Annotated in this window: 52 protein-coding genes, 1 tRNA gene and 1 pseudogene (1 of these 54 cut by a window edge); 33 read left to right on the top strand and 21 right to left on the bottom strand. The window is 37.9% G+C overall.

Annotated features, from left to right (window positions below):
- A protein-coding gene (gene der / locus IEV17_RS11530; RefSeq protein ID WP_004664881.1) for a ribosome biogenesis GTPase Der crosses the window boundary here: on the top strand, positions 1–1,377 show its 3' portion. 33 nt of this gene lie to the left of the window's left edge; the window shows 1,377 of its 1,410 coding nt (coding positions 34–1,410); the start codon falls outside the window, past its left edge; the stop codon is at positions 1,375–1,377.
- A gap of 196 nt (positions 1,378–1,573) precedes the next feature.
- Positions 1,574–2,227 (top strand): 4'-phosphopantetheinyl transferase family protein, encoded by a 654-nt coding sequence (locus IEV17_RS11525; RefSeq protein WP_155757128.1) that lies wholly within the window; start codon positions 1,574–1,576, stop codon positions 2,225–2,227.
- A 94-nt stretch (positions 2,228–2,321) separates the two neighbouring features.
- Here the strand turns inward: IEV17_RS11525 and secF are convergent, their stop codons facing one another.
- The 7 genes from secF to queA all read right to left on the bottom strand — a co-directional run bounded on the left by secF (position 2,322) and on the right by queA (position 9,689).
- Entirely contained in the window at positions 2,322–3,290 is a 969-nt protein-coding gene (secF, locus tag IEV17_RS11520; RefSeq protein WP_004664877.1) for a protein translocase subunit SecF, read from the bottom strand.
- Between the two features lie 10 nt (positions 3,291–3,300).
- Positions 3,301–5,202 (bottom strand): protein translocase subunit SecD, encoded by a 1,902-nt coding sequence (gene secD / locus IEV17_RS11515; RefSeq protein WP_004664875.1) that lies wholly within the window; start codon positions 5,200–5,202, stop codon positions 3,301–3,303.
- Between the two features lie 51 nt (positions 5,203–5,253).
- A complete protein-coding gene (yajC, locus tag IEV17_RS11510) occupies positions 5,254–5,583 on the bottom strand; it encodes a preprotein translocase subunit YajC (RefSeq protein ID WP_004664873.1) in 330 nt (109 codons plus the stop codon).
- Between the two features lie 109 nt (positions 5,584–5,692).
- Complete coding sequence (gene tgt, locus IEV17_RS11505) at positions 5,693–6,823, bottom strand: tRNA guanosine(34) transglycosylase Tgt (protein ID WP_034602024.1); 1,131 nt, start codon at positions 6,821–6,823, stop codon at positions 5,693–5,695.
- 160 nt (positions 6,824–6,983) lie between these two features.
- Complete coding sequence (locus IEV17_RS11500; RefSeq protein WP_004664869.1) at positions 6,984–7,553, bottom strand: LemA family protein; 570 nt, start codon at positions 7,551–7,553, stop codon at positions 6,984–6,986.
- 56 nt (positions 7,554–7,609) lie between these two features.
- Positions 7,610–8,638 carry a hypothetical protein gene (locus tag IEV17_RS11495; protein WP_004664866.1) on the bottom strand — a complete coding sequence of 343 codons (1,029 nt, stop codon included), beginning with the start codon at positions 8,636–8,638 and terminating at the stop codon, positions 7,610–7,612.
- Positions 8,639–8,651: 13 nt separating this feature from the next.
- The gene (queA, locus tag IEV17_RS11490) at positions 8,652–9,689 is read right to left on the bottom strand and encodes a tRNA preQ1(34) S-adenosylmethionine ribosyltransferase-isomerase QueA (RefSeq protein ID WP_004664865.1); all 1,038 of its coding nucleotides are present in this window, start codon (positions 9,687–9,689) and stop codon (positions 8,652–8,654) included.
- Between the two features lie 181 nt (positions 9,690–9,870).
- On the opposite strand from queA, the gene IEV17_RS11485 reads away from it, so the two are divergent.
- From IEV17_RS11485 to IEV17_RS11400, 18 genes are all read left to right on the top strand, one after another.
- Positions 9,871–9,957: transfer RNA gene (locus tag IEV17_RS11485), tRNA-Leu, on the top strand.
- Between the two features lie 190 nt (positions 9,958–10,147).
- The gene (locus tag IEV17_RS11480) at positions 10,148–11,518 is read left to right on the top strand and encodes a tyrosine-type recombinase/integrase (protein ID WP_004664863.1); all 1,371 of its coding nucleotides are present in this window, start codon (positions 10,148–10,150) and stop codon (positions 11,516–11,518) included.
- A 594-nt stretch (positions 11,519–12,112) separates the two neighbouring features.
- The gene (locus IEV17_RS11475) at positions 12,113–12,946 is read left to right on the top strand and encodes a hypothetical protein (protein ID WP_004664860.1); all 834 of its coding nucleotides are present in this window, start codon (positions 12,113–12,115) and stop codon (positions 12,944–12,946) included.
- A 174-nt stretch (positions 12,947–13,120) separates the two neighbouring features.
- Entirely contained in the window at positions 13,121–13,357 is a 237-nt protein-coding gene (locus IEV17_RS11470; protein ID WP_004664858.1) for a hypothetical protein, read from the top strand.
- Positions 13,358–13,371: 14 nt separating this feature from the next.
- Positions 13,372–13,689 carry a helix-turn-helix transcriptional regulator gene (locus IEV17_RS11465; RefSeq protein ID WP_004664857.1) on the top strand — a complete coding sequence of 106 codons (318 nt, stop codon included), beginning with the start codon at positions 13,372–13,374 and terminating at the stop codon, positions 13,687–13,689.
- Positions 13,686–14,246, top strand: a complete 561-nt coding sequence (locus tag IEV17_RS11460; RefSeq protein WP_004664856.1) for a hypothetical protein — start codon at positions 13,686–13,688, stop codon at positions 14,244–14,246. Before IEV17_RS11465 ends, IEV17_RS11460 begins: the two co-directional genes overlap by 4 nt.
- The gene (locus IEV17_RS11455) at positions 14,227–14,547 is read left to right on the top strand and encodes a hypothetical protein (protein WP_004664855.1); all 321 of its coding nucleotides are present in this window, start codon (positions 14,227–14,229) and stop codon (positions 14,545–14,547) included. The genes IEV17_RS11460 and IEV17_RS11455 overlap by 20 nt, the downstream gene beginning before the upstream one ends.
- Complete coding sequence (locus tag IEV17_RS11450; RefSeq protein ID WP_004664854.1) at positions 14,540–15,082, top strand: hypothetical protein; 543 nt, start codon at positions 14,540–14,542, stop codon at positions 15,080–15,082. Before IEV17_RS11455 ends, IEV17_RS11450 begins: the two co-directional genes overlap by 8 nt.
- A gap of 4 nt (positions 15,083–15,086) precedes the next feature.
- Positions 15,087–15,422 (top strand): CHC2 zinc finger domain-containing protein, encoded by a 336-nt coding sequence (locus IEV17_RS11445; RefSeq protein ID WP_004664851.1) that lies wholly within the window; start codon positions 15,087–15,089, stop codon positions 15,420–15,422.
- Entirely contained in the window at positions 15,419–17,956 is a 2,538-nt protein-coding gene (locus IEV17_RS11440) for a DUF927 domain-containing protein (RefSeq protein ID WP_004664849.1), read from the top strand. The genes IEV17_RS11445 and IEV17_RS11440 overlap by 4 nt, the downstream gene beginning before the upstream one ends.
- A 62-nt stretch (positions 17,957–18,018) precedes the next feature.
- The gene (locus tag IEV17_RS11435) at positions 18,019–18,675 is read left to right on the top strand and encodes a hypothetical protein (protein WP_004664847.1); all 657 of its coding nucleotides are present in this window, start codon (positions 18,019–18,021) and stop codon (positions 18,673–18,675) included.
- 940 nt (positions 18,676–19,615) lie between these two features.
- The gene (locus IEV17_RS11430; protein WP_004664846.1) at positions 19,616–20,101 is read left to right on the top strand and encodes a hypothetical protein; all 486 of its coding nucleotides are present in this window, start codon (positions 19,616–19,618) and stop codon (positions 20,099–20,101) included.
- A 177-nt stretch (positions 20,102–20,278) separates the two neighbouring features.
- Positions 20,279–20,872, top strand: a complete 594-nt coding sequence (locus IEV17_RS11425; RefSeq protein WP_004664844.1) for a recombinase family protein — start codon at positions 20,279–20,281, stop codon at positions 20,870–20,872.
- Positions 20,862–21,500, top strand: coding sequence for a hypothetical protein (locus IEV17_RS11420; RefSeq protein WP_034602015.1), 639 nt, complete (start codon positions 20,862–20,864; stop codon positions 21,498–21,500). Before IEV17_RS11425 ends, IEV17_RS11420 begins: the two co-directional genes overlap by 11 nt.
- Positions 21,501–22,028: 528 nt before the next feature.
- Positions 22,029–23,300, top strand: a complete 1,272-nt coding sequence (locus tag IEV17_RS11415) for a sensor histidine kinase (RefSeq protein WP_004664840.1) — start codon at positions 22,029–22,031, stop codon at positions 23,298–23,300.
- A 73-nt stretch (positions 23,301–23,373) separates the two neighbouring features.
- The gene (glnE, locus tag IEV17_RS11410; RefSeq protein ID WP_004664839.1) at positions 23,374–26,121 is read left to right on the top strand and encodes a bifunctional [glutamate--ammonia ligase]-adenylyl-L-tyrosine phosphorylase/[glutamate--ammonia-ligase] adenylyltransferase; all 2,748 of its coding nucleotides are present in this window, start codon (positions 23,374–23,376) and stop codon (positions 26,119–26,121) included.
- A gap of 26 nt (positions 26,122–26,147) precedes the next feature.
- On the top strand, positions 26,148–27,074 hold the full coding sequence (locus IEV17_RS11405; RefSeq protein ID WP_004664837.1) for a branched-chain amino acid transaminase: 927 nt from the start codon (positions 26,148–26,150) through the stop codon (positions 27,072–27,074).
- Between the two features lie 177 nt (positions 27,075–27,251).
- Complete coding sequence (locus IEV17_RS11400; protein WP_004664834.1) at positions 27,252–28,007, top strand: hypothetical protein; 756 nt, start codon at positions 27,252–27,254, stop codon at positions 28,005–28,007.
- Between the two features lie 85 nt (positions 28,008–28,092).
- Here IEV17_RS11400 and IEV17_RS11395 read toward each other — a convergent pair whose 3' ends face one another.
- Genes IEV17_RS11395 through IEV17_RS11385 form a run of 3 tightly spaced genes read right to left on the bottom strand, consistent with a single transcriptional unit; the run spans position 28,093 to position 31,201 of the window.
- Complete coding sequence (locus IEV17_RS11395) at positions 28,093–29,118, bottom strand: NAD-dependent epimerase (protein WP_004664833.1); 1,026 nt, start codon at positions 29,116–29,118, stop codon at positions 28,093–28,095.
- Positions 29,115–30,284, bottom strand: a complete 1,170-nt coding sequence (locus tag IEV17_RS11390; protein WP_004664831.1) for a nucleotide sugar dehydrogenase — start codon at positions 30,282–30,284, stop codon at positions 29,115–29,117. The genes IEV17_RS11395 and IEV17_RS11390 overlap by 4 nt, the downstream gene beginning before the upstream one ends.
- A gap of 35 nt (positions 30,285–30,319) precedes the next feature.
- The gene (locus IEV17_RS11385) at positions 30,320–31,201 is read right to left on the bottom strand and encodes an ATP-grasp fold amidoligase family protein (protein ID WP_004664828.1); all 882 of its coding nucleotides are present in this window, start codon (positions 31,199–31,201) and stop codon (positions 30,320–30,322) included.
- A gap of 375 nt (positions 31,202–31,576) precedes the next feature.
- Here IEV17_RS11385 and IEV17_RS11380 point away from each other — a divergent pair, with 375 nt between their 5' ends.
- The 5 genes from IEV17_RS11380 (at position 31,577) to IEV17_RS11360 (ending at position 35,969) form a co-directional block, all read left to right on the top strand.
- Positions 31,577–32,575: a stealth family protein gene (locus tag IEV17_RS11380; protein WP_004664827.1), complete on the top strand. Its 999-nt coding sequence runs from the start codon at positions 31,577–31,579 to the stop codon at positions 32,573–32,575.
- Positions 32,576–32,578: 3 nt separating this feature from the next.
- The gene (locus tag IEV17_RS11375; protein ID WP_004664825.1) at positions 32,579–33,337 is read left to right on the top strand and encodes a glycosyltransferase family 25 protein; all 759 of its coding nucleotides are present in this window, start codon (positions 32,579–32,581) and stop codon (positions 33,335–33,337) included.
- Between the two features lie 73 nt (positions 33,338–33,410).
- A complete protein-coding gene (locus tag IEV17_RS11370) occupies positions 33,411–34,328 on the top strand; it encodes a glycosyltransferase family 32 protein (RefSeq protein ID WP_004664823.1) in 918 nt (305 codons plus the stop codon).
- Between the two features lie 81 nt (positions 34,329–34,409).
- Positions 34,410–35,189, top strand: a complete 780-nt coding sequence (locus tag IEV17_RS11365; protein ID WP_004664822.1) for a glycosyltransferase family 25 protein — start codon at positions 34,410–34,412, stop codon at positions 35,187–35,189.
- A gap of 9 nt (positions 35,190–35,198) precedes the next feature.
- A complete protein-coding gene (locus tag IEV17_RS11360; RefSeq protein ID WP_004664821.1) occupies positions 35,199–35,969 on the top strand; it encodes a glycosyltransferase family 25 protein in 771 nt (256 codons plus the stop codon).
- Here the strand turns inward: IEV17_RS11360 and IEV17_RS11355 are convergent.
- The 5 genes and pseudogenes from IEV17_RS11355 to IEV17_RS11335 form a co-directional block, all read right to left on the bottom strand.
- Positions 35,964–37,067 (bottom strand): glycosyltransferase, encoded by a 1,104-nt coding sequence (locus IEV17_RS11355; protein ID WP_004664819.1) that lies wholly within the window; start codon positions 37,065–37,067, stop codon positions 35,964–35,966. The two genes, IEV17_RS11360 and IEV17_RS11355, sit on opposite strands and share 6 nt — an antisense overlap.
- Positions 37,068–37,162: 95 nt before the next feature.
- Positions 37,163–38,029: a lysophospholipid acyltransferase family protein gene (locus IEV17_RS11350; RefSeq protein WP_004664818.1), complete on the bottom strand. Its 867-nt coding sequence runs from the start codon at positions 38,027–38,029 to the stop codon at positions 37,163–37,165.
- A 5-nt stretch (positions 38,030–38,034) separates the two neighbouring features.
- Complete coding sequence (locus IEV17_RS11345; RefSeq protein ID WP_004664817.1) at positions 38,035–38,256, bottom strand: hypothetical protein; 222 nt, start codon at positions 38,254–38,256, stop codon at positions 38,035–38,037.
- Positions 38,257–38,382: 126 nt separating this feature from the next.
- Positions 38,383–40,164, bottom strand: coding sequence for an aspartate--tRNA ligase (gene aspS, locus IEV17_RS11340; RefSeq protein WP_004664816.1), 1,782 nt, complete (start codon positions 40,162–40,164; stop codon positions 38,383–38,385).
- 140 nt (positions 40,165–40,304) lie between these two features.
- A pseudogene (locus IEV17_RS11335) lies at positions 40,305–41,077 on the bottom strand (DUF4184 family protein).
- A 135-nt stretch (positions 41,078–41,212) separates the two neighbouring features.
- On the opposite strand from IEV17_RS11335, the gene znuD reads away from it, so the two are divergent.
- Both znuD and IEV17_RS11325 read left to right on the top strand, forming a co-directional pair.
- Positions 41,213–43,258, top strand: coding sequence for a zinc piracy TonB-dependent receptor ZnuD (gene znuD, locus IEV17_RS11330; protein WP_004664813.1), 2,046 nt, complete (start codon positions 41,213–41,215; stop codon positions 43,256–43,258).
- A 79-nt stretch (positions 43,259–43,337) separates the two neighbouring features.
- On the top strand, positions 43,338–44,801 hold the full coding sequence (locus IEV17_RS11325; protein WP_171062473.1) for a phospholipase D family protein: 1,464 nt from the start codon (positions 43,338–43,340) through the stop codon (positions 44,799–44,801).
- Positions 44,802–44,825: 24 nt separating this feature from the next.
- On the opposite strand, the gene IEV17_RS11320 is transcribed toward IEV17_RS11325, so the two are convergent.
- The gene (locus IEV17_RS11320; RefSeq protein ID WP_034602063.1) at positions 44,826–45,266 is read right to left on the bottom strand and encodes a hypothetical protein; all 441 of its coding nucleotides are present in this window, start codon (positions 45,264–45,266) and stop codon (positions 44,826–44,828) included.
- A gap of 180 nt (positions 45,267–45,446) precedes the next feature.
- Between IEV17_RS11320 and IEV17_RS11315 the strand changes: the two genes are divergently transcribed.
- On the top strand, positions 45,447–45,935 hold the full coding sequence (locus IEV17_RS11315; RefSeq protein ID WP_004664809.1) for an RcnB family protein: 489 nt from the start codon (positions 45,447–45,449) through the stop codon (positions 45,933–45,935).
- Positions 45,936–46,089: 154 nt separating this feature from the next.
- Positions 46,090–46,461 carry an RcnB family protein gene (locus IEV17_RS11310; protein ID WP_004664807.1) on the top strand — a complete coding sequence of 124 codons (372 nt, stop codon included), beginning with the start codon at positions 46,090–46,092 and terminating at the stop codon, positions 46,459–46,461.
- A gap of 41 nt (positions 46,462–46,502) precedes the next feature.
- On the opposite strand, the gene IEV17_RS11305 is transcribed toward IEV17_RS11310, so the two are convergent.
- The 4 genes from IEV17_RS11305 to IEV17_RS11290 all read right to left on the bottom strand — a co-directional run bounded on the left by IEV17_RS11305 (position 46,503) and on the right by IEV17_RS11290 (position 51,552).
- Positions 46,503–47,000 carry a phosphate-starvation-inducible protein PsiE gene (locus tag IEV17_RS11305; protein WP_004664805.1) on the bottom strand — a complete coding sequence of 166 codons (498 nt, stop codon included), beginning with the start codon at positions 46,998–47,000 and terminating at the stop codon, positions 46,503–46,505.
- A gap of 122 nt (positions 47,001–47,122) precedes the next feature.
- Positions 47,123–48,904 (bottom strand): acyl-CoA dehydrogenase C-terminal domain-containing protein, encoded by a 1,782-nt coding sequence (locus IEV17_RS11300; protein ID WP_004664804.1) that lies wholly within the window; start codon positions 48,902–48,904, stop codon positions 47,123–47,125.
- 161 nt (positions 48,905–49,065) lie between these two features.
- Positions 49,066–50,868 (bottom strand): acyl-CoA dehydrogenase C-terminal domain-containing protein, encoded by a 1,803-nt coding sequence (locus tag IEV17_RS11295; protein ID WP_004664803.1) that lies wholly within the window; start codon positions 50,866–50,868, stop codon positions 49,066–49,068.
- 330 nt (positions 50,869–51,198) lie between these two features.
- Positions 51,199–51,552 carry a hypothetical protein gene (locus IEV17_RS11290; protein ID WP_004664802.1) on the bottom strand — a complete coding sequence of 118 codons (354 nt, stop codon included), beginning with the start codon at positions 51,550–51,552 and terminating at the stop codon, positions 51,199–51,201.
- A 131-nt stretch (positions 51,553–51,683) separates the two neighbouring features.
- On the opposite strand from IEV17_RS11290, the gene baeS reads away from it, so the two are divergent.
- From baeS to IEV17_RS17210, 4 genes are all read left to right on the top strand, one after another.
- Entirely contained in the window at positions 51,684–53,354 is a 1,671-nt protein-coding gene (gene baeS / locus IEV17_RS11285) for a sensor histidine kinase efflux regulator BaeS (RefSeq protein WP_034602006.1), read from the top strand.
- 46 nt (positions 53,355–53,400) lie between these two features.
- Positions 53,401–54,087: a response regulator gene (locus IEV17_RS11280; protein WP_004664800.1), complete on the top strand. Its 687-nt coding sequence runs from the start codon at positions 53,401–53,403 to the stop codon at positions 54,085–54,087.
- Between the two features lie 160 nt (positions 54,088–54,247).
- Positions 54,248–55,636 (top strand): hypothetical protein, encoded by a 1,389-nt coding sequence (locus tag IEV17_RS11275; protein ID WP_004664799.1) that lies wholly within the window; start codon positions 54,248–54,250, stop codon positions 55,634–55,636.
- Positions 55,637–55,674: 38 nt separating this feature from the next.
- Entirely contained in the window at positions 55,675–56,748 is a 1,074-nt protein-coding gene (locus tag IEV17_RS17210; RefSeq protein WP_004664798.1) for a hypothetical protein, read from the top strand.
- 3 nt (positions 56,749–56,751) lie between these two features.
- Here the strand turns inward: IEV17_RS17210 and IEV17_RS11265 are convergent, their stop codons facing one another.
- Positions 56,752–57,627 carry a DUF4279 domain-containing protein gene (locus IEV17_RS11265; RefSeq protein WP_004664797.1) on the bottom strand — a complete coding sequence of 292 codons (876 nt, stop codon included), beginning with the start codon at positions 57,625–57,627 and terminating at the stop codon, positions 56,752–56,754.
- Positions 57,628–57,671 lie beyond the last annotated feature (44 nt).

Here is a 57,671-nt window from a genome sequence, read left to right as displayed (position 1 = left end):
AACGTCGGAAAATCAACGCTATTTAACCAAATCACTAAAAGTCGTGATGCTTTGGTTGCTGACTTCGCTGGTTTAACTCGTGACCGCAAATATGGCGATGCGGTGTATCAAAATAAATCATTCATCGTCGTTGATACGGGTGGTATTGGTGAGAATGAAGGCGGTATTGACTCATACATGGCGGAGCAGTCAAAAACTGCCATCCATGAAGCAGATATTATTGTTTTTGTTGTGGATGCACGTGCAGGTTTATTGGCATCAGATGAACAGATTGCTCGTGAATTACGTACACTAGGTAAGAAAGTCTATTTAGTTGCCAATAAGGTTGATGGTGTTCATGCAGAAGCCGCGTTAGTTGAATTCTATAAACTTGGTATGGGAGAACCTATTCAAGTTGCGGCCAGCCATGGTCGCGGTGTACAGCAAATGCTTGAGGAAGTATTAGTTGAAGTGCCAGAAGATGAAAATCCTGAAGAACATAACAAAAATACAGGTTTGCGTTTGGCGATTATTGGTCGTCCAAACGTAGGTAAGTCGACTTTAGTCAACCGCTTGCTTGGCGAAGAGCGTGTAGTTGCATTTGACCAGCCCGGTACTACGCGTGACTCAATTTATATTCCTTATGAGCGTGATGGTCGTCAATATACGTTGATTGATACAGCGGGTGTGCGTCGTAAAGGTAAAGTTGATGAAATGATTGAGAAGTTCTCAATCGTGAAAACATTACAAGCAATCAAAGATGCTCACGTGATCGTTGTTGTGCTTGATGCGCGTGAAGGGGTCGTTGAGCAAGATCTACATTTGATTGGTTATGCGTTAGAAGCTGGTCGTGCCATGGTGATTGCCATTAATAAATGGGACAACATGACTGAATATGATCGTAAACAATGTAAGCTTGATGTTGATCGCCGTTTTGACTTTATTCCTTGGGCGAAAGTACATTTAATCTCAGCCTTACATGGAACTGGTGTGGGTGATTTATATCCAACCATCCATCGTGCTTATGATTCATCACATTTAAAAGTGTCACCAGCAAAATTAACGCAGATTTTGAATGACGCGACTGACGCGCATCAACCACCTATGATTAGTGGTAAGCGTATTAAAATGCGTTATGCGCATATGGGCGGACAAAATCCACCTACAATCGTGATTCATGGTAACAAAGTAGACAAAACACCTGCTGATTACCGTCGTTATTTGGAAAACGTATTCCGTAAAGTGTACAAGCTGGAAGGTACACCAGTACGTATTGATTTTAAAACTTCAGAAAACCCATTTGAAGGTCGCAAATCTCAAGTTGATGAGCGTGTTGCAGCACGTAAACGTCGTTATGTACAGAAGTTTAAAAAGGCTGAGAAAAAATTTAAGCGTTAAGCTGATTTTGCTGTTAAAACCCAAACATTGTTTTGGGTTTTTTTATGCTTTTAAATGTGACTCATGAGATAAGTTGCTTATTCACTTGTTAATCAAGTCTTAAGATAGGTGATTAAAAGAAATAAGCTTGATTATAATATTCTAAATTTTTATACAATCAGGTTTATATTGAACGATGTTTTGTTGAGTGAAGTTGATAGTGGCACGTAAAATTGAAATACATATTCAAGCTTTGGCTCCACTTCTTGAGAGAGATAAAGCAGATTTCTCAGATTTTAGATCGTTTAATGATTATAAAAAAAAACAGATCAAAACCTATCGGGATCAACTTCTGGCAAATAAATTAAAGTGTTTAACGAATGATTTACAATTTTCAAAACATGAATATGGTAAGCCATTTTTAAGCTCTCATACATTGGAATTTAATCATTCACATAGTCAACAATATTATGCTTTGGCGATGAGCGAGCGTGTGAAAGAGATTGGTGTCGATGTGGAAGAGCTGGATCGGAAAGTTCGTTTTGATGCCTTGGCTCAACATGCCTTTCATCCTGAAGAATATCAAGCATGGTTGCAACAAGATCAAGACCCAGAGTATTGGCTCAGAGTATGGACGACTAAGGAAGCAATTTTAAAAGCATCAGGTTTTGGAATTAGACTGGATTTAAATAGTTTAAATACACAAGTTCATCCATCAAATGATGGTGGAATGTGTACTCATCCTTTGATTGGAACATTTGCTTATCAAAATTTTGTTTTAAATCAGAAGATCGTGCTGACTATTGCATGGCGTGCAGAGCAGTCTTGTCGCGGTTTTCAATTTCCGCAGATTCAAATTATTCAACATTGATAAATGAAGAACGTACAACCTCGTGCTCTAATCTTAATCAAAAAAGCCAGCATTATGCTGGCTTTTTTGATTTGAATTTTACGATGATTCAGATTTAAGGAATTTCTTCTTCATCAAATTCAGGTTTAACTTGGACAATAAAATCTTGACGATTTAAACCACGCCATAAAGCAAATGCTGTACCAATATAAATAGATGAGTACGTACCAATAAAAATACCAACACACATTGCAATTGAGAACCAATGTAAACCATCACCTCCCCAGAACATCATGGCAAGAACCACAAGTAATAGAGTCATTGAGGTATGGATCGTACGACGCAAGGTCTCTGTTAATGCGATATCTACAATTTCACGTGGTGTTGCTCCACGAATTTTACGGAAGTTCTCACGGATACGATCCGATACAACGATGTTATCGTTGAGTGAGAAACCCATTACCGCAAGTATTGCTGCAAGCACGGTTAAATCAAATTGCCATTGGAACAATGCAAACGTTCCGATGATAATTACAATATCGTGAAATAATGAGATTACGGCACCCATTGCAAGTTTAAACTCGAAACGAATGGTGACGTAGATCAGCATTAAGATCAAAGCAAGTGCAAGCGCACCTGCAGAGCGGATATAAAGCTCATTACCTACTTGACCGCCAACAGAGTCAACTTTATGAACTTCTGCTTGGTTATTTGGCAATTGGACTGCTTTAGTGATGGTGTCGTTCAGATCTTCAACTTTAAGATCTTCTTGCACTGGCATACGTACAATCAGGTCTTTATTACTTCCTAATGTTTGTACAACGGCATCTTTAAAGCCTGCTTTATCGAGTGCTTGAGCAACTTGAGCTGGTTGAACAGCTTCTTTGTAGTTGAGTTCAGCAGAGATACCTCCAGTGAAGTCCAAACCAAGATTCAGCCCTTTTGTGACGATAAAGAAAACGCTCGCAAGGGTAATCAAGATCGAGAAGATTGCAGCAGGTTTAGCAATCTTCATGAAAGGAATGATTTTTAGATCATCTGGGCGACCGTATTGTTTTGAGTCTTGTTGAGTCAGATCAGTCATGTGAATCTCCTTAAATACTCAACTTAGTCAAATTACGGCGTTTGCCATAAATGAGCTGGACGACAGCACGGGTCACAGTAATCGCAGTAAACATTGAACATACGATACCGATCATCAAGGTGACCGCAAAGCCTTTGATTGGGCCTGTACCAATTGCGAACAAGATAAATGCCACGATGAAAGTGGTTAAGTTCGAGTCGAAAATGGTGTTATAGGCACGATCATAACCTGCGACAATTGCTTGTTTAGGGGAGGCGCCCCAAAGCATTTCTTCTCGGATACGTTCGCAGATCAGTACGTTGGCATCAACCGCCATACCAATACCAATGACGATCCCCGCGATACCCGGTAAGGTGAGGGAAGCACCAATCCATGACATGAAAGTTAAAATCATGGCAAGGTTGAACACCAAGGCAAAGTTTGCAATTAAGCCAAAGAGACGGAAGAAAACAACCATCCAAATTGCAACCAATAAGAAACCGATTTGAGTCGATAACACACCCTTATCAATATTCTCTTGACCAAGACTTGGACCAACGACACGCTCTTCTACAAAGTACATTGGTGCAGCTAAAGCACCCGCTCGAAGCATCAAGGCAAGTTCTGCTGCCTCTTGAGGTGAATCTAAGCCAGTGATACGGAATTGTGAGCCCAATACCGCTTGAATTGTTGCCGCGTTGATGACCACAGATTCAGTATATGGTGTACGTACTTCAGTTTGAGCACCTGTCTTAGGATCAGCAACATAAGAGATCTTTTGTTTATTTTCAATAAACAATACCGCCATACGTTTACCCACGGCATTACGTGTTGCATCTGCCATGAGCTTACCACCAGCGGTATCTAGGGTGATATTTACTTCAGCGCCGCCAGAATCTTGACTAAAACCAGAGCTTGCATTTTGAACACGCTCACCTGTCAAAATACGATTACGTTGTAAAAGAAGTTGACGACCGCTGTCCAGAGATTGATAAGCAAAAACCTCAGTACCCGGTGGAAGTGGTTGGCCATTATATTTGCCAGTGTATTGATCAATATATTGATCATTACTGTCAGCAACTAAACGGAATTCTAAGTTCGCGGTACGACCTAATACACGTTTTGCTTCAGCAGTATCTTGGACACCCGGTAGCTCAACCACGATACGGTTACTACCTTGCGTTTGTACCAATGCTTCTGCTACACCAAGTTCATTAATACGATTACGTAGTGTAGTTAAGTTTTGGTTGACTGCATAAGACTGAATTTCTTGACGACGAGTATCTGTATAATTCAGTTTTAGAGTCGCACCAGATGTCGTTGCAACGGCTTGTTGAGTAAACTCATTACCGTTACGACGTAAAAAATCTGCCGCGGCATCACGATCTGCATTTTCAGCAAATTGGATCGTAATGGTGTTATTACTTAAAGCAAGGTTATTAAATTTAATTTTGTTGTCACGAAATTGACGACGCAAATCAGTCGCAGATGTTTCCATACGCTGACCAATCGCTTTATCCATGTCGACTTCAAGCAAGAAATGTACACCGCCACGTAAGTCCAAACCGAGTTTCATCGGTTTAGCCCCAATCTTTCGCAACCATTCTGGTGTTGTTGGTGCAAGGTTGAGTGCAACCACATAGTCATCACCTAAGTCACGGCGCAACACTTCTTTGGCTTTTAACTGTGCTTCTGAAGAGTTTAATCGTAATAATGCCGCATTATTGGTGAAGCTATTGTCGTGACTGCTAATGTTGGCAGTTTTTAAAATCTGCTCCGCTTTTTGCACAATGGTTTGATCTATTTTTGTGCCTGCTTTAGCGCCTGAAATTTGGACAGCAGGTTCATCTGGATACAAACTAGGAAGTGCATATAACGTACTGATCACAAGTACCACAAGGATCAGTAAATATTTCCATGCAGGGTAACGCATTCGCTTTCTTCTTAAATGAAAAAGTCGTGCTGAGGCACGACTATCTTATGATTAAAGGTTATTTAGTGTGCCTTCAGGTAATACTGAAATGACACTCGCACGTTGAATTTTTACATCGACACCACGGCTGAGTTCAACTACTGCAAAGTCACCATCAAGTTTGGTGATTTTTCCCATCAAACCGCCTGCAAATACGATTTCACTGCCCACACCTAAGCTTTCGATTAAAGAACGATGCTCTTTAGCACGTTTTGCTTGAGGTCTCCAAATCAAGAAGTAGAAGATCCCGATAAATACAGCAATCATCAACAAGTTTGCCATCAGGCTAGGGCCTTGTGCAGCCGCTGGAGCAGCGTGAGCAGTAGAAATTAAAAAGCTCATTTCGATTTCCTAAAATTAAAAAGTCAAAAATTAATAATAAAATTCCAATTCGTTTTGCAATGTACCTTGTCTTGCGGTCAGGCGCAAATCTTGATGCAATTCATTCACATTAGTCTTCAGGACAAGCGGGAACTTCTAGACCACGACGTGCATAAAAGTCCTGAACATATTCGTCAAATGTGCCGTTATCCAATGCATCACGCATCCCTTGTGTCAGTCTTTGGTAATAACGCAAGTTATGAATGGTGCCGAGCATCGATGCCAACATTTCTCCGCATTTCTCTAAATGATATAAATAGGCACGGGTGAAGTTTTTACAAGTGTAACAATCACAATGTGGATCTAAAGGTCCTTTATCATGACGATATTTACTATTACGAATTCTTACCAGACCATCAGTGACAAAATAATGACCATTACGTGCATTACGGGTTGGCATGACACAGTCGAACATATCGACACCACGGCGAACTGCCTCAACGATGTCTTCTGGTTTACCAACACCCATCAAATAACGTGGTTTGTCCTGTGGCATTTTGTTTGGTAAATAATCAAGCACCTTGATCATCTCTTCTTTTGGTTCACCAACTGATAAGCCACCAATTGCATAACCATCAAAGTCAACTTCTAATAAACCTTTAAGTGATTCATCACGAAGATCTTCATACATACCGCCTTGAATAATACCGAATAAGGCATTTTTATTCTTAAGCTCATCATGGTGGTGGGTTTTACAGCGTTTAGCCCAACGCAAAGACAGTTGTAGAGATTTTTGCGCTTCTTCATGTGTTGCAGGGTAAGGAGTACATTCATCAAAGATCATCACGATATCTGAATTCAGTACGTGTTGGATCTCCATTGAAATTTCTGGAGACAAAAACACCTTTGAACCGTCAATAGGAGAACGGAAAGTTACACCTTCTTCTTTGATTTTGCGCATTGCGCCTAAGCTAAATACTTGGAAACCACCTGAGTCGGTCAAAATTGGTTTATCCCATTGGATAAACTCATGTAGACCCCCATGCTCCTTGATCACTTCCAAGCCAGGACGTAAATATAAATGGAAGGTGTTACCTAAAATAATCTGTGCCTGAATTTCTTCAATGTCACGAGGTAACATGCCTTTCACTGTACCGTAAGTACCCACGGGCATAAATACAGGTGTTTCAACCACACCATGCTCTAACGTAAGTCGACCACGACGGGCACGTCCCGACTGACCTAATTTTTCAAATTTCATGACACATCCATCAAGGCGAAAAAACAGTTCGCTGATCAAAAGCGGCTATTTTCCTTGATTATGGCGTGTAGTTCTACTACTAAATGTAGCGTAAGTTAAAAAATAAAAAAGCCAATCAAGATAAAGCTTAGATTGACTTGTATTCAAGTAAAAATAAATTTTAAAAATTCGGTTTATAGTCAAAATTTTCAGTTGCAAGATTATCCTTAAACGGACGAATGGCTTTCTTGGATAAGGTTAGGGTATTGATCAGGTTGTTGGGGAACACTTCGATCTGGTTATTAAACAATTCTACGTTGCGGTTAAATATCGTGATTGCCGCACCCACATTCTCGTTTTGTTCCTGAATATCATCCATCATCTTGCTATAAAGTGCATCAGCTTTTAGCTCGGGATAGTTTTCCACCACCACATTGAGGCTACGAATCAGTTCCTTACTCATTTTCTCAATCTGTTGTAATTGAGAAATATCGGTATCATTGACATTCAGATTCAAAATTTGTTGGCGTAATTCAGTCACTTTTTCCAAAGTTGATTTTTCAAACTGAGTATATTGATCTAATGTTGCTTCCAACGCTTCTAAAGTCTTTACTTTTTGACGCTCAAAGTTAGCAACTTCTGACCAAGCACGTTTAGTCGCATTAAAATAGCGAACAATATTGTTGCGTGTGTAAATCGCCCATACAACGATCACAACAAAAATTCCCAAGAATATGAGTAAACCGGTCATCGTCATTCCCCTTATTATGTTTTCCCTAAGCCCTGTCTCAAAGAGATAAAGGGAATTTATTGAATTAAATTAAGCATCAATTGTTGAAACTTTTGATATTGCGGCATGGTCATGGTACGTAAATGTCCACGTAATGCTGAAATATCATGGATTTCACTGCGTTTACTGGCGGTTTGGAAAAGGTTTTGTTCGCCGAGGTAACACAAAATTTGCTCTTCATGATGATAAATTAAATCACCAGTAAAATGTTGAAAAAAATCATGTAGCTTTAAGGTCAAACTCGGACTAATTTCTTTTGCCAACTGATGTTGATCGATCCCAAAAATGTTTAACTCTTGGTTAATTAAAATATCGCTGCTTTGCCATGAACTTGTATATGGTTCAAAAAAACGAGAACGTTTATTGCTGACCGCTATTCCTGAAGCAGGCATTTGAAAAATAAATGCTCCCCATAGATCTTTGTGAATTTCTTTGGCAATTTTCTGATTGCTATTTTCTTCCTGAAAAATGGGTAGTTCACTGACATAGTGATATTGAAACAATAAAATTTGATGTTCTGTCGTACCATCATGCCATGTAGTTGAAGCATATTGGGTGATTTCGTTAGATTCAGTGCCACGATTAAATAATGGGAAAAATTGCTTCAATCTACTGATCACCAATAATGGCTGTGCTTGAATGGGTAAATAAGCGGGTAGCTGTTGAAATTGCAGACCATAACGTAAGACGGTCATGCGTTGTTCGAGATATGTAATGACCTGTGTGAGCGGCTCTTTCGGCTCATAAAGTAAATACGCTAAAAAGCCAGTCAAAAAGGCAGCGAGAAGGCTAAAGATATACTGAATATGTGGGTGAAAAAAATAGCCAAATACTAATGTGCAGACGCTCACAATGCCTAAAATAAAAGGCAATACATTAAAAAAGCATAAGCTATGATCATCACGCCACGGATGTAAAGCATCCAGCAAATCTTGATCACTATGTGATTTTTGCCCTATATCCCAAAGCCGAGCAATATTGCGGAAAACCTGCGCATTTTTTTTTCGTCTTATATGTAAGGCTTGTTCTACAGTATCGATCGGCATCGTTCTATTTAAATCAGCTGTTTAATTGATCCACTAGCATAGCATCACCATAGCTAAAGAAACGATAGCGTTGTTCAACAGCATGTTGATAAGCCGCTAAAATGTGGTCTCGATTTGATAATGCAGAAACCAGCATCAGCAAAGTTGATTCTGGTAAATGGAAATTAGTAATCAAACGATCTACGATACAGAATTGATAACCTGGATAAATAAAGATTTGCGTATCACCTGTCCAAGCTGCAATTTTACCTTGATTAGCTTGCGCAGCACTCTCTAAGGCACGAGTCGCAGTCGTTCCAACAGCAATGACTTTATTACCACGAGCTTTAGTTTCTAAAATTAGGTCAATTGTGGCTTGCGGCACATCACACCATTCACTGTGCATAATATGATTGGTGATGTCGGTGGTACGTACTGGCATAAAGGTGCCTGCACCTACGTGTAAGGTCACAAAAGTCTTTTGCACGCCTTTAGCGGCTAATTTTTCTAATAAGCCTTGGTCGAAATGTAGGCTTGCTGTCGGCGCTGCAACACTGGCAATTTTTTCAGGATCGTGGAATACAGTTTGATAGCGTTCGGTATCAATGTCTTCGGCTTCGCGGTTGAAATAAGGCGGGATCGGGAGCTGACCGTATTGATCCAGCACCGACAAAATCGGTTGTGAAAACTTCACCACAAACAGATTTTCATGGCGACCTTGTACCGTGACAGGAACAGCATCTTCACCGATATATAATTCTGCGCCTGCTTTAGGTGAGTTACTTGATTTAATATGGCAATGGGCAGTGTGGGTATCCAACATGCGCTCAACTAGAACTTCGATTGCACCACCTGTAGCACGTTTGCCTTTTAAGCGTGCTTTCATGACTTTAGTATCATTCAGTACCAGCAAATCACCTTCTTCAAGTAAATCAAGAATATCGGTGAAAACATGATCGTGATATTGACCTTGAGCGTCGATATGGAGTAGGCGAGATGCGCTACGGCTATCTAGTGGGTAGCGAGCAATAAGTTCATCAGGAAGATCAAACGAAAAGTCGGAGAGTTGCATACATCTAAAACATTGCAAAAAATTGGGTGTAGTATAGTCTTTTTTGTGTTTTCTCGCTGAGTTCACGTGTTTATAAGCATAAAAATATCTGAATGATTTAAAAGTGAGCAATAAGCGATAGTTAGTGTTTGACAATAGAATCAAACAGGTTATGATACGCAACACAAAGCATCGCACTCTTCCCGAGGTGGTGAAATTGGTAGACGCGGCGGACTCAAAATCCGCTGTCAGAGATGACGTGTCGGTTCGAGTCCGACCCTCGGGACCACAGATATAAAATTATATGCCAACATACAGCATATAAACTTCGAAGGCCCTGATAATTCAGGGCTTTGTTGTTTTTAAATGCTGAAACATACAAACATATACCACTATATACAGCGTAGAATAATAAGGATACATTTGAGGATATATTCACTGCGGTCAACTTCCGTATCCTCATTCGGAGTGAAATCCTTATGGCTAAACAGATTAAGCCACTTTCTTCTACTCAATGTGATAGCGCAAAACCCAAAGAAAAAGATTACAACCTATATGATGGGCAAGGTCTGATTTTATTTGTCCGTAAAAATGGTTCAAAGGTCTGGAGATTCAAATATAAACGTCCTAATGGCAAAGATGGATTAATGACATTAGGCAACTACCCAGCCCTTACTTTAAAAGAAGCTCGGGAACGTAGAGCCATTTATTTAAATCAATTAGCCAATAATATTGACCCCATAAATCAAATAAAAATTGAAGAAGCCAAAAATAGCGATGAGTTCAGTTTTGAACGTATTGCACGTGATTGGCATGAGGCTTATATAGCTACTGGCAAGTGGAATCAAGCTACGGCAAGAAAAGCCTTAAGTAATTTTGAAATGTACGTTTTCCCAGTTATTGGTAGCAAGCCAATAGACACGATTAAAACCCGAGATTTGTATAACGTCCTGAGTAAGATTGAAGAAAAGGGCTATTTAGAAATCGTGAGTAAAACACGCCAAAGATTTTCGGGTATTTTCGCTTATGCCATCACTAAGGGTTATATCGACCTTAGTCCAGCCGTGGCATTGAGTGATGCAATCACGATTACAAGAAAAACTAAGCACTATCCTAAATTACCATTGGCACGATTACCTGAGTTTTTCAGCCGTTTAAGAAATGACGGAGGCAACCCAATTACTAAGTTGTGCTTAGAATTTGCCTTACATACTTTTGCCCGATCTAGTGAGCTACGCTTTGCACGCTGGAATGAATTTGATTTTGATAAAAAGATATGGACCATACCGCCTACAAGGGAATTGATTGCTGGATATAAAGATTCTCACAGAGGCGCAAAGATGAAAGAAAAGCATCTTATTCCCTTATCTCCACAAGCATTGAAGCTCATAAAAGAAACACAGGTTTATAGTGGTATTTCCTTAAATGTATTTCCTAACAGTGTAGATATGGCTGGCTTTTTGAGTGAAAACACAGTCAATGACATGATTAGGCGTATGGGTTATAGCACCCAAGATGATGTATGTATTCATGGCTTTAGGGGGATGGCTTGTGGTGCATTGATTGAAAGCACTTTATTTACTGAAGATGCAGTAGAGAAGCAAATGAGCCACCAAGAACGAAATGGCGTTAGACTGGCTTATATGCACCATGCTGAATTTATGGAAGAACGTAGAATGATGCTTTGTTGGTGGAGTGATTACCTAGAAGCTAACCAAGAGAAATTTATTAGCCCGATGGAGTTTAGCCTTTCATTAATGGAGCAGGCAAAGCAGGGTGTAATTAATATTAAATATGCGAAGTTGATTAAGCTTAAATTGGCTGAAATGACAAATTCATTCATTGCTTAATTAGGCGCAAATGGCATACGCAAAAACAGCCTTTAATTTGCAGATTTTTTCAAAATTCTAATTTTTCTATTTTACGGATATGCCATTTTTTTGAGTGTTACAGGTGTTACAAGGTTACATCATTGTTTTATAAGAAATTAATTTTAAAAAGCTGTAACACTTTTTGTTTAGTAGGTTACACCTCTGTTTTTATTGAATTATTTTAAAGTTTAAAACCTTTGTTTTATGGCTGTAACCTACTTTTGAATTGGGTTTTACGGCATAAAATGAATACACTTTATTAAATAAAATACTGTTTTATAAGTATTAAATTTTAATTTTGGCTGTAACCAGTTTTGTAACCTATTTTTTAATGAATTTTAGAAATCGGGAATAGGTTACAGAATAGGAAATTACCAGACATATGAATGATGGAAAGTCTTAACACTTGGATGAATACTTATTTTATTGACAAAAATGACATCTTTTTAGAACAATCTTCTGTGCCTTGCATAGGCACGATGGATGATTTAATTTTTGTGGAATAAGTTGAGTATATGCAAATATAAGGCACTATATAGTTTTTGGATGTCATCAATTTGGGAATGAATAAATATGATGGAAATTAATCCATATGAATTAGACCCAGTAGAAGCACGGCACCAATTTTTTGATTTTCAAGAACGAATTTTTAACAAGATTCGTAGTGAAATGTATGATGTACAAGATGATATTTCATATATTGTGCAATGTTATGATCATTCTTATGACTTTAGTGATGTTGATTATGAAGTCATGACATATCTTAAAAAAAATGGACTTAAAACAAAGCATGTTGAAGCAAAAAAAGAGAAAAAAGCCAATTTAGATTATTACTTGGCAATGTATTTCGGATTGGAAACAGCAGAACATTTTTTTAGAAATTTTAAAACGATGGACTTTGATACTCAATTAAGCAACTTATCTTATGCTAAAAATCAGTTGGCAATTTTAGGTGCTTTATCTCCGACTGGAGAACCTAAACAAAAAGTACGAAATACTAAGGGGCAGTCTAAAGGCGGTAAAGTATCAGGTGAAAATAGGTATAAAATTACACGACAAAGGGCAAAAACAGAATGGGAAAAATATAAAAGAAATATCCCTGAATGGCAAAAATATATCCGAGAATTTAGCCAATACGAAAATGAAATAGAAGAAATTATAAAAAGTTTTGAAAAGTCTTTCGATAATGCTTTAACAGGACTAAGGCTAAAAGGTGCAAGTGAGGAAAATAAAAAATTAATAGATGAAAAGTATACAGATAGTACACAAATACCACGTTTAGCTATTGGTTGGATAAAAGAGTGGGAGAATTTACCCAATAGGCAAAAAGAAATAGCACATCAAAAAAGACTTAATCGAAAATTTAAAGATAGCCCCTTTAGAAATTTTGAATTGAAAATAAAGTGAGTTTGTTTTCAATTGCTTGAATAATGATTACTAGAGTTAAAAAAACCATACCCACTAATTTTTTAATTAAAATTCATATACTTAAGAAATGATAGCTTAAATTTTAAGTTGCAATCTATTTTGTACTTTTCTTGAAACACAAAATAGCCCTCATAAACCAACGAGGGCTAACAGATGCAAATCCATAATTTATCTAATCACTCCACACCTATACGAGTATCTCAAAAAACAGCTTGTCAAATGTTAGACCTTACAGCAGAGGGACTACGCAAACTTATGGCAAAAGATGCGACCTTTCCAGTGCCATATAAGACAGGAAAAACAAGGCAATCGGCTGTTTATTTCGACTATGCAGAATTGGTGCAATGGCATAACAACCAAAAGCAAGCCAATACAGTGCAATCGGTTTAGGTGGGGGAATAGTCATGCTTGAACAATACAAGTCGAGTGAAAACCAACAAGGTTTAGAGCGTTACTACCGCATGAAAGACCTTGCCAACATTCCCGAACGTCCAGCACGTATCCATCAATATAAATCAGGCATTAACAAGGGAAAAACTCGAGTAATTGGCGAACGTAGACCCAGTAAAGGTCTAATTGGTGTATCTGAAAAAACACTATGGGAATGGGTGCGTAAAGGTGAATTTCCCCAACCCATTAAATTAAGCCCGACCATTACCGTATGGCATGCAACAGATATAGCTGAATGGATGAAATCAAAAGAAATGGAGTGTTCAAAATGATTACGCATTTTCCAACGGATTACGTCCCTGATTTACAGCAACAAATACAGCCAATCTATTGTCCTTATAAATTTTCATGGTTGACGCTTATTTGTTATCACCACCATGATGAAAATGACAATAGACGACCATTATTAAGTTTAGATGGGGATATGTTGTTTATCAAAGATGTACTTTCGACAGACCAATTTATTGATTTAAATCCATTCATTGATAGTTATGCTAAAAATTATGATGTTGTATTTATTTCATTTAATGCACGTATGTTGAAATATATTTCACTCATGGCACAAATTAAACCACTGGGCATAAAAATTCTTTGTGCGAATAAAGATACATCAATTGAAACGCCTCATTTAACAATTGATGGGCATGATATGGAGTTTTTTTACCAAGAAATAACACCTGAATGTTTTACTTTTGATGATGCTGTTAAATGGTTTAAAGACAAACATGGTACGGCAAGTGTTATTGAATTTAGCGGATTAGCTATTCGTCAACTGGTTGCACTTGGTCAGCATACTAAGGAGAGTTCACGTGAAAACAATCCTTTCTAAGCCCAATACTCTTGCAAACCAAGTCAAAGCTTTATATTCTAAACCTGCCCAACAACAAGCAGTTGGACTAGTCTTGGCAGACTATCAATTCTCAAAGCGCACAGTCTGCTATAAGGGCTTTTTTTTGTGCGTATTATCTCTATGCGTTCGCATTTTATGGCGAAGCTGGAGAGGGACACGTTTACGTGTGCAAGTGACTTTGAGAGCTTGTCTGCCAACCCTTTTCAGCTTTGCCACCAATTACTTGGCAGTAAATGGCAAAGCTCTTTTAATCTCAAAGGAGCGCATTAATCATGCCTAATCAAATTACTACTACTCAAAACAAAATATTTCAGGTCCTTTCAGAGCTGGATAAACCAGTTAAAGATTATTTCTTTTGCTTGAAAGAAATTCAGTCTCTACATGATGCTGTGATTTATTTCATAGGCTGTGAAAGCAATCAGCAGTTTAAGAATGAAATCAAAACAGCACATTCAGCTTTATATGCTTCACTTCAAATTATTAACCCGTGGCTTATCCAATTAGATGAGCGAGCAGACGCTATTAGTGATATTGCAGAAAATGACGATCCAATAGCTTTAATTCACATCATTCTGAATGATTTTCAAAAACTTGATGTCGATGCACAGCATTTGATAAATCTTGCCAAAATCGCTTGTGATCAATCATTACAGATTGATCCAGCAACATTTAAAATTTCGAGGATAGGTTTTAGCACTATTCAACTTATGATCAGTGCAATCCAACGCATGACCATCCAATTACAATCCGATATTTTCGCTGAATGTGATGTTTTAGGTGAGCTATACCCTACGATTTTTAAAGTAGAGGTGTAGTCTTATGAAAAAAGCGCACCCTACGCTAGGGAAATACCGAAACACCAATACCGATAAACCAAAGAAATTTGGCTTAAATCGGGCACTACTTCCTGATCCTATCGAATATTTAAATGCTAGAGGCTACGCCGTAAAAGGTCGTGGCGAATGGCGAGAAATGATTTGTCCTTTCCATGATGACAGTACCCCAAGCCTACGCATAAACAGCCGTAAAGGTTGTTTCAAGTGTATGGCTTGCGAAGCCAAAGGCGGTGATTTGATTGCATTTCACCAACTGCTTACAGGCAAGTCTTTTATCGAGGCATGTAAAGACTTAGGCGCATGGGAGAATGACAAATGACTGAATTTTTAGATTATCAGGAAGTCCAAGAACAAGCGTTTATCCATGCTCAAAAGCTGGCGGAGCGTGAGTTTAAAAACGGTTATCAGTTTGAGTATCTATTCTGCTATACCAATGGTCACGGCATGCCTGTTTATTGGAAAGTGAGAGCTAAGAATCACCATACTGGTGATAAATGGATACGTGTATTCTCCAGTGGTGAACGTGGTTTTAAATTTGGTGATCCTAATTTCACGGAATTATACCCAATAGGGCAAGGTAAAAAGCCCTTATATGCCTTAGAACAAGTGCTAAATATCCCCGAAAAGCAGCCTATTTATATCGTTGAAGGTGAGCAGAAAGCTGATTTTGTTAATTCACTGGGCTTAACTGCGACTACATGCGGAGGCAGTGGCAACACGGATAAAACCGACTTAAAACCACTTGCGAAGCATTCAATTATCATATGGGCAGATAATGACAAGGCAGGGACCAAGTTTTTTAATGAAATTGCCCAGCAACTTGATTTATTGGGCTGTGATATTCGATATATCGTTTTAGATGGGCTGAATTTGCCTGAAAAAGGCGATGTAATGGACTGGGCAGACCTACGCAAGCAACAAGGGCTAATCACGAAAGCAAGCGATATTACAGCCTTAATCACAGCACAGTACCAGCCACCATCACCAAGCGATAATTTACCTGATGGCATGCTTGCGGAGCCAATGGAATGGGAAAATGGCAGTTTTGAGGTACACGATAAAGGCGTGTTCTATATCGAAAAGCTAAAAAATGGTGAATATCGGGAACGCTTTATATCTAGCCCAATTCTTGTGACTGCTAAAACAAGAGATAACACCAGTAACAACTGGGGGCGTTTATTGCAGTGGCAAGACGATGCTTTTATTCACCATAACTGGGCTGTGCCGAATGAGCTATTTCAAGGTGATGGGACAGAATCACGAAAAGCCCTATCCAATCAAGGCGTGATTATTACTCCTGACCGCAGAGGCAGAGAGCTTTTTCAAATTTACCTTATGAGCTATCCAGTCGATAAATTTGCTTTATGTGTGGATAGTGTCGGCTGGCATGGTCATCGTTATGTATTACCGACTGAAACCTATAGTAATCCAGCCACTAAACATGATGAAGTGATCGTGTACCAGCGTACAGATGGGCTAGATAACCGCTTTCAATTCAAAGGTGAATTAGACACGTGGAAAAATGGCGTAAGTTTATTGTTAGAAAGCCATTCTAAGCTTGTATTTAGTGTAGCGTGTGCCTTTGCTGGGCAATTACTTGAACCATTAAACCAGCAAGGTGGTGGCTTCCATATCAATGGCACATCATCAAAAGGTAAAAGTACCGCTATTTACCTTGCTTGTAGTGTGTGGGGACACCCTAAAGAGTATTACCGTACTTGGCGATCTACAGGCAACGCCCTAGAGCAAACAGCCTTTATGCACAATGATGGCTTTTTAGTGCTAGATGAAATTGGCGAAGCCAGTGCCAAAGATATTGGACAAACCGTGTATATGCTTGCCAATGGTCAAGGTAAAGCACGTATGGCACGTACAGCGATAACCAAAGCCCCACAGCAATGGCGTGTTTTGTTTCTCTCCAGTGGCGAAAAGACTTTTAAAGAGATTTTAAACGAGATCGGACAAACGGCTAAACTTGGGCAAGAAATCCGATTACCTGAAATTAGCTTAGATGCTTGTGAGTATGGTGTATTTGATCTTGTAGATTTTGCCCCTGATGCTTCACAGCAAGCCAATATGCTGTATGAAAATTCGATCAATGCTTATGGTGTAGCTGGTAAAGCATGGCTTGAATATTTGACCAGTGATAAAGGTCAAATGACTGAAACAGCTTTAAAACTGTACCAACAATATAAAGCAAAACTTACTCCCGACAATGCACAAGGACACATTGCCCGAGTGGCTTCACGTTTTGCCGTTGTCGCCGTGGCTGGCGAGCTGGCAACACAAGCCAATATTACAGGCTGGAAAAAAGGCAGGGCTTTAGAGGCTGTAATCAGCGTATTTAAGACATGGTTAAATAGCTTTGAAATGGTCGGGGACTTTGAGGATCGGCAGATACTCCAGCAAGTCAGAGCATTTTTTGAGGCGAACGGAAATAGCCGTTTTGATACCTTAATCGAGGGCAATAAGTGTGCAAGCTATGGCAATTCAGATCATGCCGATGATGCAAACACCGATACCAAGAGCTTTAGAGAAAAAACCATGTATCGAGTGGGATATAAAGTGGTAAATGCCCAACAGCGTGAAACCTTGCGTTATTTGTTCTTTAAAGAGCAATTTAAACAGGAACTTTGCACAGGTTTTGACCCGAAGAAAGTAGCAAAAGTGCTTAAAAAACATGGCTGGTTAGACTGTGCCAATGGCAAAACAACCAAACAGGAACGTACTCCAGAAAGTAAGAATCCAGTTTGGCTATATGTGTTCAACACTTCAATGTTTAGCTATGACATTGAGAAAGCTACCAATCCATACACGGATGAAGTAAACACAGGCACAACCATAGATATTTAACTCAATTACAGGCTGTACGAGCATTTAACGCCGTGCAGTCTTTTTATTTGTGATCTTAAATAATGAATATTGCACAGTTAATTAGCCAAGTTTTACAGCGCTATGGCGCAAGTCTTGAGTTAATCAATAATCAAGTTTTACGCTTACATCATACTGATGATGTACCCCAGCAATGCACAGACCTTGTGCGGAAATATAAACCACAGCTAATACGCCGTTTACGACTTCAATCATGTTATGAGCTATTAGAGCATATCCAGCAAGAGGGTGCAGAAATAGAGCTAATAGACAGCCAAACCGTGCGTTTACATCATGCAGAGCGCATCACAGATATTGAAATACGGAAAGTAAAGCAGTCTAAAGCAGACATCATCGAAATACTGAGTAATGCAACCGCATCCGATTCTGAAATATTGGACCAAGATATACAGCAAGAAGTGATACAGACCTATTTTGAACGGCTGGAGCGATACCGTAGCAACTTGCGTAAAATAAATAATCCTGTAGAAAATGCCCTTGTTAAACCTGAGCATGTACGGCAAGACCTAATACAGAAATTTCTAGTGAATCAGGATCAAGCTCAGCATTTCATTAATGCCCTAATTGAACAGAATATCTTTTATTACGACAGCAACTTTAGATTCTATTTATTTCCTAATTTCACCCATCCAACCATGACCGCTTTTCAGCAACACAATCACTTTTCCCAAACTAACTAAAACATTTTTAGTTGAAAATTTGCGCCGTGAGGTGGCAAGGGCGAGGTTGCTTATTCCGAAATTTTGGCACTGTTTTGTAATGTAGTCTTTAACTGGAGTAGATCGGACTTAAAAAGGCTTGAATTTTTATCCATATTTACTAGTTCACTCCATATTTTTATTTACTTTTATCTAAAACGATCTTTTTTTTACAAATGAGAAAGGAGGGCGGTGTCCGCTTAAGGCAAGTCAAGATGTTTTTCATGCCCCCCATACCCTTAAATGTACCCCATGTAACATGATCTAAAGGTTAAACGTGTTACAGATAAATTTATATAAAACAAAGTTGTAACCTATGTAACACTTGTAACATCTAAAAAATTATAGATATGTGTATAGAAATAAATAGCAATAGAATCAATAGAAATAAAGCATATAACTAATTGATATTATTATATTTATTTAAATTTATATTATTTTATATACCTATAGATATTCATAAGATTTTATAAGCTTAATTAAAAATCATTATAAAACAGTTTTGTACCCTATGTAACACCTGTAACACACTTAAAATATGAGATTTAAATTATTGGCAAAACCTACCATATTTTGAATGTTCCTCTAATTTTGCACCAATATGATCCGCAAAAATAATACCCCCTCCCATCGACTTTTGACCAAGAGAAAATTTCATGGGGGGACGGTCTTTTTATATGTGAGGTTAGCGACTTTTGACCCCATATCCCCATTGCTGGGCTAGCTAGGCAAATGAATCTTGATAGTGGTTAGGTGACTGCATGTCAGTCAAAAATTTTGGAAAGGTATTTCCCCTTGCCAAAGGGAACACCACGGCAAAACCATCAACGTGGTTTTAAGAATCAACATAGGCAGTTACGGCATTAATCTTCATCGACTATACTTAATGATTATCCCTTATTTTCAAAGAAGAGCATTTGATATGGATGGACTTCAATTACTTATTGAACAACAAAACGAATTTGAAGCCTATAAAAGTGAGAAAGCTAGACAATTGGAGGAACATGTAAATCATCTAAAGTATTTGATTACAACAGAGTTCCTTTCTATCTGCCCTGATTTCGATCATGAGATTAAAGAAGAAAATATTTTATTGTTTAAGTACAAAGAATTAAATATTTCGATTCAAATAGTTAATCCTATAACTGAAAAACGCAATGAGAAAGAATACAACCTTGCTGAACGCTCCACAAAAAGATTAATTATTAAAGTAAGTATTCAACGTAAAAAGAATGCGGAGTCAGAATACTTTGAAGTACTTGATGTAACTCAGTATAAAAAAGATGGAGAGTATCTATATAAGTTTGACTCAAATACAACATCGAACTTTTTAGAATTGATTGATATGTTCTTCAAGCATGTAGAAAAGAATAAAGTTGAGTTTAAGCAAGATAGATTTCCTTATTAGTCTGAGCATTGGCTTTCGACCCAGTTTAAAGAGTAACCCAATCTATCATTAGACTATACCCAAAAGATAATTTGATAATTATATTTGGTTATCTATCATTTAACTTATTTACTCGGTTAAATGATAGTTTTATCATAAGTCATATTGAATGATAGCTATATGATAAAGGCTAATGATATGACAATTAGAATATATGTAAGAGCAAGTACCAAAGATCAAGATGCAGAACGAGCATTGAGTGATCTTGTCTCATTCAGTAAAAGCTATGGCGATCAATACAGCACATATATAGAAAACTATTCAGGTACGAAGCTTGAACGCCCAGCATTAAACCAATTACTTATAGAGGCGAATAAAGGCGACATTCTTTTAGTTGAGAGCGTGGACAGACTTAGTCGATTATCACAAGATGACTTTGCAATTTTAAAAAATAAGATAAAGGCTAAAGGCTTACGTTTAATTGTTGCTGATCTACCAACTACACATACAACTAATGATGGAATGACAGGCGAAATATTGAATGTTATTAATGCCATGCTCATTGATCTATTGGCGACAATGGCAAAACTAGATAATTACAAACGTAAGGAAAGAATTAAGCAAGGCTTGGCACGTTCAGGATATGTACCGACTGGAAAGAAAGCCAATACAGCGAAGCATGAACGCATTAAACAATTATTGAGCAAAGGCGACATGACCAGAGAAGAAATTGCAAAGGCTGTAAGTGTAGGAATTGCAACGGTTTATAGGGTTTCAAAAGATGGGAAATAAAATAATGCAAAGAATGAATAAACCCTTTGATCTTCATACTACCTTAATAATTATTTATCTAGCTTTGGTCGCGGTATCTATTGCTTTATATGCCCTAATACAAATTTTTTTTGATGACAAATCAACCGCATCAAACTTATTGGGATGGTCTGCTACATTATTTGCAACCATCGCTTTGCTTTATACATTCAATACTTGGAGAGAGCAAAAAGGAAGCGAGGCATTATCTAAATTAAGTGAAAATCTTTACTTAGATCTAATTGATTTAAATATAAAAATTAATCAGTTACATCGAAAACTCTCTGAGAGATTCCCAGTTATTGCCGTTAATAAGGAGACTATGCAGAAGTTTTCTATAGTTAATCGAGAGCTTGAAGAGTTTGGAGGAAAGCTCAATATAATAGTTACATATAAAAATGATGAAATCCTTGAACAGCAATTGAGCTTCATAAAAGAATTAATAGAGATGAATCAGGAAGTTTTAAGCAAGTGGGTTGCTGGTAATCATGATTTAAATAAATATAATAGTGATTTAAATCAACAGATTGTAAAGTTTTCTGAGGAATTTAATGCTTTTAAAATGAGAGTGGATAAAGTGCTGATGGACTACATTTTTCATAAAAAGTAATAAGGATATAGTTAAGGATATAACTTTATTTGTATACATATAGTTTATATATATCAGTTATTTATTGATATTACCGAGTCTGACCCTCGGACCAAGATTCAAAGACCCCAAGCTGGTATTAAAGGCTTGGGGTTTTTTTAATGCTTATAATTTTGAGTTATTTAAATATTTTTACATCATAATTGTTTCTAAAGAGCTTTAATGTTGGGGCTTGGCTCCTTTTAATAGGAACAGTGGCGACACTTATTGTTGGAATCTTAGCTGCTTTTATTTCAGGAATGTTTTTCTGAGTGTGGATGCATTGATTGAGATATATGAAGATTTGAAAGTTCAGGAAATTTCCAAAAATTAGACTCTCTGCGGAATCCATTTAAGTTTAAATTTCATGAAAGTTCACGTTTTGTTGCGAATTGGTTCAATCATGAATTGCCTTTTATGTTAAAGTTTGTTAATAGTAAGTGATGGTTTTGACATTTTTTCTTAGTGATTCGTAAATAACCGTATAACGATAATACACGAGAGGCGGGCATGGCTATTCAATTATTAGAATTACAGCAAGCCGATAAGTTAAGTGCTTGTAAAATTTCGCTTTCTTTGGGCTTGAATTCTGAGCAAAATTTACTTGAACAATTTTTACAGTTTAACCGTAAATTGATGCAAGCAGATACTGCTTTGCTCGCATTCCATCAGGAACCCTATCTTTGGCAGTGTTGCGCAGAAAAATTACAAGTAATTGATATTTCAAAAATTAGTAAAAGTCTAAATACACTATTTGTAAATGGTGATTTGATCGATCAACAACACCCTCAATATCAGAGTTTATTGGCTTTTCTAGCGCCATTCAAACGTAAAATACAAACTGCAATTGCAATACATTTAAGGCATCCAGATCAAACTTCATTAGGATATTTGGTTTTATTTGATGATGTTGCACAAGATTTCAGCGAATTACAAAAACAATTACTTCAAGAGCACTGTATGAGTTTTATGCAGAAACTGGAGTTAAAGGTCAATCATGACGAACTGAAAGAATTATACGAGCAAGAAGCCGCATTAAACTTTAGTAAGACTAAATTCTTTTCGATTATATCTCATGATCTACGAGCGCCATTTCATGGTCTATTAGGTTTCTCTGAAATACTGGCAAAAGAGCGTGACACTTTAGATGAATCTAGCATTCAGAATATCGCGGACTATCTTTACGATACTTCTCAGTCGACCTATAACTTGTTGGAAAGTTTATTAAATTGGTCGATGGCTGAAGGCGGGCGTTTTGTTTACCACCCGATTAATTTTAAGCTACGACAGATTACCAATATTGTTACGGATGTCTTAAAAACACTGGCGATCAAGAAAAATATCCAGTTGATTAATGAAGTGGATGAAAATCTTAAAGTTTATGCTGATATGAATATGATCACTTCCGTGATTCAGAATTTAGTATCCAATGCGCTGAAATTTACTGATATTGATGGTTCTGGCAAAGTCTTTATTCAGGCCCAAACTCAAGGGAACTTTGTTGAAATTTATATTAAAGATACTGGTTTAGGGATGACCCTTGAGCAGATTGAAACGCTATTTCAGCCGAGAATCACGGTCAGTTTTAAGGGTACTGCAGGTGAAAAAGGGGCAGGGCTAGGGCTAACATTGTGTAAACGATTCGTTGATCTAAATCATGGTGAAATTAGTGTTAGCTCGAATGAGGGTGAGGGCACAATCTTTAAAGTTGTATTGCCTGCTGCAAATGAACCAATAGATTTATGTGTAGAACAGCATAAAACTAAAGCGAAATTAGCCTAAAGAGATTTTAAAGATAAGCGTGTAACTGATATAACTAATCCTAGATGATACGAGATTAGCCGAGCCTTTTTATATGAATGCGGAACAGCTACAGAAAACTTTAGTTGCCAGTCAATATGCTGAACAAGTTTTAAATTTATATCAAATACAATTAGAACAAGATTATTGCGAAGATCAATTTCTCCAATCACTTTCTACTGAAAGTATTCATGAAAAAGTTCAACAAGCTGTTGCCGATGTAACAGATGAGCACGCTTGGATGAAAGCATTACGAGTCTTGCGTGCAAAGTTGATGTTTCGTTGGATTTGGCAAGATGCTAATCAACTTACCAATGTGGTGACGCTGACTCGTGAACTTTCAGATTTTGCTGATGCCAGTATTTGTGCTGCAAAAGCTTTTGCATTGCCACCGCTCTTAGCCAAACATGGTGAACCGATTGGTTATTCAGGTCATTTACAAGATTTGATCGTGATTGGAATGGGGAAACTTGGTGCACAAGAACTTAACCTTTCTAGCGATATTGATCTAATTTTTGCCTTCGATGAGCAAGGTGAAACCAATGGGCGTAAATCTATCGATGTACAGCAGTTCTGCATTCTATGGGGGCAGAAACTGATTTATCTGCTTGATCACATTACTGCAGATGGTTTTGTATTCCGTGTCGATATGCGCTTACGTCCGTGGGGTGATGGTTCAGCTTTGGCGATTAGCCACAGCGGGTTAGAAAAATATTTAAGTCAGCATGGGCGTGAATGGGAACGCTATGCTTGGATTAAAGCACGTGTGATTACAGGTGAGAAAGCTGGCGCAGAACTCATGGAAATGTCGCGTCCATTCGTTTTTCGCCGTTATGTCGATTATTCTGCTTTCGCTGCGATGCGTGAAATGAAAGCGATGATTGAACGTGAAGTCATGCGCCGTAATATTGAAGATGATATTAAATTGGGTGCGGGTGGCATCCGTGAAATTGAATTTATTGTTCAAGTTTTTCAGTTAATTTACGGAGGCTCGAAACGTGAATTACAAGATCGTCAATGTTTGGTAAGTCTACATCATTTGGGAAATGCTGAATTACTTGATCAACAGGCTGTAATTGATCTTGAAGATGCTTATTTATTTCTAAGACGGATTGAGCATGCGATTCAAGCACTCAATGACCAGCAAACCCAATCTCTGCCGACTGAGCCTGAATTAAGACAACGTATGTTAGATACGTTAGGATTTAATGATTGGTCTGCTTTCTTAGCGGTTTTGAATCAAAAACGCGACAAAGTTAAAGTTCAGTTTAAACAACTTATTCAGGAAAAGGAATTTGCTGAGCCTGTAGATGACTTTGTTCAGCTTGAGCAAAAACTGAATACTGTATTGGATGATGGTGCAAAGAATCTAATTCAAAACTTTTGGCATGGACAAGCACTAAGAAAAATTCCAGCGAGTGCTTTAGAGCGCTTAAAGAAATTCTGGCCACACTTGATCGAAGCGATTTTACAGTCAGATCAGCCACAAGTTGCTTTGTTGCGATTAATGCCTTTGGTTGAATCTGTACTTCGCCGTACTGTGTATTTGGTCATGCTCATGGAAAGCCGTGGTGCTTTACAACGATTAGTTAAGATGGCGACGGTTAGTCCATGGATTTGTGAAGAGTTAGCACAATATCCAGTCCTGTTAGATGAATTCCTTTCTATGGATTTTGGTTTACCGCAGCGTAAAGACTTAGAAGATTCACTACGTCAACAATTATTACGCATCGAAATTGATCAAGTTGAAGATCAAATGCGCGTTTTACGTCTATTTAAGAAGAGCAATGTCTTAACTGTTGCTGCAAGCGATGTCTTAGCTGAAAGTCCATTAATGAAAGTGTCAGATGCATTGACGGATATTGCTGAAGTTAGCGTCCAGGCGACGCTTAATTTAGCTTATGAAGCGGTTGCTGAGCGACATGGTTATCCTTTAGGCAATAATGGTCAGCGTTGTAGTTTGGATAATAAAGGTTTTGCTGTGATTGGATATGGCAAGCTTGGTGGGATTGAATTGGGTTATGGTTCAGACCTAGATCTCGTTTTTATCCATGCTTTTGAAGAACATGGTGAAACTGATGGTCGTAAAGGTATTAGCGGGGCTGAGTTTGCAATTCGTGTGGCACAAAAGTTTATGTCTTTAATGACGACGCAAACCTTAGATGGGCGTGTTTATGAAATTGATACCCGTTTACGTCCATCAGGTGAGGCAGGGATGTTAGTCACCAGTTTAAAAGCGTATGAGCAATATCAACAAAAAAGTGCGTGGCTTTGGGAGCATCAAGCTTTAGTGCGCGCCCGTTCGATTGCGGGTGATGTAAATTTGTGTCAGCTGTTTGAGCAGATTCGTTGCCAGATTTTGACTCAAAAACGAGATGAAAATGTTGTGCGTGAAGAAGTATTGAAAATGCGTCAAAAAATGAAAGACCATTTGGGATCGTCTTCTGAACAAAAAAAACATGGCATTTTTCATTTAAAACAGGATGCAGGTGGTATCGTTGACATCGAATTTATGGCACAGTATGCAGTGCTTGCATGGGGCGGGACGAATCCAGATCTTGCCCATTATTCTGATAACGTAAGAATTCTTGAAGATGCTGCTCGAGCAGGCTGCTTATCCAGTGAAGATGCCACAGCACTCATCCATGCTTATCTCCGTGAACGAGCTGAGAGCCACCGTTTAGCGCTTGCAAATCAATCTATGCAAGTCAATGCTGCGGATTGGCACGATACCCGAGAGATCGTTTGCAAGTTATGGCAAAGGTTAATTGATCCAACTGCAGTAGCATTGGAAAGTGAATGATTGTGTAAAAATTTGGAGTATGTGCCATGAATTTGGCTGATCGTGATGGTTTTATTTGGCAAGATGGAAAATTAGTTGATTGGCGTGATGCAAAAATTCACGTCTTAACACACACATTACATTACAGTATGGGTGTTTTTGAAGGCGTCCGTGCTTATGAAACCCCAAATGGTACAGCAATCTTCCGTTTGCAAGATCACACTAAACGCTTATTAAATTCAGCAAAAATTTATCAAATGAATGTACCATTTGATCAAGCGACTTTAGAGCAGGCGCAGATTGATGTTGTGCGTGAAAATAAATTGGTATCAGCTTATTTGCGTCCTCTCATTTGGATTGGCTCTGAGAAACTAGGAATTGCTGCAACAGATAATACCATCCATGCTGCTGTAGCGGCTTGGTCATGGGGTGCATACCTTGGTGAAGAAGCGATGGCACGTGGTATTCGTGTTAAAACGTCATCATTTACGCACCACCATCCAAACGTGACGATGTGTAAAGCAAAAGCATGTGGTAACTATACTGTATCGATTTTGGCACACCAAGAAGTTGCACGTTCAGGTTATGACGAAGCAATGTTACTTGACCCTCAAGGCTTTGTTTGTCAAGGTGCAGGCGAAAACGTATTCTTAATCAAAGATGGTGTTTTGCATACACCTGACTTGGCAGGCGGTGCGTTAGAAGGGATTACCCGTCAAACAGTAATTACTATTGCCAAAGACCTTGGTTATGAAGTGGTTGAGCGTCGTATCACACGTGATGAGTTTTACATCGCTGATGAAGCATTCTTTACCGGTACTGCTGCGGAAGTAACGCCAATTCGTGAATATGATGACCGTGAAATCGGTTGTGGTTCACGTGGTCCGATTACCACTGTTATTCAAAAAACCTTCTTTGATGCAGTTCAAGGTCGTAACGATAAATATGCACATTGGTTGACTTATGTAAAATAAGATCAAACCAGGTCAATTAAGCGAAGCTCAGGCTTCGCTTTTTTTATTGACGAATTAATACTAAAAAAAACAATCCGCTCTATGCTAAGATGAGCGTATATTCAGTGCATATGATTGAACACTTTTGTTTTTTTGGACAAAGTGGAGCCTCGTATCTCAAGCATTTAAGGTTATCAGATGGTAGATATTCAACAAAATTCGGCAACTCATGAAGACAATGTGATCTTGTGCATGAAGTGGGGAACCAAGTATGGTGCTGAGTACGTCAACCGTTTGTATAACATGGTCAAACGTCATTTGACTTTACCTTTTAAAATGGTGTGCTTGACCGATCGTACCGAAGGTATTGACCCGAATGTTCAATGTTTTCCTATTCCATCTCTTGATTTACCCGCAGGCAGCCCTGAGCGTGGTTGGAATAAACTGTCGACTTTTGAACCTGATCTCTATGGCTTAAAAGGCAATGCGCTGTTTCTTGATCTGGATGTGGTCATCATTGATAATATTGACTGCTTCTTCCAGGCGGAAGGGGAGTTCTTGGTGATTCACGATTGGAAACGTCCTTGGCGCATCACAGGCAATAGTTCGGTCTATCGTTTTAAACTCGGGGCTTTCCCCGATATTTTGCCGTACTTCCGTGCAAACTTTAATGAGATAAGTCAAAAGTTCCGTAATGAACAAGAGTACCTGTCTTGGTTTGTACATAAAGAAGGTAAATTGAGCTATTGGAATAAAGACTGGTGTAAGAGCTATAAATACCATTGCTTAAGAAAAGTTCCTTTCGCTTATTTCCAGCCACCCGTAAAACCCAAAGACGCGAAAATCATTATTTTCCATGGTGAGATTAACCCACCTGATGCGATTAGTGGTGGCGGTGGTAAATGGTATCGTTATGTGTTGCCATCGGATTGGATTAAAGAGTCTTGGCAGTAATCCAAGTGTTATTCATCCTGAAAATGAAGGGATGCATAAAATAAAAAAATCAGGCGGAATGTCTGATTTTTTATTTTAAGGGTTATTAAATATTATGATATTGGCGATACCAATCAACAAAGTTTTTCACTCCATCGACCACCGAAGTCGCTGGTTTATAGTCAACATAGTTTTCTAGCGCAGAGCTATCGGCAAAGGTATCTGGTACATCACCTGGCTGCAGGGGAAGAAAATCTAAAATCGCTTCTTTACCTGCTGCTTTTTCAATGGCCTGAATATATTCAATCAGTTTTACTGTACGGTTATTGCCAATATTGAAAATTCTAAATGGGGCATTACTTGTGGATGGATTTGGAGTATTGCTGTCCCAAGTCTCATCAGGTGTCGCAATCTTGTCGCTGGTACGAATAATCCCTTCAACTATATCGTCGATATAGGTGAAGTCGCGAGTGTGATTACCATGATTAAACACAGGAATCGGTTTGCCTTCAAAAATGTTCTTGGTGAACTTAAACAAGGCCATATCTGGGCGTGTCCATGGTCCATAGACGGTAAAGAAGCGTAAGCCTGTGGTTGGCAATTTAAATAAATGACTATAACTATGTGCCATTAATTCATTGGCGCGTTTGGTTGCGGCATAGAATTGCAGTGGATGATCGACGCCGTGCTGTTCGCTAAAAGGCATGGTGGTGTTGGCACCATAGACACTACTGGTGCTGGCATAGGTTAGGTGGGGTATTTCGGCGTAACGACAAGCTTCCAGAATATTGGTAAACGCAATCAGGTTGCTCTCCACATAACTATGTGGATTCTCAAGCGAATAACGTACACCAGCCTGTGCAGCCAAATGAATTACACGATCAAAAGTATGATCTTGGAAGCATTGATCCACCACTGTTTTATTGGCGAGATTGTCACGAATCAGAGTGAAACAGCCTGTATTTTCACGTTCAGAAAGTAATTGCAATTGCTGAGCACGTGCTTCTTTCAGGGATGGATCATAATAATTATTAAAATTATCAAAACCGACCACATCATTACCGCGTTCCAGCAGTTTTTTTGCAACACTAAAGCCGATGAATCCAGCAGCACCTGTGACTAGAACTTTCATTCATCGCCTCCAAAAATATCTCGGGTATAAACTTTATCTTGTACATCTAACAATTCATTGGAAAGGCGATTGGCAATAATCACATCACAAGATTGTTTGAACTCATTTAGATCTTGAGTGACTTTAGATTTAAAGAAGGTGTCTTCATGAAAGGTTGGTTCGTAGATAATGATTTCCAGACCTTTAGCTTTTAACCGCTTCATCACGCCTTGAATGGCTGAGGCTCGGAAATTATCTGAGCCGCTTTTCATCACCAGACGATAGATTCCCACTGTGCTAGGGTTTCTTGCCAGAATCGAATCGGCAATAAAATCTTTACGGGTACGATTCGCATCCACAATTGCTTTAATCAGATTGCTTGGGACGTTGTTATAGTTGGCCAATAACTGTTTGGTATCTTTCGGTAGGCAATAGCCGCCGTAGCCAAAAGATGGATTATTATAATGACTGCCAATACGTGGGTCTAGACAGACACCATCAATCACTTGTTTGGTATCTAGGCCAAAGCTTTGTGCATAAGTATCCAACTCATTGAAGAAGGCTACCCGCATTGCCAAGTAGGTATTGGCGAACAGTTTAATCGCTTCGGCTTCAGTTGAATGGGTTAGCAAGACAGAAATATCCTGCTTGATCGCACCTTCTACCAGTAAATCTGCAAATTGCTGCGCACGTTCAGATTGTTCTCCAACGATGATACGAGACGGGTAGAGGTTGTCGTGCAAGGCCTTGCCTTCACGTAAAAACTCGGGCGAGAAAATAATGTTTTCAGTCTGGTATTTATTTTTGACTTGCTCGGTGAAACCGACAGGAACCGTTGATTTGACAATCATGGTCGCATTGGGGTTAATTGCGAGAACGTCCTGAATGACGCTTTCTACACTTTGCGTATTAAAGTAGTTGGTTTGAGGGTCATAGTCAGTTGGTGTGGCAATAATAATAAAATCAGCATTTTGAAAAGCCAGCTGCTTGTCTGTCGTCGCTGTGAAATTGAGCTTTTTTTCTTTTAAAAAAAGTGAAATATCATGATCTTGAATCGGTGATACTTGGTTGTTCAGTAAATCTACTTTAGTTTGTAGGATATCTAGGGCGATGGTTTCATGGTGTTGTGCAAATAGCATTGCATTTGACAACCCGACATATCCTGTTCCAGCAATCGCTATTTTCATAAGTACCTAACAGATTCGACATACATGATGGACGGCTAATAGGATAGCCACAATGCACCTAATTTTAAATCCCATTCGACTGGGGTAATGACCATTCGTCCTGCATTTGGTGTGAGGGTAATTTCACTAAAATACACATGATCTTGCGATAGTAAGAAGTCTACCCGACTATACCCATAGGAAAAACAAAGTTTTGTAGATAGCTCAAGGATGTCTTTCAATTGTTGAGGCTTTGCCAGTGGGGTGGGTGAATTATCTTTAAGATCGACTCGAAATGGCTGTAACTGCCATTGTGTATCATACATATTTGAATAGTCATTGCCCTGAGCATCTTGGACATCAATTTCCAGATATTCTGGTCGGCCTTCAAAACAATGTACACGACACGTGGTAATGGCGGATTGACTGGCAGGGTCGACATAGAGTTCTACATATTCTTCAACCAGTACTTTAGGGCAAATATCTTTGTAGTGCCATTCACGCTTTCTAAAATACATATTCATTTTGAGATGATTTTTGATTTTAGCTGTTGCTGCTTCGACATTAAACTTGCTTTTATCGCGACAGACCATGGCGCTGCCACTGTCATGGGTACATTTTAAAACAAATTGATTGGGTAACTGGTTAAAATCAATCTCATCAATACATTTGTAAATGCCAATCAATGGAACGAAATAGGCATCACCAATCTTTGCCGAAACCAACTGTCTGACTGCACATTTATCTGCTAATTTTGTGAACAGGGGGCTCCGCTCGAAAATCATTCGGGCAGTGACTTTTTCATTGAAGCTTTTTGGCGAGCAAAAATCAGGGGTATAACCTAATTTGCAGATAAACCGTTTAGTGAGGTACGCTTTATCTGAAACAAATTTAGTTCTAATTATTTTTGCTTGATACTCAAAGTAGTTATAAATCATCAGTCAAAAGATTAAATCCCGTCAAAGTAACCTGTAATTATAATAAAAATACCTAAATTCGTCTAATAAAAATGTGGTGTTTTTAGGTGTAAAATGATTCCAAAAGGTTTGATTTTGTTAGGGATTGTCAGGGATTAAGCTGAGGTTAATCAAGTCACTAAACAAGGTGGAATTATATATCTGCTGATTAGCTCATCGATATTAAAATTTAAACAATTATAATATATTGATTTATATGGAATGATTGAACAATCAATAGGCCCGCTATTACGAAAAGAGACTGACTGTGAACAGATCAGTGGTGTTATCATATGCTCCTAGATTAAACATGTTTGGCCGTATTTTCGTGCTTTCGGATCGTTTAAGAGTGAATTGATGAGTGAAATGATGCAACCGGTTGATGTGGTGATTGCTTGGGTGGATGGCAATGACCCGAAGTTAAAACAGAAGCGCATGCAGTATCAGGGCAAAACACAAGCTTCTGATGCCGTCAGTGATACCCGTTTTGCCAGCAACCATGAAATTTACTATAACGTTGCATCTATTTTAAAATATGTCCCATTTTGTCGACATATCTATATTGTGACAGATGGTCAGCAACCGCAATGGATTGATGACTTTGTTCAGGATGGGATTTGTGAGGCAGGTAAAATTCGGATTGTCGACCACCGTGAAATTTTTGCGGGTTATGAGCAATACTTACCGACTTTCAATACACGTTCGATTGAAACCATGCTCTGGAATATTCAGGGCGTATCCGATTACTTTTTCTATTTGAATGATGATTTCTTTTTTAACGCGCCAGCGCAATTAGAAGATATTCTGATTGATCAGAAAATGGTGATTTACGGGCATTGGCAAAGCAGTTTTGTGCTCAAGGCCAAGCTTTGGTATCGTCAGGTTTTAAATCAATATTTTAATAAGCCGATACAACCTAAACATATGATTGCGCAAATGTTAGGTGCAGATATGCTTGGATTTAAAAAGTTTTTTGAGATTCATCATTATCCACATGCGGTTGACCGTAAAATATTACAAGACTATTTACTTGCTCATCCTAAGTTTTTAGAAAAACAGATTCAGCATAAGTTCCGCAGTGTCGAACAAATCAATCCGATTTCATTGATGAATCATTTGAAGATTCAAAAGGGTGAGGCCTTGCTAAAGCCTGATCTTGAGATTGCCTATTTGAAAAATGAAAGCAGTTTAAGCAGCTTCTTGCAAAGCTTGGGTAATGAACAGATTAAATATGGGTGTATGCAAAGTCTGGATCAATTGAGTGATGTGGCGGCGGCAGAAATTTATGCAGCTTTAAATCAAAAATTGGCAGGCTATATACCCAACGTTTTATTGGCTGAAACGGCCAAAGGATAAATGATGAAAGTTGAAACTTATCTAATTAACCTTGATGGCAGTGATCAGCGTCTAGCCAGTGCGACTGCACAATTACAGCAACAGGGATGGCCATTTACCCGTTTTTCGGCCTATGATGGACGTGGCAAGGCCCTATCTGAGTTTAAACAATATGATGATGCCGAAGCGCAGAAAATTTTAGGACGTAGTCTAATTAATTCAGAATTAGGTTGTTATCTGAGTCACTATGGTTGTGCTGAAAAATTTCTTGAAACAGATGCTGATTATTTGGTGGTGTTAGAAGATGACATTCAGGTTTTACCCAATTTCAAGCAGAATCTTGATTCACTGCTCAAGTATCTAGATCAGCATAAAGAACTGGATTGGTATGTGGTGAATATGGCGGCGAAAAAGAAAAAACTCGCCAAAGATATTGTGCAGATGGATCATTACAACCTTTGGCATGCGTATTACTTCCCCATCCGTGGCGTGGGGTTGCTTTGGTCTCGTAAAGGGGCAGAAGAGTTTGTAAAAGTTGGGAAACAAATTCATGTTCCTGTCGATATCTTTTTCCAAGGCTGGCTCAGTAAAAATGGTAAAGGTCTAGGTGTTTGGCAACCTTTTGTAAAACCAGCAGGTTTAGACAGTGATATTTTAGGTACTGTTGCAAGTCAGGGGATTCAGCGTAAGGATTTAGAAAATCGTGATTCTTCTCATGCGTTAAAGAAACAGAAAAGAATGTGGCGTGACCGTTTTTATGCTTTTAAGCATCTTTTCTTTTAATGTAAATGGTCTATCCAAATCACTGACGTGAAATGAAATGTGAAAGTGCTTTATTTTTTAGCTGAGTTTCCTTATGAAGATATTTAAAAAAATATTCTATCTTTTAAAGTTCTATACGATGTATTGGAATAAAAAGAGAGATGTGAATGATGCAATAGATAATTATGCAGATATTATTGTATTAAATCCAATAAGCTCAAATGCTGTTATTCCCAAAAAAATTTGGATGTATTGGGAAGGGGATTTACCAATTATTGTTGAAAAATGTGTAGAGCAACTTAGACGTTTGCATCCAAGCTATGAGGTGTTATTTCTAAAACCGCAAGACTTAATTAAGTTTTGTACTATTGATTTTGAATCAATTCTTTATAAAAAAGCAACTCCACAACAACGATCAGATTTAATCAGATTTAATCTTTTATTTTTACATGGTGGTATATGGCTTGATGCGAGTACTATAGTTTATGAAAATTTAGATTGGATTCAAGATTTGATCGGGAAAGAAAGAACAAACTGTTTTGCTTACTATAGAAAAAATAACACTACCAATATGAGTTATCCTGTTATAGAAACTTGGCTATTAGCGAGTATTCAGGGCAATATGTTTTTTAAATACTGGTTGGAGGAGTTGTGGAATGCAATTGAACTTACTCCTAAAGGATATATTCAAAATATTGCAGATACTCAAGATAATAGCCAAGATCTCTTTCAAAACATTGGCCGTTTAGAGTATTTAGCAGTTTATGTCGTATGTCAGAAGGTGATGAGAGAGTATATGCCAAGTATGACTTTGATTAACTGTGACAAAAATGCTTTTTTCTATCAAGTAAAAAATAGGTGGGTAAAAGAAAGAACACTGATTGATTTTGCAATTAACTATCCACCAAATCAGAATCCAAAATTACTTAAGTTAGCAGCAAAAGAAAGAAAGATATTAAATAAATTTTATGCAAAGAATTTTTATTTTAAAGATTCTTTTTTAGATATATAGGCTATATGTCTTAAGTTTTTATTTATTGTAATCTAAAGATGAAGTGTAAAATTGTCTACAAAATTGATGTTAGAGATTGATATGGAAGTATTTGTCATAAGTTTATCCACGGCAAGTCAAAGAAGACAACATATAAACCAAGAGTTTGCTAAAAAAAACTTGGATTTTACTTTTTTTGATGCCTTAACACCTGAACCTGCAGGAGAGTTTGCTAATCAGCTTGGCTTGCGAGTTGATGATACTCTTTTGACAAAAGGTGAGATAGCATGCTTTATGAGCCATGTTTTCTTGTGGAATAAAATGATTAACGAGAATATTCCACATATGGCTATTTTCGAAGATGATATTTATTTAGGTGAAAATGTTAAAGCATTTCTTACTGATAACTCTTGGATTGACTCTAATTGGCATCTGATCAAGATTGAAGAATTTACTAACAAAGTTGCTCTTGGGCAAAAGGTTAAAATGTTTGATGGTGAGCCAAACAGAGCACTTTTTGAGCTTAAAAGTAAGAACCTTGGGACGGCTGGTTATATTCTTTCTTTACATGGGGCTAAGCAATTAATCAGCTACATTCAGGCATTAGATAAGTTGATTGCCTTGGATCACTTGATGTTTGAAAAGCTTATTCAAGATAAAATTTTATCTGTTTTGCAAATGAAGCCAGCTTTATGTATTCAAGATGTAACACTTTACTCAACAAAAGATAGTGTGAAATTTGCCAGTCATTTATATAAAGAGCGCCAAGTTAGGATGAAATATAATAAAAAGACTGGGTTGGATAAAATTCTTTTAGAGTTAAGTCGGATTTTTCAACAAATCAGAAATTTTATTTTATTTAAAACCGTTGGGTTTAAGTAGGGAAGAAGAGTGGAAAATTTTGTCATTAGTTTAAAGTCTGCTACTGATCGTAGAATCCATATAGAAGAGCAATTTGGAAAAAAAGAGATTGCATTTGATTTTTTTGATGCGATTGAACCACATAAAATTGATATGATTGCCGATAGTTTAAAAATTAATATCAATAATTGTAATTTGAGTAAGGGTGAAATTGGTTGCTTGCTCAGTCATGTTTCTCTTTGGAAAAAAGCATTTGATGAAAATATAGACTACATTGCAATATTTGAAGATGATGTTTATTTAAGTAAAGATGCACATTTTTTTCTAAGTAAAAGTGATTGGATTAATCATAATGTGGATTTTATAAAAATAGAAAAAACAATTGATAGTGTATTGCTTTCATTAGACAAAATAAATATTGGATTTAATAAATATGTTTTATCTAATCTCAGATGTTATCATTTAGGTACGGGGGGGTATATTCTCTCAAATAAGGCTGCACGTGATTTATATCAATATGTTTTAAATTTGGATAGATTGGATCATATTGATCAAATTATGTTTAAATTTTATTTTAATGAGGGGGGGCTACCTGTTTATCAAATAACTCCTGTATTGTGTATTCAGGATTGTATATTAAACCCTACACATCAAAAATTTAATAGTACATTACAATGGAGAGAAAACGTGAGAATAAAACAAAAAATATCGATATTAAAAAAAATGCAGAGGGAGTTGTTTAGAATATATGATAAACTTAGGCAGATTCCTTTTCGTGTTAAGTTGATTATACGGCTATAAAATATTTAAGAACTCATTAAACATATGGTCAATAGTTAATCTCAACTTATCTTCTTCTGTTATTTGGTAAGGGGAATGAGTAATTTCAAATAATTTCTGTGCCAATTTCTCTATATTTTGAGGCTCAACTAGACCTTTTTGTAATTCTATAGAATTTAATTGGTAGCGGATTCCTGATGAACAATTAAATGCGATCACTGGAACATTAAGTGAAATAGATTCTGCAATTACTAGAGGAGAGCCTTCCGTTAGAGAGCTTAAGATTAGTGTTTTACTTTGCTTAATATAGGCAGCAGGATTCTCTTTCCAACCTAAAAAGTCAATACGATTTTGAATATTTAAGGTATGAGCGAGTTGTTTTAAACTTTCAAGTAAATCTCCATCTCCAACGAAAGCCATTCTTCCATTTAATCCACTTTTAGCAAAGGCAATCAATGATATTTCAGGTTGTTTTTCTTTTGATAAGCGACCAACAAAAATAGTATCCCATATTTTTTCTGTAATATCTGGTATTGATGATATTAGTCTATTTACATCTATTCCATTAGGAATACATTTAATTTTTATATTTGGATTGTATTTTTTATATGTGTTTTTTATATCATGATTTACTACTAAAATATTTTTATTGTGAAATAAGTTGTTAAAAATTTTTCTTTCAATATATATTCTTCTTTTTTCTTTTATATATCTAAATAAATTGTTAGTTTGTTTTTCTTCTAAATGAATAATATCACCATGAATCCAATACCATGTGTTTGGATGTTCAATGAAAGTAGATAGCCAAAGTGATCTATAATGTCCTATTAATAATAAATCAGGATTCATTGTTTTAATTATATTTTGGATTTCTTCTTGTTTATTTTTGTCAAGGGTCTTATTTTTATTCCTCCATAAGTTTCCACTCATGAAGTAAGAATCTACATCAATATTAATTTGTTTTACTTCTTTTGGTAGTTGCATTCCGATATTCGAAGAGTCTAATATTGCATAACTTACTTTATAACCTAAATCAATAAATTTTTTGGCAATATCAATAGTAATTCTTTCTACACCGCCACCATATAGAGCATCTTGTATAAATAAAATTTTCTTCATTTGTATCTTGTCTGAAATAAGTAAGGAATTTTAGCTAAAATTATCATTCAATATGATTGTCGAAAAATATTTGATGATCGATAGTTTGCGCGTTATTAAACTATATAGTAATTATTGTTATTCCCCCTAAATCTTTTATAACCCCACATATATTCGGCAGGAAAGCGGTTGATCATCTGTTCAACTGCTTGATTGAGTGCCGTGGTCGCAATTCCGATATCTCTATCATAGAGTGCTGGATCATTCAGATCATCGCAATACACCTCAAATCCTTCACCGTCCTCACGACGGAAACAGCTTAATCCCACCAGACGGCATTGAGTTTTTTGCGCCATCTTGCTTGCAAGTGTACTGGTTAAACAGGGAATTCCAAAAAAAGGAACGATAACTCCGCCTGAAGGTTGAGGGACATGATCAGGTAAAATTACGCTAAAACCACCTTGTTTTAGATTCTTAAACAAGGCTTTTACACCATTTGCATCCGTTGGAACTAAGGTAGCATTTAACCGTTGGCGAGCATGCAAAGCAAATGCATTAAATCCTGAATCTTTCATGGGTTTGTACATAATGGTAGGTGTACCATACTGATTGACCCATGCATTCATCATTTCCCATGTACCCAAATGCGGAGTAATAATCAAAGCACCACGCGGATCATTTAAAGCATTTGTTAATACTTCTAAATTATGTACAGTACGAATTTGCTGAATGCTCCATTCAGGAGGCATTGCCCAGCATTTCCCAGATTCAATATAACTCAAACATTGCTTGGTCACACTTTCTCGAGCAAGCTGTTCTTTTTGCTCTGAAGAAAGAGTTGGGTAGGCTAAACCAATATTAATTCTGGTTTTCCAAAGCATACTTTTATCAGGATTTTGATTGATAAAGTAGGCAGCCACTTTTGCAATACTGCGCAAAAATGTTAAAGGGAGAATACGAAGTAAAATACTGTAAAACGACATGACGATCAGTCTTGCTTATCGGTATTGCCTTTGAGCACCATGTAAATTAGTGCTACAAAAATCAATAACGCACCTACAAGACTACTAACGCAGAAATATAAAATACGTTGATTGGTGGTCATATTGAAAAGTTCATTTGCCAAGATGTAACGCATAAAAAACCATTGAGCAAGTGAAAACACAATAATCACAATTGTGTGTCGACGTACATCAGGACGCATTGCCATAAGACTGACCTCTCAATAAAAAAGCAGCTTATTATGCCATTACGCTGCATGATCGCAAAGTAAAACCATGTAATATAAAAAAACCCTGCATTAAGCAGGGTCTTATTCAGCAATCAATTGAAAAAATTACTTTTCTTCAGCTTTTGCTTTTTCACGTAAACGAATACCCAAGTCACGCAATTGATTTGCTTCAACAGGCGCTGGTGCTTGAGTTAATGGACATTCAGCAGTCTTAGTTTTCGGGAATGCAATCACATCACGAATAGAAGAAGCACCTGTCATGAGCATGATCAAGCGGTCAAGACCAAATGCCAAACCACCGTGTGGAGGCGCGCCATAACGTAATGCGTTCAATAAGAAGCTGAATTTTTCTTCCGCTTCTTCTTCACCAATACCTAAAGCTTCAAAAATCGCTTTCTGCATCTCTAAGGTATAAATACGCAGTGAACCACCACCAATTTCAGTACCATTGAGTACCATATCGTATGCAACTGATAGTGCCGCGCCTGGATTGCTCTTTACTTCTTCAACACTTGATTTTGGTAGTGTGAATGGGTGATGCACAGAAGTCCATTTGCCATCATCAGTTTCTTCGAACATTGGGAAATCAACAACCCAAAGTGGTGCCCACTCGCAAGTTGAAAGATTCAAGTCATGACCGATTTTCACACGAAGTGCACCCATCGCATCATTTACAACTTTTGCTTTATCCGCACCGAAGAATACGATGTCGCCATTTTCAGCACCAACACGTTTTAATAAATCGAGTACGATTGGTTCGATGAATTTAACGATTGGAGATTGAAGACCTTCGATGCCTTTTTCAAGTTCATTGACTTTGATGTAAGCCAAGCCTTTAGCACCGTAGATGCCTACGAATTTGGTGTATTCGTCAATCGCACTACGTGGTAATGAACCAGCACCTGGAACACGTAAAGCGACAATACGACCTTTAGGATCTTTTGCAGGGCCAGCAAAAACTTTGAACTCAACGTCTTGCATTAAGTCTGCAACGTCAACTAATTTCAATGGAATACGCATATCTGGTTTGTCAGATGCATAATCACGCATTGCATCGTTATAGGTCATACGTTCAAATTTATCGAATTTTACATTCAATAATTCGTTGAACATTTTAACCGTTAAGCCTTCCATTAAATCCATGATGTCATCGTCAGACATAAACGATGTTTCAACGTCGATTTGGGTAAATTCAGGCTGACGATCCGCACGTAAATCTTCGTCACGGAAACATTTAGCGATTTGGTAATAACGATCGATACCACCGACCATCAACAACTGTTTGAACAATTGTGGTGATTGTGGAAGTGCATAGAAGCTACCATTTGAAACACGACTTGGGACTAAATAGTCACGTGCGCCCTCAGGTGTTGCACGAGTCAAGATCGGTGTTTCAACATCGAGGAAACCGTGATCTTCAAAGTAGTTACGAATCAAGTTTGTAACTTTAGAACGGAAGCGTAAGCGATCTAACATTTCTGGACGACGAATGTCCAAGAAACGGTATTTCAAACGAATTTCTTCAGAAATATTGGTGTTTTCGTCATTCAATGGGAATGGAGGTGTTTCAGAAGCAGCTAAAACTTCGATTTCTTTTGCTAAAACTTCGATTTGACCACTCACCATGTTGGCATTTTCAGTACCTTCATAGCGACGACGTACACGACCTGTAATTTTTAACACAAATTCAGAGCGTGCTTTATCCGCAGTTGAGAAAGCTTCTGGTGTATCAGGATCAATGACGACTTGAACTAAACCATCACGGTCACGCATATCAAGGAAAATTACACCACCATGGTCACGGCGACGATGAACCCATCCGCATAAAGTCACTGTTTGATCGATTTGGGCTTCAGTTAAAGAGCCACAGTAATGAGTGCGCATCATATTGAATTATTTATCCAAACTATATTGGCTAGAAGGTGAATGCGTAAACAGCGCATCACCAATGAAGGGGAGATTATGCCTTGTTGAACATATTGTCTCAAGTCTTAATCATTTCAACAGAATTTTAAAGCGACGCTTTTTTAAAAAAATGATCTTGTTTGACCTTTTCGATCAAATAATAGTAGCAACAGACATGCTGCTGTAAAAACACAAAGTGCTGTTTGAGTAAATTCGTTAATTGATTTACCAATAAAAAAATATCGTTCGGTGTACCAGAGTTCTGATGAAATATGACGACTATAGTCCCAAATCGACAACAATCCAGCAACTGTTGAAATCATTAAGCTTGTCGTGATAAATGCTTTGATTTTAATCGGTACAGGTTGAGCTAGTTTATGTTTGATGTAATAGCGTTTGCACATCCATAAGATAAAAGGTAAGGCGAGAATAGATGAAGCAATCTGCAAAATAAAATGTAATGGATAATGCAAACCAAAGAGAGAAATATCTTGTGCGAGTAAATCTTTAAAAGCGAAGGTTCGAAAGTCCAGATGGGTTAATCCATCCCAGATTAAATGTGTCGCTGTACCCAAAATAATCGCAAAGCAATTCATAAGACTAAAGCCCACTGCATCATCAAAATTGCTGATCTTTATGGGATCTTTTATACCCAGAAAACGATAACTGACAGGTCGATAAATGAGATACCACAAGAGACAAAAAATAATCCAATCGGAAGATTGGGGAATAATATCCCAGACCACTGATGTGTTAATGCAATTGTTTCTTGAGTAAATAAACGATGCAGGTCTGGGGTCATACAGCCGATTGCAAGCGCTGCGACAGGCAAATGACCCTTACTCAATTTTGATAGAGGTGGTGCAAGAACAGCATGAGAAAGAGTAAATGGCATATTCTTGGAACGTTATAAACATTGAATAATGGATCAGCAGTGTAGCAAATGTTTTTTGTGGTTATGTTTTTTATTGCAAAATAAATGAAATGTTATAATATAACAAAACATATTTAAGCTGATCTGAGACACGGCATGTCATTTTCTAAAAATATTTTGACTTTATCTATTTTAGCAATAGCCAGTAGTACCACCTTTGCAGAAGAGGAAACAAAGGTTCAACAACTTGCTACGATTGAAATTAAAGCGCACCCTTTAGAGCGAAATGCAGCCGATTTTGCTGTCGCAGATCATGTGGTTGAGCAAAAAGAGTTAACTGAAAAAAGTGTAACATTAGGTGATGCCTTAGCTGGTGAGATGGGTATACATACCAATCAGTTTGGCGCAGGTTCAAGTCGTCCAGTGATTCGAGGACAAGATGGTGCTCGAGTCAAAGTGTTGCAAAATGCCTCTGAAAATATTGATGTTTCAACGTTATCGCCCGACCATGCGGTCACGGTTGATCCATTATTAGCAAAGAAAATAGAAGTTATTCAAGGACCATCTACTTTATTGTACGGTGCTGGTACTGTAGGTGGTTTGGTCAATGTGACAGACAGCAAAATTCCGACACAGATGCCAGAAAATGGTTATGAGGGGAATGTTGGGCTACGCTATAACACTGGTAGTGATGAAAAATTAGCAAGCGCGGGTGTTACTGTTGGTTTGGGTGATCAAGTTGCATTACGTCTTGAAGGTCTCAAACGCGAAGCCAATGATTATATTGCACCTGATTATTTCCATGAAGGCGAAAAAGAACGTCGAGTCGATAATACTTTTGCCAAAGGGCAAACTGTAAATGTCGGTCTATCGTGGATTTATGATCGTGGCTTTACGGGTATTTCATATAGCAATCGTCAGGATCAATACGGCTTGCCAGGACATAGCCATGAATATGAAAGCTGCCATTTACATGGTCTGAGTTTACATTGTGGTGATCACGATCCAAATGATGGGCATGACCATGACGAACATGCGCATGATGCAGGACCTTGGATTGACTTAAAATCAGAGCGTTATGATGTTCGTACTGAGTTGGACAACCCATTTGCAGGCTTTAAAAAATTACGCGCACAAGCGAGTTATACAGATTATCAACATGATGAGATCGAAGAAGAGACCATCGCGACTCGTTTTAAAAATAAAGGTTATGATGGACGCTTAGAGTTAGTACACAACCCGCTGGGTGCATGGGAAGGGGTCATTGGTACACAATATGGACAACAAAAATTAAAACTTACAGGTGAAGAAGCCTTTTTAGCACCAAATACCACTAAAAAATGGAGTGTTTTTGCATTAGAACATGCGCAATTTAATGATGTTCATGTTGAATTAGCTGCTCGTGCAGAACAGCAAAAAATTAATATTGATGATGCAACGAAAAAAGATTTCGACGGTTCAGCCTTTTCTGTTTCTGGTGCCGCCAATTGGGAGTTTGCACCAAACTATAAACTCTCTTTCGTTACCTCACATCAGGAGCGTTTGCCTTTAGCACAAGAGTTATATGCCAATGGTGGGCATTTCGCCACCAATACCTATGAACTAGGGAATGATCAGCTTAAAAAAGAGCAGTCAAATAATGTTGAACTTGGTTTTCATTACGATGATAACAAGTTTGATTACCATGTACATGTCTACCACAACTGGTTTGATGATTACATCTATGCCCAAACTTTAGATCGCTATAAAGATTTCCGTTTGGTTCAGTATGCACAAGATAAAGCCAAGTTCTATGGCGCTGAAGCGGAAGTGGGTTATCAGCTCTCTTCAATTTATAAACTCAGTGCATTTGGTGACTATGTTCGTGGCAAGATCGATAATGAAAATGCACCACGTGTACCAGCGGGCCGTTTAGGTACAAAAGTGAATGCAGACTTTGGTGATGGTTTTAGCGGTTCAGCTGAGTATTATCATGTATTCCAACAAGATAAGATCGCAGCTTATGAAACCGATACACAAAGTTATAATATGTTAAATTTGGGTGTGGCGTATTCAGGTAATTATGGCAATGTCGGTGATTATCGTGTATTCCTAAATGCTAATAACTTGTTGGATGATCAGGTTTATCAACATGCATCGTTTTTATCAACCATTCCACAAGTTGGACGTAATTTTAGCGTTGGTGTGAACTTTAGTTTCTAATTTGTCACTCAAATCTTATTGAAAAATCAAAGTATAAGCTCTAGCCTTAGTTCATTAGGCTAGGGCTTTTTCTGTTTATATGCGCATCTTCCAAAGAATTCATCAAAAATTAAACTGGTCAGGTCGACGTTACATGGCAGTCATATTGAGTATTTTTGCGATTGGGTATATTGCTTCTGCAATTTATCACACTGTAAAACCACTCCCAAAAGGACTGGATTTTACTGGACAACTTCGCCATGCCAATGTGAAATTTTTAGCGGATCAAACTTATATTGATATACAAGGTCAGCAACAAGTTGATCAGCATATTTTCAAAGAAGTATTCCAACTAATTGATCAAGCACAAACCACGATCGTGCTAGATATGTTTCTATTTAATCAGGAAGTTGGTGAATCAAAGGTAAAGCAATTTCCATTGATGCAACAACTCACTGATGCGTTGATTCTGAAGCGTAAACTTTACCCCTCAATTCAAATCGTTGTGATTACAGATCCAATTAACTCGGTTTATGGTGGAATAACTCCTAAACACTATCGTCAGCTTCGTCAAGCAGGCGTTGATGTGATAGAAACTGATCTAAAACCATTGCGAGCCTCGAATCCATTGTGGTCGGGTTTTTGGTATATTTGTTGCCAAAATTTAGGCAATAATCCAGAAGGCGGTTGGCTAAATAATCCTTTTGGAAAAGATAAAGTAACAATACGGAGTTATTTGGAGTTACTCAATTTTAAAGCCAATCATCGTAAAACCTTAGTGGTAGATACGGCTCAAGGTTGGAAGAGTTTAGTGACCTCAGCGAATCCTCATGATGGGAGTTCACATCATAGTAATGTCGCACTGGTCGTGGATGGCCCAACCGCGATTGATGTATTACAAACTGAGCAAACTGTCGCGAATATGTCACAAGGTTCAAGCCCTTTTGTGATTATGAGTGGGCTAGTGGAAGATAAGCGCTTGCCACAGGTGCAGCTACTGACTGAAAAAGCGATTTATGATGCTGTGTTGAAGATGATTCAATCTGCAAAAAGTGAAGAGCATTTGGACATGGCTATGTTCTATCTGTCTGAGCGAAATATTATTGAGGCGTTAAAACAGGCTAAACAACGTGGTGTAAATATCCGTATTATGCTTGATCCAAATAAAGATGCATTTGGTCGTCAAAAGAATGGTATTCCAAATCGCCAAGTGGCTTCAGAACTCAATGCGGTAGGTATTCCAATTCGTTGGTGTGATACCCATGGTGAGCAATGCCATAGTAAAATGCTACTCAAATATAACGCTCAGCAAGCTGAGATTATTTTAGGTTCAGCTAATTTAACGGCACGTAATCTTAAAAACTATAACCTTGAGACAGACATGCGCGTTTTAGGTTCAGCGCAAGCACTGGTCTTTAAAGATGCAGGACAGTATTTTGATGCTGCTTGGAGTAATGCGAATGGTCGTCAGATCACGGTTGATTATGCAAAATATGCTGATGAGTCAAAAGTGAAATACTGGCTCTATCGTTTTATGGAGTGGTCGGGCTTATCGACTTTCTAAAAAAGAGGCTTAAAGCCTCTTTTTTTATTGCGGATTTGGTGGAATCAATTGATCTAAATCTTTATCAGCTAAGTGATCTAATTCACTTAAATCCGTTTTGATTTTCCACTGAGTTTCATCATCGACTGGGTTAGGCAAACGAGCTTCTAACCAATCACATACTGCATCAGGATTAAATTCAGGATGATTACATTGAATTACCCAAGCTAAAAAGTCTTTCGCTTCACCATTCATATAAGGAGGAGGAGAGACAGGGAAGAATTGAGTGGGTAAGCGCTCATTGGTCGATAAGTAGTTCAGAACATGCCCAAGCTCTTGAACAGTTTGCCATGCAAGTGGATGTGCAACATCAATATTGAATTTAAACCACCATGCATGTTGACCATCTGTGCCATGTGCAACGATGCGAGCTTCCTGCACACTTGGAACTTTACAAAAGAATTGATAAAGGCGGTCAAAATTCATTTCAGCCACAAATGTCGTCTCAAAATCAAAAGTATAATTTTAGCATATCTCTATTTAACTATTCGTAGATGTGATTGATCGATAAATTGATTGATTAGATCTGAAAAAATATTATTACAACAGTTATGCTTAATTTTTATTCTAAAATAGAAAGATACTCTGATTTCTTAGGAGATAATCATGAAGCAATCTAAAATTTATATTTATGGCTTGGCGACTATATTGGGTTATCTCCCTATCATGAGTTATGCAGATAATGCTTGGAGTGGCTATAGTGGGGTGGAAAGACGTTCGTATCCTCAAACTCCTCGTTATCAACCAGCAGCAGAAGATCCTTTCGCATTTTCAAATCAGCGTTACACACCGACTGCACCACCTAAAGGCTATTATTATCAACCGAATCAAAATAATTATTATCCTTATCCAAACCATCGACCGGGTGTTCGTATTGAATACTATCCAGAAACACAATATGAGCACAGCTATCGACGTGAATCATTTGTTGTTGGAAATGAATTACCCGGAGAGTTTCGTAGTGAGCGTTATGTGATTCGAGATTGGGATTCATATTCATTGCGTGAACCACCAAGAGGTCGGCACTGGGTGATGGTCGATGGTCGTTATCTTTTGGTGACTGATGATAATTTTACGATTGAAATTATTCGCTGATTTTAAATGTTTTTTTGAATTTTATTCAAAATTGAAATCTCCATAATTTCTTGGTTTTCATTACAAAGTTTTGCAATGTCGCAGTTTTTATTCATGCTTTCTCCTAGAGTTTTTCTTAATCTGATTTTAGATCGAAAAAACAGAGGATCAGAACATGAAAAAGACAGCTGTATTACTGGTATCAACACTTATGCTTGGTGTATCTGCCTCAGCTATGGCAGATTCAAATCGTTGGGATCATCAACATAAAGATCGTTATGATTACCGCTATGATCGTTATGACAATCGTCATGATCATCGGGAACAACCTCGTTGGTCAAATGGGGATCGCGGCAATCATTATGGTCAACGAATCAATTTTAAACGTGGTGAACGTTTACCTTCAGAGTTTCGTAGTAACCGATATATTGTTTCCAACTATCGTTATCATCGCTTGTATGAACCACCTCGTGGCTATAACTGGATGCAGGTACAAGGTAAATATGTATTGGTTGATTCGAAATATCGAATATTCCGTGTTGCATAAAATACCTAAGAAAAAGCAGGCGAGATGCCTGCTTTTTTTATTTATGCAAGTTCATCATCTTGTGGTCGTGGTGTCTTATTTGCAGGAAGTTGTTGTTCATGATCTTTACCTCGGATCACAGATGGGTAGTTCCATGAAGCAAAACGCACCACTAAAATAGCCAAAGCCAGAATTAAAATAGAGCCTGTAATAATGACTAAATCCATCGAGGCTTTGTGATTATGCTGAATATCTGCAATCAATAGGCGAGTAAGTGCAGTGATCGCCACATAGATGAGGAAGCGTACAGGCATATGATTGGTTTTAAAATAGATGCCGACCATTGCACCAAGTTCGAGGTAGATAAATAGCAGTAAAATGTCATCAATGCTGGCATATTGTTTAACGGTCAAAATTTCAATGACGGTATGTACTGCCGACCAAGCAATCATACAGCCAATAATAAACAGAGCTAAATAGTGAAAGGCTTCAACGGCATAATGACCTAGACGGTCAAATAAACGTTGTAAATTTTCGAGTTTATCTTTGGAGTTAGACATACAGGCTTATATTCTCAACAAGATCATTAGAATGTTATGCAATTTTTATGCTGATTTTATTATAGCCATAAAAAAACTGCCTAAACCAAATGATTTAGGCAGTTTTTAAAACCGAACTAGAATTAAGCTTGGTTTGTGAAGTAATCTTCGCTGAAGTTCATGATTAAGTCAGAACCTGCTTTAATCTTCGCAAGGCGTGAATCAAGTTCTGGCAAAATACGATCAACAAAGTACTGTGCCAAAGCAAGTTTGTTTTGGTAGAAATCACCAGACTTGTCTTTTGCAGCAGCAGCAATCTTAGCAAACATATAAGCAAAGCTAAGTAGACCAACTGCGCTTAAATAATCTACAGCCGTAGAATTCGGGAATTCGATGTTTTCAGCTGCTTGCTCAATAATGAACTGAGTAATTGCTTCGATTTCAGTTGCAGCATCTAAAGTCGCATCTTTAATGAAGTTTAAGTCAGTTTCTAATGCATTGGCAAAATCACGGATCTCAGTGATATATTCAGCGATGAAAGCACCACCACACTTAATCGTTTTACGACCAATTAAGTCCTGAGATTGAACGCCGTTTGTCCCTTCGTAAATTTGAGAAATACGAAGATCACGGATGCACTGTTCCATACCCCATTCACGAATATAACCGTGACCACCAAATACCATTTGTGCATCTAAAGTTGCTTGGAATGCAGTATCTGTGAGGTAAGCTTTTGCAATTGGTGTTAACAGCGCGACACGGTCATTGGCTTTCTTCACTGCTTCTGCATCAGTAGAGAATTTAGTGATATCAAGCTGTTGACCTACATATACTGCAAATGCACGAGATGCTTCATTATTTGCACGTACATTCAATAACATACGACGAACATCACCGTGAACTAAGATGCTATCCGCAGGTTTGCTTGGAGATTTAACACCAGAAGCACTGCGACCTTGTAAACGATCAGTCGCATATTGAGCTGCATTTTGGTAAGCAAATTCAGAAGCGCCAAGACCTTGGATACCCATTGATAAACGTTCATAGTTCATCATCACGAACATTGCTGCAAGACCTTCGTTTTCTTTACCAACGAGATAACCTTTTGCAGCATCAAAATTCATCACGCAAGTTGCAGATGCCTTGATCCCCATTTTATGTTCGATTGAACCAGGACCAACAGGGTTACGCTCACCTAAAGAACCATCTGCATTTACAATGTATTTCGGTACGATGAATAAAGAAATACCACGTGAACCCGCAGGTGCATCAGGTGTTTTTGCAAGAACTAAGTGAATGATGTTTTCAGCGAGGTCGTGATCACCACCTGTGATGAAAATCTTAGTACCTGTAATGTTATACGTACCATCTTCGTTACGTTCAGCTTTAGTTTTAATAATCCCTAAATCTGTACCTGCATGCGGTTCAGTTAAGCACATCGTACCTGACCATTCGCCAGAGTAGATTTTAGGTAAATAAGTTTCTTTTTGCTCTTGAGATGCATAGCTGTTTAATGCCATACCTGCACCCACAGAAAGAAGCGGGTAGAGCATGAATGATGGATTGGTTGCGAATAACATCTCATCAGAAAGAACTGTCAGCATTTTTGGCATTGCTTGACCGCCCCATTCCTCATCAGCACCTAAGCCAATCCAACCACCTTCAGCGTATTGACGGAATGCTTCTTTAAAGCCTGCTGGTGTGAATACTTCACCGTTAACCCAACGTGCACCTTCTTCATCACCAGTACGGTTAAGTGGGTGAGTTACGTTTTGAGCAAATTTAGCCATTTCTTCTAAAATTGCTTCAGCAGTTGCAGCATCTACATGAGCAAGATTCTCATTAGACTGCCAAAATTGTTCTGCTTTAAATACATCATTTAAGATGAATTTCATGTCTGCTAAAGGTGCATTGTAAATTGGCATAATCGTTCCTTTTTACGCACAGGTCATGTGCAAAGTGATCAAATAAAACGAACAAATAAATTGAATAGTGTAAATTTAGCATTGATTAAACAAAAAAAGGACGGTCAAAACTGACCAGTCCTTTTTCTGTGATGAACGTTGCATCTCACTCTAATCTATGATTAGAACGCGAAGTGTTCCGCATCAAGTTCAAACAATGGCGCAACGCCAGTTGAAAGTACATCTACGTGTGAGCGAACACGCGGCAAGATCTTCTTGAAGTAGAAGCGAGCAGTCGTTACTTTTGCATTGTAGAAGTCAACTTCTGTTGAACCTTCAGCCAATTTCTCTTGAGCAACAAGTGCCATACGAGCCCATAGGAATGCAAGTGTTACATAACCAGAGAAGTATAAGTAGTCAACCGCAGCTGCACCAACTTCATCAGGATTTTGCATTGCGCGCATACCGATTTGCATCGTGATATCGCCCCATTCTTTGTTTGCAGCAGCCAATGGCGCAATAAATTCTTGCATTGCAGCATTGTCTTTATTTGCTTCAACAAATTTATGGATGATCTTGGTGAAATCTTTAAGCATTGCACCTTGAGTTTGCAATACTTTACGACCTAACAAGTCAAGTGCTTGAATTTCAGTAGTACCTTCGTATAAGCAAGCAATACGTGTATCACGTACGATTTGCTCCATACCGTGTTCAGAAATAAAGCCATGACCACCAAATACTTGAACACCGTGCTTCGCAGATTCTGAACCAGTTTCAGTTAAGAATGCTTTAGCAATTGGAGTTAACAAAGATAAGATGTTGTCAGCAAACTTACGCTCTTCTTCAGTTTCGCCTTTTTCAACGATATCTGCATACTGAGCCAATAAGTAGACAAGTGCACGACCACCTTCAGCAAATGCTTTTTGAGTTAAAAGCATGTTACGAACAGCAGGGTGAACAATAATTGGATCTGCTTCTTTTTCAGGCGCTTTAGGACCTGAAAGTGAACGCATTGCTAAACGATCTTTCGCATATGCTAAAGCACCTTGGAAAGAACCTTCAGATGCAGCAAGACCTTGAACGGCTGTACCAATACGTGCAGTGTTCATGAATGTGAACATGCAGTTTAGGCCGCGGTTTTCTGGTCCGATCAAGTAACCTTTTGCTTTATCAAAGTTGATCACGCAAGTTGCGTTACCATGGATACCCATTTTGTGTTCGATCGAACCACAACGTACAGCGTTGCGCTCGCCAACTGAACCGTCAGCATTTACAAGGAACTTAGGTACGATGAAGAGAGAAATACCTTTAGTGCCTTTAGGCGCACCTGGTAAACGTGCAAGAACGATGTGAACGATGTTGTCAGCCATGTCATGTTCACCAGCAGAGATAAAGATTTTCTCGCCAGAAATTGCATAGCTACCATCATCATTTGGTTCTGCTTTAGTACGAATAATACCTAAGTCTGAACCAGCATGAGATTCTGTTAAGCACATTGTACCTGTCCAAACACCTGATACAAGGTTTGGCATATACGTCGCTTTTTGTTCATCAGAACCATGGTGTTCAATTGTACGAACAGCACCATGAGAAAGACCTGGGTACATACCCCAAGACCAGTTTGCTGTACCAACCATCTCAGAAATTGTGATTCCTAGAGAGTTTGGTAATGCTTGACCGCCAAATTCTTCATCAGCTGAAAGAGAAGGGAAGCCAAGTTCGATATATTTTTGATACGCTTCTTTAAAGCCTGTAGGCGTAGTAACAACACCATCATTCCAAGTACAACCTTCACGATCGCCTGATTGGTTGATAGGAGAAAGTTCATTCTCACAGAAATCAGCTGCTGCTTCTAAATATTGATCAACCAATTCGCGGCTTACGGTGCCTTGAAATGCAGGAAGTTTTGCGTAATGTGCTTCAGCATTTAATAATTCGTGCAATACGAACTGCATATCACGTAAGGGTGCTTTGTATTGTGGCATAGCATTTTCCTCAATACTGGTTAAACCAGAGTTATAATCTTAGTCAATAGTAAATATACCCAAAGGGTATCATTTTGTGTTGCTAATCGTGCAACAAGTTATAGTTCCGTACAAGCTTTAACAGGGCATTTCTTAGTGACTGTAAAGTCAAAGATAATGCTTAAATTATTTTAAAGCGTATTGATTGTAGGCAGTTTGCGTTGAATTCGCCCGTAATAATATGCAAAAAATCGTAAGCAGCTGTGTAATTAAAAATAATTGATTCGGCAAATAAATAAAAGGCGCTTAAAGCGCCTTGATAACGAAAGAATATTATATTTTTACATAGGTTTAACGTTTGAATTGTGATTTTTCAGGCGTAAAGCGAACGTCACAAGTACCTTCAATTACACGTTTATTCCACTGAACATTCACACGCTCACCGATGCGTTTACCCTGACAGGCTTTCTCGATCTGTGCTCTCTGTAGTCGATGTTCTTCACGCATTTGTTCTCGTTGTTCTTCACGTTGTTCGCGTTTAGCTTGCCATTCTGCACGTTGTTCAGGGGTTAGCGGTTGACGTTGCATTTCGTGGCGGTGGCGGTCATGATTCATTCCTTGTTCTGAAGGTGTTACTTGGCAGGCAGCCAAACCTAAAACAGAACCGAGAAGAGTTGTCATTAATACAATTTTTGTCTTGTTCATTATTTTATCCTGCGTAGTCAGTTAAGATTCGATTGTTAAAGATTAGATAATAAAGATGAAGAAAGAATGGAGAGTTTTTTTGAACCATGTTGGTTACAATCCATAAATAGAACACTATTGAGATTTCGCTTTTGAATGTTCGTCGCATGCCTTTAGCCATACGTTTATTTTTAACGGTATTACTGACTACCTTAGTGATTGCAACAATCAGTTTAGGGGTATTGCATTGGACCATGCAAAAGAACTTCGCACGTTATGTTGCTGATGTGGAAATGCAAAAATTAGATCGTTTGATTGCGAATCTAGGTAATGTTTATACGGTTTATCATGACTGGGGGAATGCTATTCAGGCGCAGATTTTACAAATTGAAGGGAACGCAGCACCTGATGATTATGATCGTTTGTCTCAGTGGTGGTTGCGCCGTCAGTATGATATTGCCTTACAACAACGTTATTTTAATGACCATACCTTATTAACGCTTTCACCCACTTTAGCTCAAAACAACACCGAAATAAAAAATCGTCAGATTTTTAATGATGAAGAATTAAAGATTCTTAAACAAAATTTACCCTCAGAATATCAACCCTTTGAAGGCTTACGTTTTCCTTTGAGTCCGAGCCAATTTCGATTAAAGAAAGATGCGAAAGATGACAAGCAAGAAACCAAATCTAGTTCATCACCTGAACATGTTAAAAAACGTTTTGTATCAATTCCAGATCGTTTAGGTTTAAGTTCAAGACTGTCTTTATATGATGAAAAACACCAATTTATTGTGGGCGAACCTGCAACTGATCAAATAGCCTACCGTCCAATTCTGGTCGATCAAAAAGTTGTGGGTTATCTCGGCTTAAAACCAGTACTGGATCAAGATGATGCATCGAGTATCAATTTCTTTAGTAATCAAAAGCGTTATTTGCTTTTAGTTTATGCCTTAACCGTGCTTTCCAGTTTGGTGGCTGCATTATTGATGGCAGCTTATTTCAAAAAGCCAATTCAACGTTTGCTCAATGCGACGTTGGAGTTAACGCGTGGAAATTACCAACATCAAGTTGTGATTAAGCGAAATGATGAATTGGGAGATTTATCTAATCAACTGAATCATTTGGCTGATATTTTGCATCAACATGAGGAATCGCGCCGTCAATGGGTCGCAGATACTTCTCATGAATTAAAAACGCCTTTGGCTGTGTTACAAGCACAGATTGAAGCGATGCAGGATGGAATTCGTAAAGCAACACCCGAGCATCTTGATGCAATGATGCGTCAAGTGAGTAGTTTAAAGAAGCTAACACAAGATTTGGCTGATTTGGCACAGGCAGATGCGCAGCAGTTGAAATGCTATTTTGCTGAAGTCAATCCATGGGATGTAGTACTGCAAGAAGTTGAGAACTTTAAACCTACATTTGAACAAAAGCAGCTTGATGTTTCACTCTCAGGCGAAGGAATAAGCCTATCTTTAGATCGAGATCGTTTTAAACAGATCATTGTTAACTTGCTTGGCAATTGTGTACGTTACACAGAACAAGGTGGAAAAATACAGATTTATACTCAACAAAATGAGCATGAATGGATATTGTATGTGGATGATAGCCCATTTGGGCTAAGTGATGAGCAGTTGGCGCGTTTAGGCGAGCGTTTTTATCGTGTGGATGATTCACGCACACGTAGCACTGGCGGAACAGGTTTAGGTTTGGCTTTGTCTTGTAAACTTGCACAGGCTTTAGGTGGTTCACTTACTTTTAATCATTCACCTTTAGGTGGATTGCGTTGTGTACTGACTTTCCCAAAATTAATTAAATAACTTTTTTGATCCTCTTTGCTTGAGGACGATGGATAGGATGAAAACCATGAAGCATATTATGTTGGTTGAAGATGAAGTTGAACTAGCGCAGTTGGTTCGTGATTATTTAGAGGCGGCTGGTTTTGAGGTCAGTATGTTTCATGATGGTCAGGATGCTTATACCCAGTTTCAACAACGTAAACCTAGTCTCATGATTTTAGACTTGATGGTTCCTCGTATGGATGGTTTAACTATTTGCCGTAAAGTGCGTGAACAATCTGATTTGCCTATTATTATGGTGACTGCGCGTACTGAAGAAATTGATCGTGTTTTAGGCTTAAATATGGGTGCAGATGACTATATCTGTAAACCATTTAGTCCGAAAGAGTTGGTTGCACGTGTACAAGCTGTTTTACGTCGTTTAGAGCGTAAGGCAGAACCAGATCAAAATGATTTATTTCGTATCGATAAAGCACAGCAACGGATTTGGTATCAACAAAAAGCATTAACTTTAACACCTACCGAATTCCGTTTATTGGAATTATTTTTGGAGCATTTAGGTCAAGTCTATTCCCGTGCGCAATTATTAGATCATATTAATCCAGATAGCTTTGATGTGGCAGATCGTGTAATTGACAGCCATATTAAAAATCTTCGTCGTAAAATTACTGAAGCTGCTGAAACAGGTAATCGCCATGAATGGATTCAAGCGGTTTATGGCGTAGGTTATCGTTTTGAATATCCTGATGAGTAAAATATAAAAGCCCTTTTGTAAATAAAGGGCTTTTTATTAAATAATAAATTGTCATTATAATTATAAGTAGCTATTATTTGTTCAAAGTCAATATATGACTTTTATTAAGTCCTAAATTTAAAATATTTAGATAATAATTTTATTATAAAAGGGGTGTCAAATGTTTAAAAAAACATTTTTAGCTTTCGCTTGTTCTACATTTTTAGTTGCTTGTGGAGGAGGTGGTAGTACTTCTACAAATAATACTGATAATGGTAATCCAGTTGCTCCTGTTTCAGATTTAAATAAAGCAAAACAGTTGATTGATACAACCAATAATATCATTTCTTATTTTGATAGTTTTGATGGATTGCAATCACAATATCAGCCAACGTTTGATGCAATTAGTGATGCTGGTACGGATACTGCTAATGCGAGTGGTTTAATTTTGACTTTAGCCTCATTGGCACAACAAGATGCGCAGAATTCAACTCGTGAATATAATGCGGCTCAATTAGAAGCCTTATTGAAAGAAGATTCAACGTATGGGGAATATTACTATCCTGATTATCAGTTGAGTAATAACACCCTTAAAGTCAGTGTGACACCAAATTCAGTGACTGTAACAGGTGGTGTTACAGCTAAGTATTGGACAGATTATGTTTGGGACTATAAAACTCAGACAGGTCATGATGTTTTTGGTGATGAGGCCAACGTGACTGTAACCAATTTGAAATTAGAAGCACCATTCTCGGCATCTCAATCAACTTACGATTTTAAATTGGTTGCTGGTGGGAAAATTGCCACTAAGAATGTTGTGAATAAAAAAGAAGCAATTTTGGCAGTAAATAGTGATAGTACTGCTCAAGTCGTTTATAACAATCCAGCAAAATTGGGTGATCGTTCTAGTGATCAAGTTCCTAAGACTGCGCAATTTAAGTTTGCGAATGTTGTATTGACTGCTGTAGGTACAGGCGCAGAGTTGAGTTTAACTGAGTTTTCAAGTAAAGCGACGCAAGTTCAATTTAAAGATGGTTTAAGCACATCCACAGAAATTATTCCTACTGAGCTAAACTTAAAAGGTAAGGCTATTGCTGGAACGGAAAGCCTGAACTTAGAGGCAAGCATTAAATTAAATAATGATTTATCCAAAGTAATTGATATTACAGGTGGTAATGAATCTGCTGCAGCATTTATTAATGCAGATCTTAATGTGAAACTCAGTGGTAATGTCAAAGGTGGTGGCACAAGTATTAAACCATTTAGTGTTAATTTAACTGCTAAACGTAATGAGTATCAGAAAGGCACAGCAACGATTAAGATTACTGTAGATAAAGATGTGCTTACGGCTGACTTTAAAACTGATAATTTGATTACAACAGATGTACCTGTCGTTTGGGCAAAATTGTCTCATCCTAATGGTGCATATGTTGAAATTGCTGATCTTGATAATTTTTCATTAGCGCAGATCAAAGTGGGTAATACCGCATATGGCACAGTGAGTAAAGTGTCAGATAACATATATTCTGCAAAATTCACAGATAATACTGTTAAAGCGATTGCACCATAATCATGAAAAGGAGAGGGGGAGTAATATCCCCTTTTTTTATGCTCAAAAAAAGTCTAGCTGTATTCGGGATATTGATTCCTTTCTATTCCCATGCTCAGGAAAAAATCTATTATCAAGTGCAGGCAAATGTATATAGTGAACCTGTGTCGATTCACGCATTTACAGATGATTGGAATGATACGCATTTTAAATCAGGAAAAAATGCTTTTGCTCATGGTTTAATGCAGTTGGGTATTAAACAGGGTCAATGGGATTTTAGCTGGATTTGGCGTTATGATTATGTCCTACATTTTAGTCCAGATACTGCAACATTATATTATCAGATCAAAAATGAAAAATTGATTGATGCCAGTACTCAATATAATTTACAACTTGAGGCGCAGCATGTTGATACTGTCGGCTCTAGATTTGCCTATACATGGCAATTGAGTCCGAACTGGAATTTAACAACGGGTGCAACTGCATTAATTGGGCGACATTATGTGGATGGTCAAGTCAATGCTTTGGCTCAAACAACTGATCAAAAGCAACTCATGGACCGCGTTAAATGGCTGAATGGCCAAATTGACTATAGTTATGACCAGCCTGCACTAAAAGAAGATAAAATGGGGTGGAATGAGCGTGCAAATCAGGGTTATGGTTTTGCATTTGATACTTCATTACAAGGGACAATTGCGAATCACTGGAAAGTAAACATTAATATTCAGGATGCAATTGCTTATTTATATTGGCAAGATGCACCTTATACACAATATCAGATTACTTATGATCAGGATAAGCGCCCCCGCTTTGATATTCACGGACAATTTAGTAAGCACCATCAATACACCCAAAAACTGCCATTTAAAATTTATACTGATTTCAATTATCAGTCGGATCAGGCTTGGCAGTTAGGTATAAGCTCAATCAGTAATCAATATAATAGTCTTTGGCAACTTAATGCTTATTGGGATGCTGGATTGCAATGGGGAATCCATTTTGAACCACAGACTCATGCCTTGGGGTTATCAATTCAACATGATTATTTTGGTGTGAAATATATTGCAGATAATCTAAATACTAATCAGGCTAAGAGAATGGGTGCACAATTATTTGCGCAATATCAATGGTAGAGATTAAGCAAAATAGTAATCCACATCTAAACTCAAACCTATTGCAAACAACTGTTGAATATTGGATGCACTTATCAGTCGATGATGTGGATTTTCAACATACCCAGTTGCGTTGATACCGAGAGAATATTGGGGATTAAAAAATAGCTGCCGTAAGGTACTTTGATAAGGTTGTAATTGTTCGAGTACATCACTGATATGCTGATTCAGTTTTGCTGTTTCTCGATTTAAACGTGAAGAAAGATTTATTGATGAATTACGATGATTGACTTTTGATCTAATTACGGCATTTGTTCGAGTGATATTACGACCCAGATCAAAATACACTTCAAAATTTAATTCAGGAAATAATTGTTGTAACTCATTTGCTGGTAATTTAGACCAAATACAGAAATAAGCATATTCATTACATGGTCTTGATTCTTCTGTTGTTGCGATTGGTTTGGCATATGGATAATCGTGTCCATCATCTTGATCTAAATAACCATGTAAATGAAACCCCGCATTTAATTCGCTCAATTCCCGTAATAGATCAATATTAAGATGAAATCCTGCACCTTGCGTATTTGCATCATGCGTAACTAAATGCAAAGTCAGACGAAATGATGTGGGAAGCTGTAATATATTGGTGTTGGTTTCAAGATACGTAAACCAATGTTGTATTTGCTCTACATTATTTAAATTTTGATCGATATCGAAACGGATACACATCTGTTGAAATTGATGTGTACCATCATCACTGATTTGACCTTTATTCCAAGCTTCATAGCGACACATTCGATCAAGATGATATTGCTCTACAATCTGTTGCACATTTTGTTCGCTGTCTTGGGTAATGGTGAAGTAAAAGTATTCACTATAACTTTGTTGTTGGGACATCTTTTTATCAATCTCATTTTATCCTGTGGATAACCACAACATTA

Origin of the sequence: Acinetobacter modestus (assembly GCF_014636095.1) — a bacterium.
GTDB lineage: Bacteria > Pseudomonadota > Gammaproteobacteria > Pseudomonadales > Moraxellaceae > Acinetobacter > Acinetobacter modestus.
Note: the sequence above shows the minus strand (reverse complement) of the source record. Positions and strands in the feature narration are given on the sequence as shown.

Coding starts and splice junctions, on each gene's coding strand:
- IEV17_RS11470 (WP_004664858.1), top strand. CDS start 13,121: ATGCAAATCCATAATTTATCTAATCACTCCACACCTATACGAGTATCT.
- IEV17_RS11400 (WP_004664834.1), top strand. CDS start 27,252: ATGGTAGATATTCAACAAAATTCGGCAACTCATGAAGACAATGTGATC.
- IEV17_RS11290 (WP_004664802.1), bottom strand. CDS start 51,552: ATGAACAAGACAAAAATTGTATTAATGACAACTCTTCTCGGTTCTGTT.
- IEV17_RS11380 (WP_004664827.1), top strand. CDS start 31,577: ATGAGTGAAATGATGCAACCGGTTGATGTGGTGATTGCTTGGGTGGAT.
- glnE (WP_004664839.1), top strand. CDS start 23,374: ATGAATGCGGAACAGCTACAGAAAACTTTAGTTGCCAGTCAATATGCT.
- secF (WP_004664877.1), bottom strand. CDS start 3,290: ATGACTGATCTGACTCAACAAGACTCAAAACAATACGGTCGCCCAGAT.
- IEV17_RS11365 (WP_004664822.1), top strand. CDS start 34,410: ATGGAAGTATTTGTCATAAGTTTATCCACGGCAAGTCAAAGAAGACAA.
- IEV17_RS11275 (WP_004664799.1), top strand. CDS start 54,248: ATGTTTAAAAAAACATTTTTAGCTTTCGCTTGTTCTACATTTTTAGTT.
- IEV17_RS11450 (WP_004664854.1), top strand. CDS start 14,540: ATGCCTAATCAAATTACTACTACTCAAAACAAAATATTTCAGGTCCTT.
- IEV17_RS11395 (WP_004664833.1), bottom strand. CDS start 29,118: ATGAAAGTTCTAGTCACAGGTGCTGCTGGATTCATCGGCTTTAGTGTT.
- IEV17_RS11465 (WP_004664857.1), top strand. CDS start 13,372: ATGCTTGAACAATACAAGTCGAGTGAAAACCAACAAGGTTTAGAGCGT.
- IEV17_RS11350 (WP_004664818.1), bottom strand. CDS start 38,029: ATGTCGTTTTACAGTATTTTACTTCGTATTCTCCCTTTAACATTTTTG.
- IEV17_RS11475 (WP_004664860.1), top strand. CDS start 12,113: ATGATGGAAATTAATCCATATGAATTAGACCCAGTAGAAGCACGGCAC.
- tgt (WP_034602024.1), bottom strand. CDS start 6,823: ATGAAATTTGAAAAATTAGGTCAGTCGGGACGTGCCCGTCGTGGTCGA.
- IEV17_RS11435 (WP_004664847.1), top strand. CDS start 18,019: ATGAATATTGCACAGTTAATTAGCCAAGTTTTACAGCGCTATGGCGCA.
- IEV17_RS11420 (WP_034602015.1), top strand. CDS start 20,862: ATGGGAAATAAAATAATGCAAAGAATGAATAAACCCTTTGATCTTCAT.
- IEV17_RS11480 (WP_004664863.1), top strand. CDS start 10,148: ATGGCTAAACAGATTAAGCCACTTTCTTCTACTCAATGTGATAGCGCA.
- IEV17_RS11500 (WP_004664869.1), bottom strand. CDS start 7,553: ATGACCGGTTTACTCATATTCTTGGGAATTTTTGTTGTGATCGTTGTA.
- IEV17_RS11430 (WP_004664846.1), top strand. CDS start 19,616: ATGGATGGACTTCAATTACTTATTGAACAACAAAACGAATTTGAAGCC.
- IEV17_RS11495 (WP_004664866.1), bottom strand. CDS start 8,638: ATGCCGATCGATACTGTAGAACAAGCCTTACATATAAGACGAAAAAAA.
- IEV17_RS11425 (WP_004664844.1), top strand. CDS start 20,279: ATGACAATTAGAATATATGTAAGAGCAAGTACCAAAGATCAAGATGCA.
- aspS (WP_004664816.1), bottom strand. CDS start 40,164: ATGATGCGCACTCATTACTGTGGCTCTTTAACTGAAGCCCAAATCGAT.
- IEV17_RS11280 (WP_004664800.1), top strand. CDS start 53,401: ATGAAGCATATTATGTTGGTTGAAGATGAAGTTGAACTAGCGCAGTTG.
- IEV17_RS11305 (WP_004664805.1), bottom strand. CDS start 47,000: ATGTCTAACTCCAAAGATAAACTCGAAAATTTACAACGTTTATTTGAC.
- IEV17_RS11385 (WP_004664828.1), bottom strand. CDS start 31,201: ATGATTTATAACTACTTTGAGTATCAAGCAAAAATAATTAGAACTAAA.
- IEV17_RS11405 (WP_004664837.1), top strand. CDS start 26,148: ATGAATTTGGCTGATCGTGATGGTTTTATTTGGCAAGATGGAAAATTA.
- IEV17_RS11295 (WP_004664803.1), bottom strand. CDS start 50,868: ATGCCACAATACAAAGCACCCTTACGTGATATGCAGTTCGTATTGCAC.
- IEV17_RS11390 (WP_004664831.1), bottom strand. CDS start 30,284: ATGAAAATAGCGATTGCTGGAACAGGATATGTCGGGTTGTCAAATGCA.
- IEV17_RS11440 (WP_004664849.1), top strand. CDS start 15,419: ATGACTGAATTTTTAGATTATCAGGAAGTCCAAGAACAAGCGTTTATC.
- IEV17_RS11460 (WP_004664856.1), top strand. CDS start 13,686: ATGATTACGCATTTTCCAACGGATTACGTCCCTGATTTACAGCAACAA.
- znuD (WP_004664813.1), top strand. CDS start 41,213: ATGTCATTTTCTAAAAATATTTTGACTTTATCTATTTTAGCAATAGCC.
- IEV17_RS11310 (WP_004664807.1), top strand. CDS start 46,090: ATGAAAAAGACAGCTGTATTACTGGTATCAACACTTATGCTTGGTGTA.
- secD (WP_004664875.1), bottom strand. CDS start 5,202: ATGCGTTACCCTGCATGGAAATATTTACTGATCCTTGTGGTACTTGTG.
- IEV17_RS11355 (WP_004664819.1), bottom strand. CDS start 37,067: ATGAAGAAAATTTTATTTATACAAGATGCTCTATATGGTGGCGGTGTA.
- IEV17_RS11265 (WP_004664797.1), bottom strand. CDS start 57,627: ATGTCCCAACAACAAAGTTATAGTGAATACTTTTACTTCACCATTACC.
- IEV17_RS11320 (WP_034602063.1), bottom strand. CDS start 45,266: ATGAATTTTGACCGCCTTTATCAATTCTTTTGTAAAGTTCCAAGTGTG.
- IEV17_RS11375 (WP_004664825.1), top strand. CDS start 32,579: ATGAAAGTTGAAACTTATCTAATTAACCTTGATGGCAGTGATCAGCGT.
- IEV17_RS11445 (WP_004664851.1), top strand. CDS start 15,087: ATGAAAAAAGCGCACCCTACGCTAGGGAAATACCGAAACACCAATACC.
- queA (WP_004664865.1), bottom strand. CDS start 9,689: ATGCAACTCTCCGACTTTTCGTTTGATCTTCCTGATGAACTTATTGCT.
- IEV17_RS11300 (WP_004664804.1), bottom strand. CDS start 48,904: ATGCCAATTTACAATGCACCTTTAGCAGACATGAAATTCATCTTAAAT.
- IEV17_RS11315 (WP_004664809.1), top strand. CDS start 45,447: ATGAAGCAATCTAAAATTTATATTTATGGCTTGGCGACTATATTGGGT.
- IEV17_RS11325 (WP_171062473.1), top strand. CDS start 43,338: ATGCGCATCTTCCAAAGAATTCATCAAAAATTAAACTGGTCAGGTCGA.
- IEV17_RS11345 (WP_004664817.1), bottom strand. CDS start 38,256: ATGGCAATGCGTCCTGATGTACGTCGACACACAATTGTGATTATTGTG.
- IEV17_RS11370 (WP_004664823.1), top strand. CDS start 33,411: ATGAAGATATTTAAAAAAATATTCTATCTTTTAAAGTTCTATACGATG.
- IEV17_RS11415 (WP_004664840.1), top strand. CDS start 22,029: ATGGCTATTCAATTATTAGAATTACAGCAAGCCGATAAGTTAAGTGCT.
- yajC (WP_004664873.1), bottom strand. CDS start 5,583: ATGAGCTTTTTAATTTCTACTGCTCACGCTGCTCCAGCGGCTGCACAA.
- IEV17_RS17210 (WP_004664798.1), top strand. CDS start 55,675: ATGCTCAAAAAAAGTCTAGCTGTATTCGGGATATTGATTCCTTTCTAT.